A 45,742-nucleotide genomic window follows, 5' to 3' on the forward strand; every position below is an offset into this window, starting at 1 on the left:
TACGAAGCCCTTTTCCGCGGCGCGGTGTTCAATCCGCGCGGCGCGGACTTCGCGGCGCAGATTCGGCCGCTGACGAACTCGCTGGGGTTCGCCGCGCCGCTCATCGCCGCCGGCCTGGGCGTGGCGCTCGCCTTCCGCGTCGGCCTGTTCAACATCGGTGCGCGCGGTCAGATGCTGATCGGAGCACTGTTCGCGGGGCTGTTCGCCTTCAATCTCGACCTGCCGATGTGGATCCACCTCCCGCTCACGCTGATGGCCGGCATCGTCGGCGGGGCGCTCTGGGGCGGTCTCGTCGGGCTGCTCAAGGCGAGGACCGGCGCGCACGAGGTGATCCTCACGATCATGCTCAACTATGTGGCGTTCTACCTTCTTCTGTGGATGCTGCGCACCCCCGGACTCCTGCAGATGCCCGGCAGCAATCAGCCGCAGACACGGCCGACGCCCGCATCGGCGCAGTTCCCCGATCTGCTGGGACCGCTGTTCCCCGCGCTGGACTGGGGATTCGTCGTGGTCGTCCTGGCGACATTGCTCGTCTGGTGGCTCATCGAGCGCTCGAGCCTCGGAATGCGCCTGCGCGCGGTGGGCGAGAACCCGCATGCGGCGCGCGCGGCGGGGATCAATGTGGAACGCATGTACGTGTACGCGATGGTGTTCGCCGGTGGCCTCGCCGGCCTCGGCGCGATGAATCAGATTCAGGGGAATGTGACGACCGGCTTCGGCGCGACGATCGATGCGGGTATCGGCTTCGACGCGATCACCGTCGCGCTCCTCGGACGAAGCCGCGCGTGGGGCACGTTCGCGGCAGGAGTTCTCTTCGGCGCGCTGAAGGCCGGATCTTTCTCGATGCAGGCCCAGGGCATTCCGGTCGACATCGTCCTGGTCGTCCAGTCGCTCATCGTGCTGCTGATCGCCGCGCCTCCCCTGCTGCGCGCAGTGTTCTTCCTCCCGAAGACGGACGTCGAGAAGGCCGCCAAAGCCCGAGCCAAGGCCGCGAAGAAGGCGGTGGCAGCATGAGCACTTCAGCGCTCGAAGCCGACGACGGAACGATCCAGCTGGCAGTGGTCAAGGAGCGTCACTTCAAGGTGCCGATCGTCTTCGGTGTCGTCGTGGCGCTGCTGGGTGCGCTCTTTCTCTCGGCTCCGCGCAGCGGTACCTCCACGTTCCGCCTCGGCGACCCGTCCTCGGCCGTTGCACTGCCCGATATCGGGGTTCCGACGGGCGCGACCAGCTGGGCGGCCCTGGTCCTCCTGCTCCTCCTCGCTCTGTGGGCGACGTGGGCGGCGTGGTCGTATCGACGAACTCCGCTGTGGCTCACGATCGTCTTCAGCGTCCTCGGTGTCTTCGCCTTCCTCGTGTGGGCCGCCGCCGGCGGGCTCGTGCCCGTCTCCAGCCTGCTCTTCGGAGCGGTCTCGCTCTCGGTCCCGCTCGTGTTCGGTGCCCTCGGCGGCGTGATCGGCGAGCGCGTCGGTGTCGTCAACGTCGCCATCGAGGGTCAGCTCCTGCTCGGAGCGTTCTCGGCGGCGCTGCTGTCGAGCATCACGAACAGCCCCTTCATCGGGCTGGTCGGTGCGATGATCGGCGGTGTGCTGGTCTCTTTCGTCTTGGCGGCGTTCGCGATCCAATACCTCGTCGACCAGGTGATCGTCGGTGTCGTCCTCAACGTCCTCGTGACGGGCCTCACCGGTTTTCTCTACGGCGCGCTGCTGGTGCCCAACGAGACCGAGCTCAATCGCCCGGAGCGGTTCGATCGCATCCAGATCCCGGTGTTGAGCGAGATCCCGGTCATCGGACCCGTGCTGTTCAATCAGACGTTCATCGTGTATCTGATGTTCTTCACTGTCGCCGTCGTTGCGTGGGGTCTTTACCGCACCCGCTGGGGTCTGCGCCTGCGCGCCGTCGGGGAGCATCCTCAGGCGGCCGACACGGTCGGCATCAAGGTGAATGCCACCCGGTTCTGGAACGTGTCGCTCGCCGGCGCCATCGCCGGCATCGGCGGTGCCTACTTCACGCTGGTATCGGTTCCGCAGTTCGGCAAGGAGATGACGGCCGGCCTGGGCTTCATCGCTTTGGCCGCGGTCATCTTCGGTCGCTGGGACCCCATCCGCGCGACCCTCGCTGCGCTCCTGTTCGGGTTCGCGACGAACCTGCAGAACCTCTTGACGATCCTCAAGACGCCGATCCCGAGTGAGTTCATGCTCATGCTGCCGTACGTCGTCACGATCCTCGCGGTCGCCGGCTTCGCGGGGCAGATTCGAGGACCCGCCGCATCCGGCAAGCCGTACATCAAGGGATGAGATCGTGACCGACATCGATTGGGACGAACTGCGCGGCGTCGCCGCCCAGGCCATGGAGCGCGCCTACGCGCCCTATTCGCGCTACCGGGTGGGGGCGGCGGCCCTCGTCGCCGACGGCCGCATCGTCTCGGGCTGCAACGTCGAGAACGCCTCGTACGGGGTGAGCCTGTGCGCCGAGTGCGCACTGGTCGGCGACTTGCACATGTCCGGCGGCGGACAGCTCGTCGCGTTCGTCTGCGTCAACAACGACGGCGAGACCATCATGCCGTGCGGACGCTGCCGGCAGCTGCTCTACGAGTTCGCGCTGCCCGGAATGCTCCTGGAGACCGTCTCCGGCATCCGGACGATCGACGAAGTGCTGCCGGATGCCTTCGGACCCCGCGATCTTGAAGCCGCCCGATGAGTCTTCAGCAGACGCAGGGTCCGGCCGTCGAGCCCTTCGATGCCGTGGATGTCATCCGCGCCAAACGCGACGGAGGGGCAGTCCCCGAAGACGCACTGCGGTGGATGATCGATGCCTACACCCGCGGCTACGTCGCCGACGCGCAGATGGCGGCCTTCGCTATGGCGGTGCTCCTCAACGGCATGGGACGCGACGAGATCCGGGTGCTGACGGCGGCGATGATCGCCTCCGGCGAGCGGATGAGCTTCGCCGGACTCGGCAAGCCGACCGTCGACAAGCACTCCACCGGCGGCGTCGGAGACAAGATCACCCTGCCGCTGGCCCCGCTGGTCGCCGCGTTCGGCGTTGCGGTCCCGCAGCTGTCCGGTCGTGGCCTCGGTCACACGGGCGGCACCCTCGACAAGCTCGAATCGATTCGCGGGTGGCGCGCCGCGCTCAGCAACGAGGAGATGCTCGCGCAGATGCGGGGCGTCGGCGCGGTCATCTGCGCCGCCGGATCGGGGCTTGCCCCGGCCGACAAGAAGCTCTACGCGCTGCGCGACGTCACCGGCACGGTCGAAGCGATTCCGCTGATCGCCTCGTCGATCATGTCCAAGAAGATCGCCGAGGGCACGGGCGCGCTCGTGCTGGACGTGAAGTTCGGGTCGGGCGCGTTCATGCGCGATGTCGACAGGGCCCGCGAACTCGCCCGCACGATGGTTGCGCTGGGGACGGACTCGGGCGTGGCGACCACGGCACTGCTGACCGACATGAACACGCCGCTGGGACGGACGATCGGCAACGCGAACGAGGTGCGCGAATCGGTCGAGGTGCTCGCCGGCGGCGGCCCCGCCGACGTCGTCGAACTGACGCTCGCGCTCGCCCGCGAGATGCTGGCGCTGGCCGGTCAGCCCGACGCTGACGTCGCGAAGGCGCTGCAGGACGGCCGCGCGATGGACGCATGGCGCAGGATGATCCGTGCGCAGGACGGCGACCCGGATGCCGCGCTCCCCACTCCGCGCGAGACGCACACCGTGGTCGCCGAGACGGAGGGCGTCGTCGCCCGCATGGATGCCTTGCCGTTCGGCGTCGCCGCGTGGCGTCTGGGCGCCGGGCGTGCGCGCGCAGAGGACCCCGTCGTCCACTCGGCCGGGATCGACCTGCACGTGCGACCGGGCGACCGGGTGAGCGCCGGACAGCCGATGTTCACTCTGCTCGCCGATGATGGCAACCGCTTTGCGCGCGCACTGGACGCCCTTGACGGCGCGTGGGAGATCGGCGCGACCGCGCCGGCATCCTCCCCGCTCGTCCTCGAACGCATCACCGCCTGAACACCCGAACCCGAATCTCCTGGAGAACCCCATGGCTATCGAACAGCACGGTGACACGACGCTCGACGGCGTCTCGATCCGGTCCCTGCCGAAGGTGTCGCTCCACGACCACCTGGATGGGGCGCTGCGTCCGCAGACCATCATCGAGCTCGCCGAGGGAATCGGATTCGAGATCCCGTCATCGGATGCCGGCGACCTCGCCGACTGGTTCGCGGAGCAGAGCGACTCGGGCTCCCTGGTGGAGTACCTGAAGACCTTCGACCTCACGACCGCGGTCATGCAGACCGCCGACGGCCTCCGCCGGGTCGCGCGTGAGTTCGTCGAGGATCTCGCGGCCGACGGGGTCATCTACGGCGAGGTGCGCTGGGCGCCTGAGCAGCATCAGGCCGGGGGGCTGTCGCTGGAGGAAGCCGTCGAGGCCGTGCAGGAGGGCATCGAGGAGGGCGAGGATGCCGTCTCGGGCTCTGACCGCGACATCCGGGTGGGACAGCTGATCACCGCGATGCGGCACACGGATCGTTCCCTGGAGATCGCGGAGCTTGCCGTCGCGTACCGCAGTCGCGGCGCCGTCGGATTCGACATCGCGGGCCCGGAAGCCGGATTCCCCCCGTCGAACCACCGCGCTGCCTTCGACTATCTGGCGGCCCAGTTCTTCCCGGCGACGGTGCACGCGGGAGAAGCCGCCGGTCTCGAGTCCATCCGCTCGGCGCTCATCGACGGCCGCGCGCTGCGCCTGGGCCACGGTGTGCGGATCGCCGAGGACCTCGAGGTCATTCAGCAGAAGGGCGACGAGGTGCTGGTGACCTTCGGCGATCTGGCCCGCTGGGTGCGCGATCGCGAGATCCCGCTGGAGCTCTCGCCGTCGTCGAACCTGCAGACCGGTGCCATCGCGGCCTGGGGGACGACCCTGGAAGACCACCCGTTCGATCTGCTGTATCAGCTCGGGTTCGCCGTCACGGTCAATGTCGACAACCGCACGATGAGCCGCACCTCGCTCACCCGCGAACTCGCGCTCCTGGCGGAGACCTTCGATTACCGGCTGGAGGATCTCGAGGCGTTCCAGCTCAACGCGGCCGCCGGGGCCTTCCTGTCGATCGAGGAGCGCGAAGAACTCATCGAGCTCATCGGCGAGGGCTTCGGCGGCTGACCGGCCGGAACGGTGTCGACTACGCCGAGGTGTGGTCGTCTGCGGCCGCTTGGGCCGCAGCTCGCGCCGAGGCCGCGTCGGCGGCTCCCAGCGCCGCCGACGCGATGCGCTCGGCGTCTCGCATCGTCTGCTTGAGCAGGGCGGCGCGGACGTCGGCCAGGGCCGTGGGCGCCATGGACAGGCTCGTCGCTCCGAGACCCACGAGGACGACCGCGAGCAGCGGATCTGCTGCGGCCTCGCCGCAGATTCCCACGGGCTTGCCCTGGGCCTTGCCGGCTGCGCCGGTCATCCCGATCAGCCGCAGGACGGCCGGGTGCCACGGATCCTGGAAACTGGACACCGAGCCCAGCAGGCGGTCGGCGGCCATCGTGTACTGGGTGAGGTCGTTCGTCCCGATCGAGGCGAAGTCGGCGATCGCGAGCACCCTGTCGGCCATGAGCGCGGCCGAGGGCACTTCGACCATGACTCCGGCCGTCTTGATGCCGTACTCGCGACACAGCGACGTGAAGTACTCCGTCTCTTCCACGGTGCCCACCATGGGGGCCATGACCCACAGGTCGGCCTCGGTCGCGGCGTCGGCCTGCTGCAGTGCCGTTAGCTGCTCCCGCAGGATGTCTTCGCTCGCACGCAGCGCGCGGATGCCGCGCAGTCCCAGCGCGGGGTTCTCTTCGTGCGCGTCGTTGAGGAAGGCCAGCGGCTTGTCGGCGCCGGCATCCAATGCCCGTACGACGACCTTCTGGCCGGGGAAAGCGGTGAGCAGCTCGGTGTAGGCCCTCGTCTGCTGGTCGACGGTGGGGGCGTTGGTCGAGCTGAGGAAGAGGAATTCGGTGCGGAACAGGCCGACGCCCTCGGCCCCGAGCTCGACAGCCTCGTCGGCGCCACCGGGCTTGCCCAGGTTGGCCAGCAGCGGAATCGCGGTGCCGTCGGCGAGAGCGCCCGGCGTGATCGGCGCCGAGGTCGCCGCCGCGCGGGCATCGGCGCGGTGCCGTGCGTGGGTGAGTTCCTCTTCGGTCGGGTGCACGGTCACGACGCCCTTGGCGGCATCGACGATCACGGTCTGGCCATCGACGAGATCCTTCGCAGCGCCCACGCCGACGACCGCGACGATCGACTTCTCACGAGCCAAGATCGCGGTGTGCGAGGTCGGGCCGCCGTCAGTGGTCACCAGCGCGAGCACCGTGTCGAGGTCGAGGAGGGCCGTGTCGGCCGGTGCGAGCTCCTTCGCGACCAGGACGAACGGGTGACCCGGATCAGGGACGCCCGGCGCGGGGAGACCCCGCAGCCGCGCGACGACGCGCTGTGCGACGTCGTCGAGGTCGGCGGCTCGTTCGCCGAGGTACCCACCCATCGCCGCGAGGGTGTCGCGGAAGGAGGCGAACGCATCGTGCACCGCGAACTCGCCGGTTTTTCCCGCCGCCAGGCGGGTGCCGATCTCTGCATCCAGGCTCGGGTCTTCGGCCATCATGGCCTGCGCCTCGAGCACGTCGCGGGCTGTGCCTCCCGCGTGAGATCCGCGCTGTTCGAGCTCACGGGCGACGGCGGCGACGGCTTCGCGCACCCGCGCCGTCTCGTCTTCGACGCTCAGCGTGCTCGGCGTGTCTTCCGGGGCGGGCAGGGGATCTGCCATCCGTGCGACCGGACCCTGGGCCACGCCCAGCCCGATGCCGACTCCTCGCAGTTCGCTCATGGTCGTGTCTCTTCTCGGTTTCAGTTCTCGTCGTGGTCGGCGGACAGCAGGTCGGCGAGAGTGTCGAGCAGTTCTTCGACGTTCTCCGCCTCCGCGGTGAGTGTGACGTAGTCGCCCTTCTCCGCGCCCAGCGAAATGACGCCGAGAATGCTCGCGGCGTTGACGGGAGCCCCCGATCCCTTCGCGATCGTCACCGGGGTGCCTGAGTCCTTCACCGCCTGCGCGAACAGCTTCGCCGGTCGTGCGTGGAGCCCATGGGAGGATCCGATGCGGATCGTACGGGTGGCCTGAGTCATTGCGGGTCCGTTCGTTCGGCGTGGCGGGGGAGCGCATCGTCGATGAGCGCGAGACCGCGAGTCCCATCGAGATCCGCGAAGACGTCGGCCGGGAGGAGCACGACGGCCGCGCGGCGAAGGGCGGCATCCATCTCGAGCGGCGTCCACATCGATCCGTCTCCTTCCCCGCCATTCTCGTGCCCGTGCGGGAAAGAGGCAACCGGGCAGAATCCTGCGGTTTCCGCAGCGACCGGGACAGATCCTGCGGAGATCACGACCATCTGCGGGAGTCCGTGCTGCTCAGCCGCGAGTCAGGCGCTCGTCGAGGCCCCGCCGCACACCGGGCCATTCGTGCGGGAGGATCGAGAAGACCACGGTGTCGCGCGGGCTCCCGTCGGGTCCCAGCCGGTGGTTGCGGAGGATGCCGTCCTGGCGCGCACCCAGCCGCGCGATCGCCGCACGGGACTGCAGGTTGTGGAAGTGCGTGCGCAACTCGACGGCGATCACACCGCACTCCTCGAACGCGTGCGCGAGCAGGAGGAGCTTCGCGGCGGTGTTCACGGCGGTGCGCTGGACGCCCGGCGACAGCCAGGTGTAGCCGATCTCGACGCGCGGGCTCTCCTGATCGATGCCGCAGAACGTCGTCATGCCGACCGCGCGCCCGTCGCGGAGCACCGCGAAGGGGTTCATGCTGCCCGCGGCATGTTGGGCCAGACGATGCTCGATCTCGATCGGCACGTCGGCCGGGATAGATGTGTACCACGCGTACTCCAGACCCGTGCGGGCCTCGGCCAGATCATCCGCGTGGCCCCGGCTCAGCGGCTCGAGCCGCACGTGGGCGTTCTCGAGCACGACGGGTTGGTTCAGCAGCACGTGCTCGAGCCTAGCCGCGGTGTGCGTCCGGGCGCGGGGCGCCGTGTTCCCCCTCACCCGGAGCACCCGGGGCGGCAGCAGCGTTCAGCGCTGCAGCGACGCCAGCAGCGCCCGAGCACCGGCATCGAGCGCGCGGACGCGCGCGGCTGCATCGTCCGGAGTGTCACCGCGCACATCCAGATACACCTTCAGCTTCGGCTCGGTGCCGCTCGGGCGCACGATCACGCGCGAGCCGTCGACGAGCCAGATCCGCAGGACATCGCTCGACGGCACCCCCTCCGCACCGGCGAGCAGGTCTTCGACGCGTGCGACGCCGGTGTCGCCGATGGATGTCGGCGCCTGCTCCCGGAGCGCCGCCATGATGGTCCGGATCTCTGCGACATCCACCACCCGGATCGAGACCTGCCCGCTCGCGAAGGCACCGAAGGTGTCGGAGAAGCGCCGGATCACGTCGGCGAGGGTCTCGCCCTGTTCGCGCGCCTCGGCGATCATGCCGAGCAGAGCCACGGCGGCTGAGATCCCATCCTTGTCGCGCACGGAGCCCGGGTTCACGAGGTACCCGAGGGCTTCCTCGAAGCCGTAGACGAGCCCGGGGGCGCGTGAGATCCACTTGAACCCGGTGAGGGTCGCGTGGAAGTCCAGCCCGTAGTACTCGGCGACCGCCTGCAACCCGGGCGAAGAGACGAGCGAGCACGCGAGTGCGCCGCTCGACGCGCGCTCGGCCGCACGCCAGCCCAGCAGCAGTCCGACCTCGTTGCCGGACAGTCGCCGCCAGCCGCCATCCGCGGCAGGGTCGGGGATGGCCACGGCGAGCCGGTCGGCATCCGGGTCGTTCGCCAGCACGAACTCCGCCCCGGCCGCGCGCGCGGTCTCGAACGCGAGATCCATCGCGCCGGGCTCTTCGGGATTCGGGAACGCGACCGTCGGGAAGCGTCCATCCGGCTCGATCTGGGGCTCGACCACGGTCGGCAGAGGGTAGCCCGCCGTCGTCAGGACCCGTGCGAGCGTCTCGTAGCCGACGCCGTGCATCGCGGTGTACACCCAGGTCATCCCGGCTGCGCCCGCCGGCGCCGGGGCGACGATCGCCGTCTCGGCGATGTACGCCTCGATGACGCCCTCGTCGGCGATCTCGTATGCTTCCGAGCGCGGCAGCGCGCCGAGGTCTGCGGCATCGGCGATCCGCTGGATGTGTGCGGCGATTTCGCCGTCGGCCGGTGACACGATCTGCGATCCCTCATCCGTGCCTCCGAGGTAGACCTTGTACCCGTTGTCGTCGGGCGGGTTGTGGGATGCCGTGACCATCACGCCCGCGGCCGCGCCCAGATGGCGCACAGCGAAGGCGAGGACCGGTGTGGGCAGCAACCGGGGCAGCAGCACCGCGTCAAGGCCCGCCCCCGCAAAGAGTTCCGCACTGTCGCGCGCGAACACATCGGAGTTTCGTCTTCCGTCGTAGCCGATCACGACGGTCGGGGTCGCCCCCGCGGCCTTCTCGCGCAGGTAGGCGGCCAGTCCGGCCGCCGCCTGCCCGACGAGGACCCGGTTCATGCGGTTGCTGCCCGCGCCCAGGCGCCCGCGCAGGCCCGCCGTGCCGAACGCGAGACGCCCGGCGAAGCGATCCTCCAGATCGGCGGCGGCCGCGGAGTCCCCGCCGTCGGCCCGGGCGATGAGGTCGGTCAGCTCAGCACGCGTGACCGGGTCCGGATCCTGCGCGAGCCACGCGCGCGCGGCGGCGGCGACGCTCACAGCTGGCCGATCACGCGCGCGAGCAGCGCCGAGATCACCGGCTCTGCCGCCTGCCCGGCCTCGAGCACCTCGCGATGGCTGAGGGGAGTGGTCTGGATGCCGGCGGCCATGTTGGTGATGAGCGAGAAGCCGAGGATCTCCATGCCGGACTCGCGGGCGGCGATCGCCTCGAGGGTCGTGGACATGCCGACGATGTGTCCTCCGATCGTCTTGGCCATCCGCACCTCGGCGGGAGTCTCGTACTGCGGACCGCGGAACTGGCAGTACACGCCTTCTTCGAGCGACGGGTCGACGTGACGGGCGAGGTCGCGCAGCCGTGTCGAGTAGAGGTCGGTCAGGTCGATGAAGGTCGCGCCCTCCAGCGGAGAATCTCCGGTGAGGTTGATGTGGTCGCTGATGAGCACGGGCTGGCCGGGGGTCCACGTCGGCTTGATCCCGCCGGCGCCGTTGGTGAGCACCATCGTCTTCGCCCCGGTCGCGGCCGCGGTGCGCACGCTGTGCACGACGCGGCGGACGCCGTGGCCCTCGTAGTAGTGCGTGCGGGCCCCGATGACCAGCACCCGCTTGCCCGACGAGGTGAGGATGCTGCGGAGCGACCCCACGTGGCCGGCCAGCGCGGGCGCGCTGAAGCCGGTCACATCGGTGGCCGCAAGGGTGGCGGTCGTCTCGCCGATAAGGTCGGCGGCCTTGCCCCATCCGCTGCCGAGGGTGAGGGCGATGTCGTGCCGGTCCACTCCCGTCAGACGGGCGATATCGGCGGCAGCGTCGGCGGCGACGGCGAACGGGTCAGCGCCCGGGTCGTCGAGAGGGTGGGTGATCGAATCGGACATGGTCCTACTCTATGAATCCAGAGGCCCACGGGCCAGGCGGAGCCGGTCGCTGTGCGCCGCGCGCGGACTGAGAGAATGGAAGGCATGTCCGTGAGCTTCGTGAGCAACCAGAGCGTCGCCGTCCTCGGCGGCGGTCCCGGCGGATACGAAGCGGCACTCGCCGCCGCCCAGCTCGGCGCTGAAGTCACGCTCGTCGAGCGTGCCGGCGTCGGCGGCGCGGCCGTCATGACAGACGTCGTCCCGTCGAAGAGTCTCATCGCGACCGCGGATGCCGCGGTGGCCATCGCGGAGGCTTCCGACCTCGGGGTTCAGCTGTTCTCGAAGTCGGACAGCGGGAGTCCGATGAAGCCCGAGATCGCGATCAATCTTGCTGCCGTGAACAGGCGCCTCTTGTCGCTCGCGCGACAGCAATCCGACGACATGCGGGCACAGCTGGTCGATGCGGGGGTCCGGATCGTCTCAGGCCACGGACGGCTGGACGACCGCAACTCGATCGTCGTCTCCACCGGCCCCGGGGGGACGGACTTCGACCGGGTCGAGGCGGACACACTCGTCGTGTCGGTCGGTGCCTCTCCCCGTGCGCTTGCGAGCGCGCAGCCCGACGGCGAGCGGATCCTCACCTGGACGCAGCTCTACGACATGTCCACACTGCCTGATCACCTCATCGTCGTGGGTTCGGGGGTGACGGGCGCTGAGTTCGCGTCCGCCTACATGAACCTCGGCGCGAAGGTCACCTTGATCTCCAGTCGCGACCAGGTTCTTCCCGGGGAGGATCGAGATGCCGCCGCCGTCCTCGAGAAGGTGTTCACGCGCGGAGGCATGACCGTGCTCGCGCGCTCGCGCGCCGATCGGGTCGAACGGTCCGGCACGGGCGTGGTGGTCACGCTCTCGGACGGTCGCACCATCGCAGGCAGCCACTGCCTCATGGCCGTCGGCTCGATCCCCAACACGGCCGGAATCGGCCTCACGGAGGCGGGGATTCAGCTGACGGGATCCGGGCACATCCGGGTCAATCGGGTCGCGCGCACGTCGGTGCCCAACGTCTATGCCGCCGGAGATTGCACGACGTTCGTGCCTCTGGCGTCGGTCGCCTCGATGCAGGGGAGGACGGCGGTGTTCCACGCGCTGGGAGATACGGTCATTCCGCTGGACCGCCGCCGGATCACCGCCAACATCTTCACCGCACCCGAGATCGCCACGGTCGGCAGGCAGGAGAAGGATCTCGAGTCCGGCGCGATCAACGGCTACGTCCACAAACTGCCACTGGCCGCAAACCCGCGCGCGAAGATGATGGGCGTCAAGGATGGATTCGTCAAGATCCTCGCCCGGGAAGGGTCGGGCACCGTGATCGGCGGCGTGATCGTCGCCCCGCGCGCCTCGGAGCTGATCTACCCCATCGCGATCGCCGTCGAGCGTCGTCTGACGGTCGACCAGATCTCTCGCATCTTCGCCGTGTACCCGTCACTGACCGGCTCGATCACGGACGCGACCCGTGCGATGCACCAGGTCACCACCGACGAGGACACGATCACCTGAGCCGGCCAGAGGCGGGCGGGGGGCGGCGCCGGGAGGCTCAGGAGATCGTGAGCAGTTGGTGACCGGCCGACACCGTCGTGCCCGGCGCCGCATCGACCGCGCCGACGACGCCGTCCTTGTGCGCCTGCAGCGGCTGCTCCATCTTCATCGCCTCGAGCACGACGACCAGGTCGCCCTTGATCACCTGCTGGCCCTCGCGGACGGCAAGTTTGACGATCGTCGCCTGCATGGGCGCCTTGACGGAATCGCCCGCAGCACCCGGGGCGGCGACGACGGAGTGCGACCGACGCGAGGGCGGCACCGATGCGGGTCGGCGGACCTTCGCGGGCGCGTGCGCGATACGGTCGGGCAGGCTCACCTCGAGGCGTTTGCCGGAGACCTCGACGACGACCGTGTGCCGGGGCTCCGGCTCTGCCGGAGATTCGAGTTCCCCGTCCCACGGCGGGATGTCGTTGACGAACTCGGTCTCGATCCAGCTCGTGTAGACGCCGAACCGCCCGTCGACCGCAGTGAAGGCGGGGTCGCGGACGACCTTGCGGTGAAAGGGGAGCACGGTCGGCATGCCGGCGACCTCGAACTCGTCCAGCGCCCGACGGGAGCGCTCGAGCGCCTCGGCACGATCACGGCCGGTCACGATGATCTTGCCGAGCAGCGAGTCGAATGCCCCGCTGACGCTGTCACCGGCCGTCACTCCGGAGTCGAGCCGGATGCCGGGCCCACCGAACGTCTTGAACTGGTGGATGCGACCGGGCTGCGGCAGGAAGTTGCGACCCGGGTCCTCGCCGTTCAGGCGGAACTCGAAGGAGTGCCCCGTCGGTCGCGGGTCGCCGTAGTCCAGCGTGCCCCCCTCGGCGAGGCGGAACTGCTCGCGGACGAGGTCGATGCCCGTCACCTCTTCGGAGACCGGATGCTCAACCTGCAGGCGCGTGTTGACCTCGAGGAAGGAGATCGTGCCGTCTGCTCCGATCAGGAATTCGCAGGTGCCGGCGCCGACGTAGCCGACCTCGCGGAGGATGGCCTTCGACGATTCGTACAGCGTGCGATTCTGCTCGTCGGTGAGGAACGGCGCGGGGGCCTCCTCGACGAGCTTCTGGTGGCGCCGCTGCAGTGAGCAGTCGCGCGTGGAGATCACGACGACATTTCCGGCGGCATCCGCGAGGCACTGCGTCTCGACGTGCCGGGGCTTGTCGAGGTACTTCTCGACGAAGCACTCGCCGCGTCCGAACGCCGAGATGGCTTCGCGCGTCGCCGACTCGAACTGCTCGGCGACCTCGTCGAGTTCGCGGGCGACCTTGAGCCCGCGTCCGCCGCCGCCATAGGCCGCTTTGATGGCGATCGGCAGACCGTGTTCCTGTGCGAAGGCGATGACCTCGTCGGCGCCCGACACCGGACCGGGTGTGCCGGGGGCCAGGGGCGCGCCGACCCTCGCGGCGACATGGCGGGCGGTGACCTTGTCGCCGAGCGCTTCGATCGCTTGGGGCGACGGACCGATCCAGACCAGCCCGGCGTCGATGACGGCGCGCGCGAAGTCGGCGTTCTCCGCGAGAAAGCCGTAGCCGGGGTGGATGGCATCCGCTCCCGAGCGACGCGCGACCGAGAGGATCTTCTCGATCGACAGGTAGGTTTCGGCGCTGGTGGAGCCCTCGAGCGCATAGGCCTCGTCGGCGAGCCCGGTGTGCAGAGCGTCGCGATCCTGATCGGCATAGACCGCGACCGACCCCTTGCCGGAGTCGCGTGCGGCGCGGATCACGCGGACAGCGATCTCGCCGCGGTTCGCGATGAGCACTTTGGTGATCGGCGTACTCACGGTTTCAGGCATGGATGCCAGCCTACCCAGCGCAACCTGCTGATCTTTGGATCACCCGCACAAGATCCTCGCGAAATCGTATGCGAGACCCTCCTAGCGCGTCGGGTCGTTCCAGAGGTCAGGCCACGCGATGCCGAGCTCCGCGACGAGGCGCCGCACGGTGGAGAGCGACATCCCCACAACGGTCGACGGATCGCCCTCGACGCGCTCGATGAACGCCCCGCCGAGGCTGTCGACAGTGAAAGCCCCCGCGACCTCGAGGGGTTCGCCGGAGGCGACGTAGGCGTCGATCTCCGCATCGGTCATGTCGGCGACGAAGCTGACCGATGCCGCGGCCACCGCGTGCGCCTCGCTCGGCGGGGCGCCCGGTCGAAGCCGGAACACGCTGTGTCCGGAGTGCAGGATTCCGGTGCGTCCCCGCATGGCGCGCCAGCGCGCGGCAGCGACCTCTGGCGTGTGCGGCTTGCCGAAGACGTCGCCGCCCAGCTCGAACATCGAGTCTCCGCCGATGATGAGCCCGTCGAACTCCGGGTCCTCTGCCGCGAGGGATGCCGCGACGTCCGCGGCCTTGCGCCGAGCAAGGAGCAGCACGTGTTCGTCCGGGGCGAGCGTGCGTCCTTCGTGCGCCTCGACGGCGCCGATGACAGCTTCTTCATCGACGCGCGGGGCTCGGATGAGCGGCTCGATCCCGGCGTGGCGGAGCAGCATCAGACGAGCCGGGGAGGTGGATGCCAGGCACACGCGCATGCGCTCCAGCGTAGGCGCCGTCACCGGTCAGCGTGGTGCGCCCGGCAGTGTGAGGGATGCGTCGAGCCCGCCGCCCGTGCGGGGTTCGAGCCGAGCGGATCCGCCACTGGCCCGGGCGAGGCGCTCGACGATCGCGAGGCCGAGGCCGCTGCCCTCGCCGTCGGAGGAGCCCCGCCAGAATCGGTCGAACGCTCGCGCGCGCTGCGCGGGCGAGAGCCCGGGTCCCTCGTCGAGGACGTGGACGGTCACGCGGTCCGTCGACTCGACCCGCACGGTGATCGTCGAGCCGGCGGAACTCGCACCGAGGGCGTTGTCGATGAAGTTGTCGACCACCTGTTCCAGCGCTGTCTCGATCGCCACCGCGGGAGCGACGGTCGCCCCCTCGTAGCGGATGGTGATCCCCGCCTCCTGGCCCAGCGGCATCCATTGCTCGACCCGCTCGCGGGCGATCGCGGCAACGTCGTACACGGCAGTGGTGGCCGATTCAGCCTCCGCACGGCTCAAGGTGAGCAGCCCTTCGATGAGGGAGCCGAGGCGATCCAGTTCGGCGTCGGCGGCGGCGAGTCGTTCGGCGGCGGCGTCCGGATCCGATTCGATCAGCTCCGACGCACCCTCGAGCCGCAACCGCAGCGCCGTGAGCGGGGTGCGCAACTGGTGCGAAGCGTCGGAGGCGAAGGATCGCTGCAGCTCGATCAGGGCCTGCAGCCGTTCCGCCATCAGATTGAAGGAACGGGCGAGCGATCGTACCTCCGGCACGCCGGCGCCCTCCTCGGCGCGCGACTCGAGATCGCCCCTCGCGAGACCGTCGGTGGCCGCCTGGAGCAGCCTCAGCCGACGGGTCACCCCCGATGCGAAGACGAACGCGACGAGTCCCGCGAGCACGACTGTGGTCGCGGCGACCGGCAGGAGGCCCCAGACCTGTCGCATCGCGGCATCCGTCACGACTTGCGCCGGGTAGCTGAGCCGCACCGAGCCCAGGACTCCCTCGGCGCTCAGCACCGGCACCGCCACGTAGAGAAGTCGCACGCCGAGGGTCTCGGAGTCTCGCTCTCCGGTCGCGATGCGTCCCTCGAGCGCTGCCGCGAACTCAGGCCGGCTCGCGTAGGAGGCCCCCACACGGGATTGGTCGGCGTCGCTCGTCGCGACGGCGACCCCCTCGGCGTCGACCACGACGACGCGGGCGCCGCTTGAGGCGCTGTACTCGGCGACCACGCGGGCCGCCGCCGGATCGGTCGCTGCGGTGCCCGCCTCGAGCAGGTCCTCCAGCCGGCCGGCGAGCACGAACGCGTCGCGTTCGAGCGTGGTGACCATGCGCTCGCGTTCGACTCCCGTGAGGTAGAACGCGAAGGGCACGTTCTGCACGGCCAGCATCAGCAGCGTGAAGCCGGTCATGGCGAGGATGAGCCGGAGCCTCATACTCGTGCGCCGCCGCTGGGCGCCGTCACAGCAGCGCCTCGAACCGGAAGCCGATCCCGCGCACCGCCTCGATCCAGGCGGGGTCTCCGAGCTTCTTGCGGATCGCGGCCACGTGCGCGTCGAGAGTCTTCGTCGTGCCGTACCAGCTCGTGCCCCACACGTCCCTCAGGATGTCGCCGCGACGCATGACCGCACCGGGGTCGCTGGTCAGGTACTCGAGCAGTTCGAACTCCTTCGCCGTCATGTGGACGGCGTTCCCTCGGAGGCTCACCCTGCGGCTGCGCGGGTCGAGGATGAGTGCGCCGAGCGTGCGGGCAGATGACGCGTCGTCACCCGCCGCCTCCTGGGTGACGCGGCGCATGACGGCGCGAATCCGTGCGGCCAGCTCTCGGAATCCGAACGGCTTCACGAGATAGTCGTCGGCCCCCATCTCGAGGGCGAGCACCCGGTCGAGCTCGTCGTCGCGCGCGCTGACCACGATGACGGGAAGTGTCGAGGTCGCTCGGATGCGGCGGCAGACTTCGACCCCGTCGATGTCGGGCAGGCCGAGGTCGAGGAGCACGACCTCGGTGGTCCCGGCCTCCACCGCGGCAAGACCTTCCGCACCCGTTGCCGCGTGCGCTGCGTCGAATCCCGACCGGCGCAGGGCATCGAGGATCCCCGCCGCGATCGCGGAGTCGTCTTCGATCAGCAGGACCCTCATGGCCCCATTCTCGGTGCACGACGACGTGCGCACGGGTGAGTCACGGAAATTGGATGAATCTTGGACGTCTCGGGGGCGGTCGCTCACCGTCCAGTCCGTAGCGTCGTCGTCATGAAGACCACAATCGTCACCACCCTCTCCGTGCTGGGCGTCGTCGCTGCCGCGTCGGCGGCGATGGCCGTGAACGCCCAGACGCTCGGGTTGCTCGAGTCCCAGGATGGCGTGTCCTCAAGCGTGATCGGCCCGAGCGGCGACTCACCGCTTGGACCGGTACCCGGCGCGATCGCACCCGCGGCATCGACAGTGCCTTCGACGTCGACCGTACCCAGGCCCACACCCGCGCTCGCACCGGCACCGGCACCGGCACCGAGAGTCGACGGCACGACCGGCGGATCATCGTCTTCCGAGGGCGATGACGAGGAGTACGACGACGAGAGCGAATCCGATGACGACCGGTATGAAGACGATGACGACTGATCGCCGGCACCCGGCGCGAATCGCGCGAGCCGCGGTCGGCGCAGCGACGGGGCTCGCATTCACCGGCATGCTCACCGGATTCCTGCTGTTCCCGCAGGATGACCTGCCCGCGCCCGCCGAGGTGCCGTCGGGTGCAGGTGTCACACCCGCGCCCGCCTCAGCGCCCGACCCAGCCCCCGTGGCCGTCCCCGCTCCGGCGCCTGCCCCGGCGCCCGCGCCGGCACCTGCCCCCGCTCCGGCACCTGCCCCCGCTCCTGCACCAGCCCCCGCGCCGGTCGACGCCACGACCGGTGGCTCCGGAGGCTGACGTGATCTCGCACATCGCTCGGGATGCCGTGCTGGCCGCCGCCGCGAGCGGCGATCTCCCCGTGACAGCGACCCTCCGCGCACGCCGCATGGGCAACCTGTTCGCGATGACGGTGGTCGGTGCCGACGACCGCTCCGCCCGGGCGGGGCTCGCCCTTGCTGCGCACCTCGAAGCGCGCTGGAGCCGATTCCTCACCGACAGCGACATCACGTCGCTGAACCTCGCAGAGGGCGCGGTGCGGCAGGTGCACCCGCACACCGTCCGCCTGGTCCGCGAGATGCTCGACGCCCACCGGCGCACCGACGGCGACTTCGACCCGACGCTGCTTCCGGCTCTCGTCGCCGCCGGGTACGGGACCTCGCGCGTGGACCCGGGGAGAAGCACGCTGCTGCCTGCCTCGGCGGTCGCGCCCGGTCGCGTCGACTCGATATCGATCGACGGCGATCACGTCTCACTCGGACGCGGCACAACGCTCGACCCCGGCGGCATAGGCAAAGGCCTCGCCGCCGACCTCGCGGTCGAACAGGCCATCGCCGACGGAGCCCTCGGAGCGATGGCCCAGTTCGGCGGCGACGTGGTGGTCGGCGGGCATGCGCCCGACGGTGTCGCGTGGCGCATCGGCGTGGAGGACCCCTTCCAGCCGGGCCGGCACCTCGCGGTGATTCGTCTCGCCAGGGGCGCCGTCGCCACGTCGAGCCGGCGAAAGCTCCGCTGGACCGCTCCGGACGGCACACAGGCGCACCACCTGCTCGACCCGCGCAGCATCCGGAGCATCGAGACCGATGTGCAGGCCGTCACCGTCATCGCGCCGACCGGTGCGCGGGCGGAATCCCTGACGAAACCGGGCTTCCTCCGCCCGCTCGACGCGTTCCTCGCCTGGCTCCCGACCCAGGGTGCCGCGGGACTCGCGGTGACCGCGGACGGCGGTGAGCACGTCTCGCCGAACTGGAGCCGCTACCGATGAACGATCCGCAGTTCTGGTGGTACGTCTCCCGTGCGAGCGCGATCATTGCCTGGACCCTCCTCACCGCCACCGCGCTCTGGGGCGTGCTCCTGTCGACACGCGTGCTGCGTACAGCCGACAACCCGGCCTGGCTCAAGGACCTGCACCGCTATCTGAGCGGCACGGCGATCGCGATGACCCTGGTGCACGTCGGCTCTCTGCTCCTTGACCCCTACCTCCGCGACCAGGCGGGTTTCGGCGTCGCCGCGACCCTCGTGCCGTTCGCATCGGAGTTCAAGCCTGTGCCCGTCGCGCTCGGCATCGTCGCGCTCTACCTCATGGTCGGCGTCGCGCTCTCCGCACTCGCGGCCCGCTGGCTCCCGCACCGGGTGTGGAAGGGCGTGCACTACCTCAGCTACGCGGTGGTCGCGCTCATCACCTTTCACGCGGCGCTCGCCGGAACCGACCCGGGCACCTCGTGGTACACCGTGCTGTCGACCGCGCTCATCGTCGTCACTGCGCTTGCGGTGGTGGTGCGCCTGCTCGTCGGAACGGTCGCCGCGCAGCGCCGACGCTCGGCCCGCTCGCCACGCGTCGCCCGCGGGAACGAGCGGCTGCGCATGGTCGTCGCGCGCAGGGTGCCGCTGGCCGACGGTGTCCTCGGCCTTCGCCTGGTGCCGGAAGGCGGAGGCACATTGCCGGTGTGGACGCCAGGATCCCACGTCGTGCTGCACGTGCCGGGCGGGCTCGAGCGGCACTACTCCCTCTGCGGCGACCCGGCCGACCGGTGGGGTTTCGACATCGCCGTCCGGCTCGCGGAGCAGTCGCGGGGCGGGAGCCGCTTCATCCATGAGCACCTGCGCGTCGGCGACCCGCTCGAGGTGACGACGCCGCGCAACCGATTCGGCCTGGAGCCGGCGAATGACTACCTCTTCATCGCGGGGGGGATCGGCATCACACCTCTGATCTCGATGATCACGTCACTTCCGGCATCACGTCACTGGTCGCTCGTCTACATCGGCCGCACCCGTCGCAGCATGCCGTTCGCCGACGAGCTGATCACCCGATATCCGGGCCGGGTGACGGTGCACGCGTCCGATGAGCAGCGCGGGCGGTATCCCGCCGCCGCGGCGGCGTCGGCCAGTTCCGCTGAAGTGTACTGCTGCGGCCCGGCCGCGCTCATGGACGAACTCGCCGCAGTCGTTCCGGCGGGGCGGCTCCATCTGGAACGGTTCGTCGCGGCCGATCGCACCGCCGGAGTCGTGGCGCGTCCGATCGAGGTGGACATGCCGGGCATCGGTTCGCTCCGCGTGCCCGCGGATCGCAGCATCCTCGATGTGCTGGAGGACGCCGGCGCACCCGTGACCGGATCCTGCCGATCCGGAGTATGCGGAACGTGCGAACTCCGGGTGACCGGGGGTACTCCGCTGCACCTGGATTCGGTGGCGGACGACGCCGAGAAGGATGCCGCCGGCGTCATGTATCCGTGCGTCTCGCGCGCACTGAGCCCGCAGCTCTCGCTGGACCTCTAGCGTGGGGGGATGCAGCCCGGAGACTTCCTCGACCTTGACATCACGGATGTCGCCCACGGCGGGGTCTTCGTCGCCCGCCACGAGAACCGCGTCGTGTTCGTCCCCGACGCGGTTCCCGGCGAGCGCGTGCGGGTGCGGTTGACCGAGACCGGAAAGTCGTCGTTCTGGCGTGCGGAGGCGATCGACGTGCTCGAGGCCTCGCGGCATCGTCAGGCGCATGTCTGGAGCGCGGCCGACATCGCGAATCCACCCGAGGAACGCCCGGGCGGCGCCGACTTCGGCCACATCGCGCTGGACCATCAGCGCGTGCTCAAACAGCGCGTGCTCGAAGACGCGCTCCGTCGGTTCGGCGGCATCGCGGAACCCGTCGTCACGATGCGGGGCGCCGGCGCGGATGAGACGTCCGACGGAACGCGGTGGCGAACACGGGTCAGCCTGCACGTGGACGATGCCGGGCGCATCGGACCGTTCGCGGCGCGCAGCCACCGGGTGATCGGCGTGACCGACCTGCCGCTGGTGACGAGCGAGATCGAGGAGGTCGCACGGGGCCTCGAGGGATTTGCGCCCGGGCGCATCGACCTGGTCCAGCCGGCGGACGGCAGCGTCCGGGTGATCGTGCGGCCCGAGGCACCACGCGAAATCCGGCCCGCCCGCGGCCGGGGGTCACGATCGGCACCGCGCGCGCCGCGACCCCGCCCAGACCCGACGGCGCACGAGGTCGTGAGCGAAATCGTCGGCGGACGCCCGTTCCGCGTGGATGCCGGCGGGTTCTGGCAGGTGCACCGCCTCGCCGCGGTGGAACTGACGGGCCTGGTGCGCCGGGCATTCTCGGGTGATGACCGGATCGACCCCGAAGCCCAGCACCTGGATCTCTACGGCGGTGTCGGGCTGTTCGCGGCGACACTGGCGGAGCTGGCGGGCCCGAGCGCGCAGGTGACCTCGATCGAATCCGATGCCCGCGCCACCGAGCACGCGGGCGAGAACCTCTCCGAGTGGGTCGGTGCGCGCGCCGAGACCGGCCGGGTCGACCGGTGGCTGGCGGCGCACGCGACCGACGCCGGGCCCCGCGAGCGCGGCCGACTCCGTCGCGGTGTCGTGCTGCTGGATCCCCCGCGCGCGGGGGCGGGGCGGCAGGTCGTCGAGCACGTCGCGAGGCTCGCGCCTGCCTCCGTCGTCTATGTCGCCTGCGATCCGGTCGCGCTCGCTCGCGACATCGCCACCTTCGCAACCTTCGGCTACCGGCCCGACCGGATCGACGCGGTCGATCTCTTCCCGAACTCCCATCACATCGAGACCGTCGCCGTCCTCTCGCGGTGATGACGCCGGTGGCTGTCGTTAGGCTGACCGCATGACTCGGGTGGCACTGATCGATGATCACGAATCGGTGCGCCTCGGCCTCGAGTCGGCGTGTGCGCGGTCGGGCATCCACACCGTCATCTATTCCGGCAGCGCCGTGCGGGGGTATCTCGACTGGCGTGCGTTCGCGCGCGCGGCGCCGGCCGACGTCGTCGTGCTCGATCTCACCCTGGGGGACGGGACGACGGTCGCGGAGAACGTCGTGCTGATCGTCGGCGACGGATCCCAGGTGATCATCCACAGCGTCGCCGACCGTCCGGTCGCGGTCCGCGAAGCGCTCGCCGCCGGGGCCGCCGGGATCGTCAGCAAGTCGTCGCGAATCGACGACGTCGTGTCGGCGATCGCGATCGTCGCCTCTGGAATGCCGCTCGACAACGTCGAATGGGCCAGCGCCGTCGAGGGTGACCGCGCCTTCGCCGACGCCCAGCTTTCCGCGCGCGAGCGCGATGTCCTTCGCCTGTACGCGGCGGGACTTCCATTGAAGGCCGTCGCCGATCGCCTCGGCATCGCATACTCGACGGCGAAGGAGAACATCACCCGCATTCGGGTGAAGTACGTCGAGGTCGGTCGCCCGGCGCCGACGAAAGTGGATCTGCTGCGTCGGGCGATGGAGGACGGCCTCGTCGCGGGCGATGCGGGCGGCCCCGGTGGCCGCTGAGCAGCCTGCCATCGCGGTCGACCCCGCGGTGCGCCGGCTCCTGGGAGACATCTCGACGGGGGCGGAGCGCTTCGCCGAGGGTCGCGTCGAACGCATTCTCTCGCTCGTCGTCGGCATCGGGTCGGCCGTCATGGGTGTGCAGGCGTTTCTGAATGCCCTCGGATCGCTGCAGGAGCATCCGCGCTGGCACGTGCCCCTCATGGTGGTCGTCTTCGCGCCGCTCGCCATGATGATCGTGGCGCTGCTCACCGGCCTTTCGGCGCGCGCCGGGGCGGCCGCCTTCGCCCTCACCTTCCCGCTCGCTCTGCTCTGCTGGCCGGTCGTGACCGCCGGCCGTGCGGCGTACGCGCCCGGCGAGCCCTGGGTCTGGTACCCCTTGAACATTGCGACGGTCGCGGCCGTGATGGCCTTTCGCGTGCCGCTTCAGATCGCGTGGGCACTCGCCGTTCCGCTCCTCTATGGCGGTGTCCGTCTCGTGCAGGTCGGCGGTGGAGCGGATCAGGTGACACGTGTCGTCCTGGACGTCGTCTTCGCCATGATCCTCGCTGTCGTGCTCCTTTCGCTGGGATGGATACTGCGCTCCACGGCCGTGACCACCGACGCAGCGCGGCGAGAAGCCGTGGCGTCTTATGCCGCCGCGGCGGCCGCGGACGCGATCGAGCAGGAACGGGTCGCGGTGGCCGCCCTCATGCACGACAGCGTCCTGGCAGCGCTGATCGCGGCCGAACGGGCGGACAGCGATCGTGAGCGGAGCCTGGCCGTCTCGATGGCGCGCGAAGCGCTCACCCGGCTCGCCAACGCCGACCAGGACCCCGGCGAGGGGTCCGATGAGCCGGTGGATCCTGCGGCGATCGTTCGGGGTCTGCAGTCGGCGGCCGCCGAGCTGGGTGCGGGGGTCATCATCGAAGCCCACCTGGATGCCGCGGCCCCCGCCGTGCCCGGCCGGGTGGCCCGGGCTCTCGTGCTGGCGGCGATGCAAGCGCTCGCGAACTCCGCGCAGCACGCCGCCGGAAGTGATGTGCGCGGTGAGGTGATCGCCGATCATGCCGGCATCCGGATTCGCCTCTCCGACACCGGGGGAGGTTTCGATCCGACCGCGGTGCCCGATGACCGGCTCGGCATTCGGGGATCTATCGTCGCGCGAATCGCCGCGGTGGGCGGGAGCGCGAACGTGCACAGCGACGACTCGGGCACTGTGGTCACCCTGGCGTGGGAGCACGCGCGATGACGCTCGGCATCAGAACCGTCCTCACGGCGCTCGCGGTCGCCTTCACGGCTTACCTGGCCGTCGGAGCGCTCGTGTGGACAGTGCCCCCCGAGCATCCGCTGCTGCTCGTCTCGGCGGTTGCGGTGTACCTGGCGGTGACCTGGCTGTGCACCTTCTGGAATGTTCGCAGGCCCCCGGGTGAGGGCCCGGACGCCGTCGCGGGCGGTCTCGGGGGTCGCTCGGTCCTTCCTCGCTGGGCCGCCGCGCTGAGTGTTCTGGTGGCTGCCGTCGTCCCTTCGGCGAGCTGGTCGGCCGCGGGCGAGTCCGCGCGGCTGGAGAGCTTCGCGACGTGGAGCCTGGGCGGGATCGGCGCGATGATGTCGATCGTCATGGTTCGCCGCCGCCCGTGGGCCGCCTGGGTCGGCGTCGCGCTCGTCGCGATCTCGGCGACGGCATGGATCGGGCTGTCCGACGCGCTGGCCCTCGGGCTCGTCGGCGCTGTGCTGTGGGTGGGCGTGGCTCAGCTGGCGACACGGCTCGTCGAGCGCGCCGCACGCGACACCGCAGAGCTCACCGGGCTCGAGCGGGCCGCGTCGGAGTGGCTGGCGTCGCAGGAGGGCATGCGGCGGGAGCGGCGCACGCACATCCGGCGCGCGCTCGCCGTCGGGGGGCCCATCCTCGTGCGCACGATCGAGTCGGAGGGCGATCTCGATGAGGAGGAGCGCGTGCAGGCGCGCGTCGCTGAGGGGAGTCTTCGCGACGACCTGCGCGGGCCCGCGCTGCTGGATGATCTCGTGCGCGAGCGGCTTGCCGCCGTGCGCCGGCGCGGCGCCGCGGTGAGCGTACTGGATGAGGGCGGCCTCGATGGAATGGTGGATGCCGAACTCCTCCGGATCCGGCGCGACCTGGCCGCCGTGCTCGCGGGCGCGACATCGGAGCGCCTCTACATCCGCGCGTCGAGGGACGAAAGCATCGCGGTGACGGTCGTCGGCCGATCTGCGGGCGACGACAGCGACGGGAGCGTCGACCTCTGGCACGAGATTCCTCGCCTCGGCGATGGCCGATGAGGAGAAGGAGGCGGGAGGCGGCGAAGCCGCCCCCCGCCAGAGCGAGTGGTTACCCGAAAACCAACCCGCAAGATCGCTCTGCTACAGAGGGCAGGCGACCGAACGCAGAAGCGTTCCAGCGGATCCAGTCTTGCCGACCGCGTCCTCGGTGTCTGTAGGTATTTTGGGGGACACGGCCCCTACTGGCCGCCGAACCTTCCCCACGCGACGTCGCGCCGGAACGGAGCGCGCAGTGCGCGAGCGTGGACCTGCCAGGCGGGGGTCAGGGTGGCATCCTCCGTCGCGACCGTAGCCGCTTCGCCCGCATACGCTTCCGTCACGACGGCGATCACCGCCGCGAGCTCTTCGGGCGTCGGTTCCCCTCGAAGCACGCGCAGGCGCACAGGACTGGCGTTACCCTCCGCGGCGTCGGCGCGTGACTGATCAGGCCCGCTCATAGCGGGATGTTACCGTGCTTCTTCGCGGGAAGACTGGCCCGCTTGCCGCGCAGCGCGCGGAGCGCCTTGGCAACAGTGACACGCGTCTGGGCGGGTTCGATGATGCCGTCGAGCTCACCACGTTCGGCCGCCAGGAACGGCGAAGCGACGTTGTACGTGTATTCGTTCGCGAGTCGTGTGCGGACCGCCGCGACGTCCTCACCCGCCTCCGCCGCCGCCTTGAGCTCGCCGCGGTAGAGGATGTTGACGGCGCCCTGACCGCCCATGACGGCGATCTCGGCCGTCGGCCACGCGAGGTTGACGTCTGCGCCGAGCTGCTTGGAGCCCATGACGATGTATGCGCCGCCGTAGGCCTTCCGGAGGATCACGGTCACGAGCGGCACGGTCGCCTCGGCGTACGCATAGAGCAGCTTTGCGCCGCGGCGGATGACCCCGGTCCACTCCTGGTCGGTGCCGGGCAGATATCCGGGCACGTCGACGAGCGTGAGGATGGGGATCGAGAACGCGTCGCAGAAGCGCACGAATCGGCTGGCCTTCTCACCCGCCGCGATGTTGAGGGTCCCGGCCATCTGAGCGGGCTGATTGGCGACGATGCCGACCGATCTTCCCTCGATACGCCCGAATCCGATGACGATGTTCGGCGCGAACAGTGGCTGAACCTCGAGGAACTCGCCGCCGTCCACGATGTGTGTGATGACCTGGTGGATGTCGTACGGCTGGTTCGAGGAATCTGGGATCACCGTGTTGAGAAAGCGATCGGCATCCGTCGTCTCCCACTCGAACCCGTGCTCGTAGACCGGGATCTCGGCCATGTTGTTGTCGGGGAGGAAGCCGATCATCGTGCGGACGTAGTCGATCGCGTCGTCTTCGTCCTCGGCGAGATAGTGTGCGACCCCGGAGCGCGTGTTGTGCGTGTACGCGCCGCCGAGCTCTTCCATGCCGACGTCTTCGCCCGTGACGGTCTTGATGACGTCGGGACCGGTCACGAACATCTGACTGGTCTTGTCGACCATGATCACGAAGTCGGTGAGTGCGGGCGAATAGACCGCCCCACCCGCAGCCGGACCCATGATGATCGAGATCTGCGGGATGACTCCGGAAGCGGCCGTGTTGAGGCGGAAGATCTCGCCGTACTTGCCGAGGGCCACGACACCCTCCTGGATGCGGGCCCCGCCGGAGTCGAGAAGCCCGATGATCGGCATGCCGCCACGCAGGGCGAACTCCATCACCTTGACGATCTTCTCGCCGGCGACCTCGCCGAGCGAACCGCCGAAGGTCGTGAAGTCCTGCGCGTAGACCGCGACGGTCCGTCCGTGGATCGTGCCGATGCCGGTGACGACCGAATCGCCGTACGGGCGGGACCGATCCATGTCGAAGGCGGTCGTGCGATGGCGGACGTACTCGTCGAGCTCGACGAACGAGCCCGGGTCGACGAGCATCTCGATGCGCTCACGGGCGGTCAGCTTGCCCTTGGCATGCTGTTTGCCGAGGGCGACCGCTTCCGCATCGATGACGGCTTCCTGGTAGCGCGCGCGGAGGTCGGCGATCTTGCCGGCGGTCGTGGACATGTCGAAGCTGTCGGTCACGCGTTCCACCCTAGCGATCGGGTCGGCGCCGAGGTTGGCGGACGCCGACAACGCGATCGCGCTTCAGGTGTGCACAATCGCTCAGGAGGAGCGACGTAGGGTGGGCTCATGTCCGTGCCATCCGAGGGATATCCGCTCGCCGCCGCCGTCAGCCCGCGTCTTCAGGTGATCGACACGGTCGACTCGACCAACACGAAGCTCCTGCGCGACGCCGAGGGCGATGCGCAGGGTCACCCTCATCTGTCGGTGCTGCTGACCCGCGATCAGCGCGCCGGCCGGGGACGCCTCGACCGCACCTGGACGACGCCGGCAGGGTCGGCACTCGCCGTCTCCGTGCTGCTGCGCGTGAGCGCCGTCGCGACCGCCGACCGCGGGTGGATTCCCCTCATCGCCGGAGCCGCGATGACCCGCGCCATCGCCGCGCAGCTGCCGAGGCTGCACGTGACGCTCAAGTGGCCCAACGATGTGCTGGTGGAGGGGCTGAAGATCTGCGGAATCCTGGCCGAGGTCCTGCCGTCGGATCCCCATGTCGTGGTGGTGGGCGCCGGAGTCAACACGAGTATGGCGGTGAGCGACCTTCCCGTCACGACCGCGACGTCATTCGCCGCTCTCGGGCACAGCGCCGACGAAGACCGCCTCCTCGCCGACTACCTGACCTACCTGCGCGATGACATCGCCGCCCTCGCCGTGCACGGAGGGGCCGCCGTGGCGCCGAAGATCGCCGCGCTGTGCGCGACGATCGGCGCAGACGTCTCGGCACATTTGCCGGACGGTGCGGTCCTCGAGGGTCGCGCCGTCCGGTTGGATGACGAGGGACGCCTCGTGGTCGCGTCGGACGGCGTCGAGTCGGTCGTGTCGGCCGCGGATATCGTTCATCTGCGCTGAACCCGTGCCTGCGTCGACGCCGTAGATGCCGTAGATGCCGTCGAGAGGCGCAATCGACCCCGTCCGCGGGGAAGTGACGATTTCGGGCCGGTCGCGCCGCCTGCGCGCACGGTGACCGGCACAATGGAGGAGTGACCCAGCCGACGGCGTACCCGGGACGCCCCGTGACGCCCGCTCCGGGTGGTGCGGCGCCCGAGCTGCGCGTCGCGCGCCTGCGGCCGCACGCGCGGAGGCTGTTCTGGTGCGCCCTGGTGCTCATCGCGGTCACCGGAGCGGTCGGGTACTTCTGGGGCAACCTCCCCGCTCCCTTCGAGGACTGGATGCTGGGAGCGGGCGCCGCGCTCGCGGTCGCGCTGCTGGTGGTCGTGCCGTACGTCCGATGGCTCTCGCACACCTACACGATCACGACACGGCGCGTGATCGAACAGTCGGGGGTGTTCGGGCGCCGCCGGAGTGAGCTCAGTCATGCTCGCGGCTACGCGATCTCCGAGCGCCGGGGGCCGCTTCAGCGACTCTGGGGCGCGGGCACCCTGACTCTCACGGGCGCGGATCGGACGCTGCGTCTCGCGAATATTCCCGCCGCACGCCTGGTCCACGAGACGCTCGCCGATCAGGTCGAGGTGAGCCAGATCCTGGCGCACCGCGACTCGCGCGGTCTCGGCGGCCGGCCGGGCGACCCGCCCCCGCTGTCCTGACTCGCGCGCGACGGTGGCTCGGTGCGCGTGCCGTGCGAGAAGATGGACGGGACGAAACAGGGGGCGCGCATGGCACTGCAGGTCGGAGTCGTCGGTGGCGGCCAGCTGGCCCGGATGATGATCGCGCCGGCGGTCGAGCTCGGTGTTCGGGTGCGGGTTCTCGCCGAACAGGCCGGGATGGCGGCGGAGCTCGCCGCAGAATCCGTCGGAGACTACCGCGACCTCGAGACCGTCCGCGCGTTCGCGGCGGGCGTCGATGTGGTGACGTTCGACCACGAGCACGTCCCGCAAGAGGTGTTGCGCGCGCTCGTGGCCGATGGCATCGCCGTTCGCCCGGGGCCGGACGCCCTCCAGTACGCGCAGGACAAGCTCCTCATGCGGGCCCGCCTCGATGAGCTCGGCATGCCGCAGCCGGAGTGGGCCGAGATCGCGGACGGCCCGGGCCTGCAGGCGTTCCTCGACTCTCACGGCGGCCGTGCGGTGATCAAGACTCCCCGCGGCGGCTATGACGGCAAGGGAGTGCGCGTCGTGACCTCGTCGGCTGACGCGGAGGATTGGCTGGCGGAGGGCGCTCCGCTGCTGGTCGAGGAGCTGGTGGATTTCACCCGCGAACTCGCCCAGCAGGTCGCTCGGCGTCCCTCCGGGCAGGTCGTCGCGTATCCCGCCGTCGAGACCATTCAGCGCGACGGCGTGTGCGCCGAGGTGATCGCCCCCGCGCCGCACGCGACCGGTCGCCTCGCCGAGGTCGCCGCACGGCTCGGTGAGGAAATCGCGGAGGGGCTCGGCGTCACCGGAATGCTTGCCGTCGAGCTGTTCGAGACGGCCGATGAGCGCATCCTCGTCAACGAGCTCGCGATGCGTCCGCACAACTCCGGCCACTGGGGGCAGGATGGCGCGGTGACCGGCCAGTTCGAGCAGCACCTGCGCGCGGTGCTCGACCTGCCGCTCGGAGATCCCGGCATCCGCCAGCCGTGGTCCGTCATGGTGAACCTCCTCGGCGGCCCCGCGACCGACTCGCTCGAAAGCCGGCTGCCCGCGGCGCTCGCCGCGCATCCGGCGGTCAAGGTCCACCTCTACGGGAAGGAGCCGCGACCCGGTCGCAAGGTCGGGCACGTCACAGCCGTCGGCGACGACCTGGATGCCGTGGTCTACGAGGCGCGGGCAGCCGCGGCGTTCTTCGGCGACTGAGCCGCACCGCCGGACCGGGCCCCGGCGGTGGGCCCGCCCGCTCCTGCCACTCCTCCTACGGACGTCCCATGCCGAAGTACGCCCAGCCCGCGCCGCGCCACTCGGCGGGGTCGAGGGCGTTGCGTCCGTCGACGATGACGCGGCCCGCGGTGAGGGTCGACACGTGGGATGCCGGCATCCGGCGTCGGTACTCGTCCCACTCGGTGACGAGGAGCACGGCCTCCGCACCGGCGAGTGCGGTGTCTCGGTCGTCCACATACGTCAGCTGAGGGTGGATCCTGCGGGCGTTCTCGATCGCTTCGGGGTCGGTGACGACCACCTCGGCGCCGAGGCCGTGGAGCCGGACGGCGGTGTCGAGCGCGGGGGAGTCGCGGATGTCGTCGCTGTGCGGCTTGAACGCGGCCCCCAGCACCGTGACCTTCTTGCCGTACACCGATCCGCCGAGGCCGGAGATGACGAGCTGAACCGCGCGCTCGCGGCGGCGCAGGTTGATCTCGTCGACTTCGCGCAGGAACGCGACGGACTCACCACGGCCGAGCTCTTCGGCGCGAGCCGAGAACGCGCGGATGTCTTTGGGCAGGCACCCGCCCCCGAAGCCGATCCCCGCGCCGAGGAATTTCCGGCCGATCCGATCATCGTGACCGATCGCCTCGGCGAGCTGGGTGACGTCGGCGCCGGTGACCTCGGCGATCTCGGCCATCGCGTTGATGAAGCTGATCTTGGTCGCGAGGAATGCGTTGGCGGCGACTTTCACGAGCTCGGCTGTGGCCAGATCGGTGACGATGAAGGGGGTGCTCTTGGCGATCGCGGGGTGGTACACCTCACGGAGCGTGTCCGCGGCATCCGAGCCCGCTGGAATGCCGACCACGAGTCGATCCGGGTCGATCGTGTCCTGCACGGCCCATCCTTCGCGGAGGAACTCAGGATTCCACACGAGCGTCGCTCCCGCGGACTCGATGCGCGGGGTCAGGGATGCCGCGGTTCCGACCGGAACGGTCGACTTGCCCGCGACGATGTCGCCCGGCGACAGGTGCGGGAGGAGGGCGTCGATCGCCGCGTTGACATAGGTGAGGTCTGCGGCGTGGCTTCGCTCCTGCTGCGGCGTGCCGACGGCGACGAAATGCACCTTGGCGCCCTCAGCCGCCGCCATGTCGGTCGTGAAGGTCAATCGACCCGACGCGACGCCCTCGGCGAGGATCTCGGGCAGCCCCGGTTCGAAGAAGGGCGCCCGCCCGTGCGCGAGAGCATCGATCTTGTGCGGGTCGACGTCGATGCCGACCACCTCGTGACCGATCGATGCCATGGCTGCCGCGTGGACAGCGCCGAGATAACCGCATCCGATGACAGACAGTCGCATCGTTCGAGCCTACCGGGGCCCGCTCGGTGTGCCGGAGCGGGCGCGTGCGGGTCGGGTTGCGTGGCGCTCCGGGGTTCTTCCAGCCTCTCCACCTACCCTGGACGCGTGACTCGCGCGCTGCATTCCTCAGGATCACCCCTCGTCGGCGTCGTCATGGGCTCCGATTCGGACTGGCGGATCATGAGCGATTCCTCGCAGATCCTCTCGGAGTTCGCGATCGGCCACGAGGTCGAGGTGGTCTCGGCGCACCGGACCCCCGACAAGCTGCTGCGCTACGGGCGCGAGGCCCGCGCCCGCGGGCTGAAGGTCATCATCGCCGGTGCGGGCGGGGCCGCCCACCTCCCCGGCATGCTCGCTTCGGTGACCGCTCTGCCCGTGATCGGCGTTCCCGTCCAGCTGGCCACTCTGGATGGCCTGGACTCGCTGCTGAGCATCGTGCAGATGCCGGCCGGCATTCCGGTGGCGACCGTATCGATCGACGGCGCGACGAACGCGGGCCTGCTCGCGGCGCGGATCATCGGCGCGGGGGATGACCGGCTCGCCGACCGGGTCGAGCAATATGCACGCACGCTCGAGCTGCAGGTCGAGGAGAAGAACCGCCGACTCAAGGATTCCCTGTGACCCTCGCGCCACCGCGGTCCGGGACGCGGGCGGCCCCGCTGATCGAATCCCAGCCGCTCCGCCGACCCGACGCTTCATCTCCTGAGGTCATGACGCGCCGCGCCTGGTGGCTCGTGGCGCTCAACCTCCTCATTCCCGGATCGGCGCAGATCCTCGCGGGTTCGCGCCGGCTCGGCCGGGTCGGGATCGTCGCGACACTGGTCATGTGGGCGCTCGTGGTCCTGGCGGTCGTGACCGCACTCATGCGGCCGACGCTCTTCTATTCTCTTGCCAACGGTGCGACGCTCCTCGTGCTGCAGGTCGTGCTGCTGGCCTACGCTGCGCTGTGGGCGGTGCTGACGATCGACACTCTGCGCCTCGTGCGTTTCGTCAGCGTGGAGGGCTGGTCGAGGGCCGGCGCTGCCATCCTGGCGATCGTCGGGCTTGTCCTCTCCAGCGGCGGCGCCCTGTACGCGGCGCAGTCCCTCATCGGCCCGGCCCGTGAGGCGCTGGCGGCCATCTTCGGCAACAGCGGCCCCTCCGTGCCCCCCTCGGACGGCTACTACAACATCCTGCTCCTCGGGGCCGACAGCGGCTTGGGGCGCGACTCCATGCGCTTCGACAGCATCTCGGTCGTCTCAGTGGGCGCCGATACCGGTGCGGTGACCATCACCGGCATCCCCCGCGATCTGCAGAACGCCCCCTTCGCGGCGGGCCCGATGCAGGAGCGCTACCCCCAGGGCTTCGAGGGGCACGTGTCGCAGAGCTGCGGCTGGGCGGCCGGGGTCAATCAGCTCACCAACGCCGTGGAGGTCTGCCAGAGCGATCGCGGGGCGAGCATCTATCCGGATGCCGCCGGCCAGGGCTCCTCGCCGGCGATCGAGGCGACCAAGGATGCGGCCGCCGGCATCCTCGGCATCGAGATCCCGTACTACGTCTTCGTCGACATGAAGGGGTTCGCCGACATCGTCGATTCCCTCGGCGGTGTCGACATCACCGTCACCGAGCGACTTCCCAAGGGGGGCGGGCCGACCTACGACGGCCAGCCCGCCGAGGACTGGGCGATCGGGTGGATCGAGGCCGGACAGCAGCACATGGACGGCGACACCGCCCAGTGGTACGCGCGCTCGCGCTACACGACGAGCGACTGGGACCGCATGCGCCGTCAGCGCGAACTGCAGCAGGCGATTCTCGCACAGGCGACGCCGGCGAACGTGCTCCTGCGGTTCCAGGAGGTTGCCGGAGCGGGGGAGGACCTGGTCCAGACCGACATCCCAGAGTCGCTCCTGCCCTTCCTTTCGGGCCTGGCTGTGAAGGCGAAGGAGCAGCCGGTCGCGACGATCGAGCTCACGATGGACGGTGCCGGGATCGACCCGGACCAGCCGTCCGCTGACGACTGGGCGCACGTGCGCGACCTGGTCCAGACCACCCTGCACCCGCCGACCGCCACGCCGGCGGCGGGGGGCTGAGGGTGACAGCGACGCTGCGCGTCATGCTCGATCAGATCGTCGCGCCGACGGACGCCGACCTGGCGACTGCGTCGCGGGAGCTCGCACGCGAACTTGTCCGCACCTCGCCGGCCGGGTGCGAGGTCGCGGCGATCGTCCCAGCCGGGGCGGATGCGGCTGCCGTGCTCGAGCGGGAGGTTGCCGGGCTTGCCGACCTCGTCCGTGCCGCGCTGCCCCGGCGGGAGCTCGCCGCCGCCTGGCAGTTCGGCATTCGGTCCGGCGCGCCGGGCGGAATGCTCCATTCGCCCACGCTGCTGGCGCCGCTCGTGGGCCACGATCGTGTGCACGATCACGATCAGACCGTGATCACCGTGTGGGACCTCGCCGCGTGGGAGCACCGTGAAGAGCTGACGAAGCCGGCGGTCGCCTGGCACCGGGGCATGCTCAGGCGTGCCGTCAAGCATGCAGACGCCGTCGTCGTTCCGACCTATGCGCTCGCCGATCGGCTGGCGGAGATCGCCCCGCTCGGCGAACGGATCCGGGTGATCCCCGGCGCCGCTCCGATGCGCTTCGTTGTTCCGACGGATGAGGTGGGGCGCCGCCGTGCTCTCGGACTCCCGAGCGGATGCCTGGTGGTGCCGGGTGGGTCCGCGCCGTCCGCCGGACTCGACGCCGCGTTCGCGGCCATCGCCGAGGGCGGCTCGGATCTGCCGGTGATCGTCGTGGACGTGTCCATCAGATTCGAAGCGGCGGTGACCGAGCGGGCCGCGGCCGCCGGCCTTCACCCCGGACGCGTCATCGTGCGAGGCTCGCTCGAGGCCGCCGACCGTGCCGCCGTGCTGGGCGGCGCCGTTGCGCTCGTGGCGCCGCGGACCGACAGCGCGTTCCCGTGGCGCGTCATCGAGGCGCTGACGCTCGGGGTGCCGGTCGTCGCGGCCGACAGCGCCGTCCACCGCGAGATCATTCTCGACGGCGGGCTGCTCGCCGAACCGGCAGCGCTCGGCAGTTCGTTGGCGACGGCGCTCGGGTCGACGGATGCCGTTGAACGGCTCGCCGTGTTGGCTGGAGACCGCGGTCGTGCGTTTTCGTGGACCGGTGCCGCGGAGCGCGTGTGGCAGCTGCACGCAGACCTCTGAGGGTGCCGTGAGCGGCGTGTCCGTGGCGTGTCGCACCACCTGTAGTGGTATCGGAACTTGACTTCAGCAACAATGGTCACATGATCCCCCGAATCATCACCCGACCGTCCGGTCGCGCCCGGGCGGCGTGGAGCCCGGCCGCAGCGGTCCTCGCGCTGGTCGCCTTGATCGGATCGCTGCTCGCTTCGAGCCCGGCCGTCGCGGCCGTGCCCGCCCCGGCAGTGCCCCCCGTGGCCGGCGCGGCGCATCCGGTGGACTCGGGCATGGTCGAGACTGCGGCTGAGGTCGGCTTCAACGCCGGGAACATCATCACCGATGCGCTGTTCTACGACGGGTCCGCCATGACGGCGTCCGAGATCCAGGCTTTCCTCGACGCCAAGATCGGCGCCTGCACCAACGGCAAGTGCCTGAACGTGCTCTCTGCGGGCATCTCCTCCCGCGCCGCTGTGACATCCCAGACCACCGGCAATCTCATCTGCTCTGCGATCCAGGGCGGAACCATGAAGGTCTCTGAACTGATCTACCGCGTGCAGGTTGCGTGCGGCGTCTCGGCGAAGGTCATCCTGGTCACGCTGCAGAAGGAACAGGGGCTGACAACCAGCAAGGCCCCCTCCGACTGGAATCTCTCGGCGGCGATGGGCGCCTCATGCCCGGACACGGCGCCGTGTGACCCGGCGTTCGCCGGAGTCGGCCCGCAGATCCTCAAGGGAACGCAGCAACTCAAGACATACAAGGCGGCGAATTTCGCGAAGCAGCCGGGTGTGCACTACATCGCGTACAGCCCGAGTTCGTCGTGCGGCGGAAGCTATGTGAACATCCAGAATTACGCGACGGCGGCCCTCTACAACTACACGCCCTATCAGCCCAACGCGGCAGCGCTCGCCGCCGGCTACGGGCTGGGTGACAGCTGCTCCGCCTACGGCAACCGGAACTTCTACAACTACTACACGTCGTGGTTCGGGTCGACGCAGGGCTACCTCGACCCCTGCCGGGTGCCGCCCGCAGAGGCGGTCACAGCAGCGAGCGGCGAGTACAGCACAACAGCGTCGCTCAACGGACGCGCCGCTCCGAGCACCGACTGCGCGAAGATCACAGCGGTCCTTCCTTCCGGCACGATCGTCACTCGCGTGGCCACCTACGGCGTGTGGTGGAACGTGCGCCTGAACGGCGTCATGTACTGGGTGCACAGCGATTACCTGACGCCGACGCCCGCCGTCGCCTATACGGTCGACAGGATTGAGGGCGCCGACCGATACGAGACGGCCGCGGCGATCTCGACGCAAACCAACCCTCAGTCCAGTGCGACGGTGTATCTCGCGTCCGGTGAGCACTACCCTGATAGCGTCGTGGGTTCACCTCTGGCAGCGCACGGGGAGTCCGCGCTACTGATGACGAGCAGGACGTCGCTCCCGCCGGCGACCGCGTCCCGCCTGGTCGCACTCAAACCGTCACGCGTCGTTGTGCTCGGCGGTACGGGTGCCGTGGCGGATGATGTCTTGGCGGACGTGCGCTCGTTGCTGGGAGCAGGAGTCCTCGTCGATCGCATCGCTGGGGTAGACCGCTATGACACCGCTCGTCTCATTGTCAAAGATGGTTGGACAAGCTCGAAGAGAATCTACCTCGCGACCGGGCGGGCATTTTCCGACGCGCTCTCCGCATCGTCGGCCGCGGCCATCCAAGACGCTCCGGTTTTGCTCGTCGATGGCGCCGCCGCGACGGTCGCGCCAGAGACCATCGCGTTGCTGCGCAGTCTGGGTGTCACCGATGTCGTCCTCGCAGGGGGCAGCGGGTCGATCAGCGATCAGGTCGAAACCGAATTGCGCGGCCTGGGGCTTGCCGTGGATCGCAAGGGCGGGTCCGACCGGTTCGCGACGAGCCTCCTGCTTGCCCTGGCCGTGAAGCCGTCGGCCGGAGATCGTGCGCTCGTGGCGTCGGGTCTTGACTTCCCCGACGCACTCAGTGGGGCAGTGCTGTCCGGAGCGACGGGAGCACCGCTGCTCCTCCAGCCGCCCTCGTGTATGTCGGGCGCGGCGAAGAACTACTTCATCACCAGTCAGATATCGCTGATCACCCTGCTCGGGGGACCATCGGCGCTTGGCGCGACGGTTGAGTCGAGCACGCGCTGCTAATTGTACTTCCACGCGCTGCTAATTGTACTTCCGTGGCGGGTTGCGAACGGGTGACGTAAGTGAAGACCTCTGGGCGGCATGCAGGTTACTACACCTACTTTCCTGACCTCTGCACGCCCTGCTCACGCAGGACGCGGATGATCGACTCGACCGCGTGCCCCTCGGCGCGGAGCTGATCGATGAATCCCATGATCAGTGGTTGCGGGGGTCGAGTTCCCCCGCGAAGAAAGTCGCCGCGGCTTTGAGGATCGCGACGTCTTCACGGAGCCGCTTGTTCTCGGCCTTGAGACGGCCGATCTCCGCATGCTCCTCGCTGGTCTGCCCCTCCCGCTCACCGGCATCGATATCGGCTTGCAGCACCCACCGGCGCAACGACTCGGCACCGACCCCTTCCTGACGGGCCACAGCCGCGATCGCCTTCGCGTTCGACGGGTACTCGGCCCGATGCTCGCGCACGAGCCTGACAGCGCGCTCACGGAGCGCGGGATCGATCTCCTTCGGCATGATGACAACCAATCAACTCAAAAGGATGCGGCATCAAAACCCGGGGCGGTTCATCTCGGACGTGGAGGCTTGGTAAATTCGTGTGGCGCTACTCCGGTCGGTGACTCGGACTGCCTCCAGGATGTTCAGAACACCTTTCGCCGTGACGTCTGCAGTGAGTGTCGGATTCTTGAACGAGTATCCGGCGTGGCTGATCGCCGCCAGGTTGTATGTTTCGTGGGGGTCGGCTGTCTCGACAGCCCGGACCAGGGACGTCGGATCGGTCAGGTCGCCCTCGATGAGCTCGACCTCGGGGAACTCGGCCTCAACGAGCACTCGTCGTGGATCATTCTGGCCGCGGATGAGGCCGTAAACTTCATAGCCCTTGGCGAGGAGCTGCTCGGCAAGGTGCCCACCATCCTGACCCGTGATTCCGGTGATGAGAGCGCGGCGGATGTCTGCCATGGTTCCTCCTGCTGGATGACCATGACAGCTTAGTCGGTGCTGTGACGGGGCCGAGGAAGGCCGAAGGACTTCTTCTCAGTCGACGATCGGCTGAGTGTTGTCGAGGATGCGGAGTGATTCAAGGCACCTCCGCCAAAGCAGGAGTGTGGCCGCTCCCTCGGTCACCGCGTATCCGACTGCGGCGCCGACGGGCCCGATCCACAGTGCCAGGGCGACCATGATCGGCACGCCAGCGGCCGTGGCTATCAGCGTCGCGCGCACCACGGCTGCGGCCTGACCTGCGGGGTAGAGCACATGGCGGGTCATTGATGTCCGTACAGAGAAGAACGCGAAGGTGAAGCCGAGAGCTATCAGAACCGGCGTCATCGATGACGCGTCCGCCCCGAAAAGGATCCTGCTGGCCCACGCGCCGAAGGTTGCCAGAAATGCGCCGCCGATGCAGCCGATTCCGCCGTGGGCGAGCATCGCCAGGCGCATGCGACGTCCTCGACCAATGCCACGTGCTTCGACAATCCACGCCTGAAGCGCGTTGGCGAGTGTCATCGGGATGAACTGGCCGAGCTTGAGCATCTTGTCCGCTGATGCGAAACCCGCGGCCTGGGCAGGTGGTGCCGTCATCGTCACGAACGGTGTCGGCACGCTTGAGTAGACACTGAGCCCGACGTCATTCAATGCGACGGGCGCGATGGATCGAAAGAGGCCCGGCAACTCCGGCCATCTCGGCCACGGCGAAGGAAATTGGTTCAGCACGCTTCGGGTGAATAATGCCGTTCCCACGAGGGTCACACTGATTCCGGCGAGCGGGTAGAGCTCGATCGGCGCTCCATGAGCGATGGCGAAGGCGCAGAGGGCAGCAATCACGAGACGGGGGAGTGAGTCATAGAAGACGATGGATGCTGGCCTTCCGATCCCCGCAGAGAACCAGGCGAACGACAGCGCGATGAGTGCGCCCTGCAGCCCCATCAGCGCGCCGAAGAGCTCGCTGCCGGGTGAGGCGACGATCCAGCAGATGACCCACATGACCGGGAGCGCGATCAGGGCAACCAAGAGTCGCACGACCAGCGACTCCCGGTACAGCTCGCCTCGTCTCTCCCTGTCTGCCATCGACACCAGCGCCGGCCCGATCGACGCCCAACCGAAGCCGATGGCGATGGAAGCGACCGTACCTATCGATTCACCGGCGATGGCGCTGGCCCACCCCGCTTGACCCGCTGTTCGAGAGATGACAGGCAGGACCAGCAGCGGCGATATCGCGGCGATCCCCGGGATAAGGAAGAAGAGGAGGAGTCGACGCCAAAGCGGGCTTACCGGCGTCACGCCGTCATCCGACGTTGGATGACGGCAGCCTCAAGCACGCGGGCGGTTTCGGCCGCGGCTCGCTCCCACGTGAATGTGCCGGCTCGCCGGATCCCGGCGTCGCGGCGCAGCGAGGGGTCTTGACTCAACGCCGAGGAGATCGCCGTTGAGAGATCTCGTTCGCTCCTCGCGTCAGCGTAGAGCGCGACGTCCCCCCCCACCTCCCGCAGGACGGGAACGTCGTTTGCGAGCACAACGCAACCCCGGCGCATTGCGTCGATGACGGGCAGTCCGAACCCCTCCGTGAGCGACGGGCAGACATACAAGGATGCAACTGCGTACAGGGCTTCGAGCTGCGGTGGTGTCACCCAGCCCGGCAGGATGACGTCGTGCTCCAGTCGGAGACGATGAATGAGCGGTTCGAGAGCATCGCGACCCCGCCCGCCGGGAAGGACGACGAGTGGGCGACGATGTTCGTCCATCGTCGCCACCGCTGCCAGAAGCGCCTCGAAGTTCTTGTGAGGCAGACGGTTGCCCGTGCTGAGCACCAGCGGCCTGCCCGGCTGGATTCCCAGTGCTATGAGTTGGGACCACGGGTCCGCCGGTGCCTCCGGCGCGGCGGTACCGTGCGGGATCACCGTGATCACTCCCGCGTCGATCCCGATGTGCTTCACTACGTCCGCCTTGGCCGCAGCGGATCCCGTGATCACGGCGTCGGCCGTCAGAGCGGCCTTTGCTTGCAACCAGGACGTGACTCGTGTGACAGCAGTCTGCTTCGCGTTCAGCTGGTAGGTCGTGTCATGCGTCGTCGTCACACGTGGCACGGCCGACCGGGAAATCGGCCCGAAGTTCGCGGGACTCCACATCACGTCAGCGTCGACGCGCCTGGCCCATTTGTTGGCGGCGAGCACTTCGCCTAAGGCCCAGGTTGCGCGGTCAGCACCGACGCACCGCGCGACGCGCACATCACCTGGAAAGAAATCACGGACCCCGCTCGCCCCCGCCCTGTTCGCTAGGGCAATCAGCTGAGAGCCCGGGAGAGCTTCGGGGAGTCGCTTGACGACCTCGCGCGTGTAGGTCTCTGTTCCACCTCTTGTGCCCGTATAGAACAGGAAATCGACGAGCACCCGCACCGGCATGTGTTCAGTTCTCGATTAGGGCGTCCGGGCGCGTTTCGCGGCGCGGGGTGGCGAGCACACCTGAGAAAAAGCTCATCATTATAGTCTGGAATCCGAGCATGATCCCGAGAGCGCTCGGAATCGCGATTCTTACCACTTCCGCTGTGTCCAGCGGCCCAAAGTCGAGACTGCCCCACCGCACGACCTGCACGATACCGATGAAGATGCCGAGCACGAACAGAGCGAGTCCTATGAGCAGACCCCGCTCAGTTGACCAGTTTGCAACGATCGTGCGATAACCCGTGCTCGCGGGAAGAAGACCTTCCTGAGTGGCATACAGCTTCGTCAACCAGAAGAAGAGGAGCGCCTGGTATCCGATCACGCAGAGAGCGCTCGCGTAGACCATAGTGGTCACATCGAACCCGACGGCACCGATCTGCACGCCACCAAAGGCGAGGATCCCTACCCCTGACGCCCCGAGGAGGATCGCGACGAGTCCGGGGTAGACGAAGAGCCACCGTGGTGCAAAGAGCAGAAGGAAGCGCAGGTGGCGCCATCCGTCGTGCCAGCTGCGCAGATGTGGAGGCCGTGATCGCCCGTCCTTCTTGAGCGTCGTCGGCACCTCTTCGATCCGGTACCGCGCGAGAGAGGACTTCACGACCATCTCGGAGGCGAACTCCATGCCCGTCGTCTGAAGAGCGAGATCGCGGATGCGGTCGCGGTTGAAACCGCGCAAACCGCAGTGGAAATCTCCGATATTCGGGCGGAAGAAGAGCTGACCGATGCCCGAGAGGACGGGGTTACCGAGGTATCTGTGCAGTGGAGGCATTGCGCCCGGCGCAATCCCTCCCTTGAATCGATTGCCCATGACAAGGTCGGCGCCTCTACGGAGCCGTTCGACGAAGGCATCGAGATTCACGAAATCATAACTGTCGTCTGCGTCGCCCATGATGATGTAACGGCCGCGAGCATTCTCGATCCCGTTGATGAGCGCCGCCCCGTACCCGCGTTGTAGAGCGTGCGAAACGCGAGCTCCGAGCCGGGCCGCGATATCCTGGGACCCGTCGGTTGAACCGTTGTCGGAGATCAGAACCTCGCCGGAAATGCCAGTCCTCGCGAGGAATTCATTCGCTTTCTCAATGCACACGGCGAGCGTCTCCGCTTCGTTGAGGCAGGGCATGAGGATCGTCAGTTCGAGCGATACCGGCGGGGCGGGCTGAGTCAATGTGTTCCTTCGGTCGTGTCGGCGGAGCGGGTTGCCGCGTCATCGGGTCGGGCGGCCGCGCCAGCGGGTGCACGGGGGATGAGGTCTAAGACCCTGAGGAGATTCTCGACTGTCCGAGCGACAGTGCGAGTGGTCACCGCCGATTCGTACCATGAGCGTGAAGAAAGCCGCAATTCGGTGCCACCGCGTATGGCCCGAACAATCGCGTCGCCGAGATCGGCTGCGGAAGCTGAGGGCGCCACGAATCCGTTCACCCCGGGCTCCACGAGCTCAGTGGCCGCATTGCCCGGGCCGCCGACGAGCACGACCGGCGTGCCGTGCGCCGCGGCCTCGACGACGACAAGTCCATATCCCTCGCGTCGTGAGGGATTGATCAGAGCCGCCGCGCCGCGCATCAATTCGACCAGGCGGTCTTGAGAGACGAATCCTGGACGCTCGGCCCATTCGCTCGCCTGGGCTGACGCCAGTGCTGCATCGACATCGCTGCTGCTCGGCCCTTCTCCAAGAACGACCAGACGCAATCCAGGCACGGAACGCCGAGCTTCTGCAACGGCCGCAGGGAGCGCCTCGACCTGTTTGTCAGGGATGTGACGTCCTACATACAGAACGTAGGGAGGGAGGGTCGACTTAGCGGCGAAGCTGTTCACCGACTCGCCATCGATGAGTCCCGGACTGATGAGGGCGGTACTGCGCAACCCTTCGCGGACCAGTTGGTTCGCCGTCAGACGGGAGTGGCACGTTGCCAAGGGTGTGACCGCGACCGCGAGGCGCTGGAGGAGCCAAGCGGTATGGCCGATGATCGGACCTGCGTAATCCACCCACTGCCTCCGCCCCCAGACTTCGAGGTAGTCCACCACGACACGCGTACCCGATCCCACGAGGGCGGCGCGCGCGGCGAAGACATTGAGTACCGGTAGTGCGCTCACCACGACCGTGTGATAGCTGCGACGGCGGCGAACGAGCGCGGCGAACAGCCCCACAGAAAACTGCAATGCGGCTGTCGAGCTCCGCACTCCAGTTCCGTCGTAGAGGCGCAACATGCGCGAGATCGGCACGATCCGGAATTCAGGTTCACTCGGCGTGGCTGGGTCGGACCACTGCCTGGCGGTCAGATAGTCCACCTGGAGCCCGTACCGGTGCATGTGTTCGGCGTACGAGCGGTACAGCCTCTCGCCCCCGCCCGTCGTATAGGGGAAGAGACAATCGTAAACGATCGCGATGCGACTGTTTCGCAAGGTCAACACCCGTCGACACGGAAGAGCCGCGCGTCGCCCTCGGCGTCGACGAGTGAGAGCCGTGACGAGGGTGACAGATCGACGACTCCGGAGTACCCGCGCGGGTCTTGGTCTCCGCTGACATCAAAGCTGCCGAAGTCGAGCACGTAATCGACATCAAGCCGATTGATCGCCTCGCACACCGCCGGATCGTCGTCGATCTCGCGGAGATGTGCGTTGAGGAAACGCTCGTCACTACTCAGCGTTCCGAAGATGTGCATTTCGGTGACGTGGCGACCCGCAAGTGCGTATGCAAGCGAGGCCCCCGTGCGCGGACTGCCGATGAGGAGTGCTTCCTGCGGAACGATTCCCGGGAGCCGGGCCAGAAGCGCGCGCTCGTCGGCGGAGACTATCGAATACTCCGCATCATCGGTGTACGCCGCGCGCGCGCTCGACAATGGCCCACGCACACTGTTGCCGAAGGCAACAGTGAACAGCAAGATGAAGCAGATCGCCGTCGCCACCGGAATCAGTATCCGGCGCGTGCCTTCGAACATGGCTGCGCGCATCCGAGACAGCCGCGCGCTCGCCATGTCTACCGCCCAGATCGCACCGGCCGTGAGCACCGGGATCGCCGTCATCGGCAGGAGCGCAGCGATTCGGTTCGGATCGCTGTACCAGGGATTGGTCAGCGCGATCCGTAGAGGGTGGTTGACCGGAAAAGCCGACACGAGCACGAACAGGGCCACTGACGCGATGAACGGAAGTGCGACAGGAAGGAGCCTGGGCTGTCGCGCGATTGCGATGAATCCGGCGAGAAGCAGCAATACGATCAGAATCGTCGGCGCATGGCCGCTGGGCGATATGACCAGTCCGGACCCGATCGCTTGTGGGATGTTCTGATACGGCGGCCACCGAGAGTGCTCAGCCGACGTCCGCGCATAACTCCATAGAGTGATGCACGCTATCACGGCAGCAACGGCGATGATCCCCGCTCTGATCCATGTGCGTCGTGCCGACTGCTCGATCGCGGACCTCACTGTTATGCCGATCGTGAGGAGCGAGCCGAAGAGCACCGCTGCCAGGAGCGCGTTCGGGTGAGCGAGGGTCGTACCCGCCGTGAGCACCAGGATCAGTAAGACATCTCGAATGAGCCGCCATCCGCGGGCAGACATCATCCTCACGACGACTGCGAGCACGGCCGGGATGAGGGCGTATCCGAGAGCGTTCGGGTAGAGAACTCCCCAGTCGAAGAAGAGCGCAGGGAACGCGCCGAACGCGGTGGAGAGCGCTGCGGCCGTCACGAAAGCCGAGGCGCGATCGCGGAAAAGCGCGCCCGCGAGCGCCAAGTTTGATGCTGGCCAGATCGTAGCGACGATCGCAATGTTCGCGGCATTGACAGCCGTCGGCACATCAGCTCCGGTCAGCGACGCGGTGAGGGTGGCAAGTGAGTGCCATGCGTTCGGGTAGAAAGAGACATCCGCGATCTTGCCCACGTTGAATGCGGAGGCATTTCTGGTTTCCAGCGCATGCTGGAGGGCATTGAGGTGCAGGATGTTGTCGAATCGTTGTGCGATCGCCTCTGGACCGACGAACGCGTAGGCGAACTGCGTGACCAAAATCACACCGGCCATCGTAAGAGCGCCAAGCGCCCAGAGATACGCAGACTTGCTCGTGGGCACCTCGTCGTCCTGCGCCATTCTTCCCAGGAGGAAGGCGGCGGTTGCGGCGACCGCAGTGACGACCGCGGGCATGAGGAGCGACCAGGAGATGCCGAACCACGGAGCGATCACCGCGCTGCCCGCGTATATCGCCACGGACAACGCAGGAGCCGAGAGGACGGGTCCGATTCGTCTCATGCCCCAACCCGCCCACACGACAATCAGGCCAGGACCTAGGAGCAGAAGCGTAGCGACGAGCGTCGGAACCGCCGCAGGTGCCCACACCTCGAACATGTTCCTCCAGTCGGCGGGTTGCGGACAGTGGTGTCGGCAGGTTGCGGACAACAACGAGCAATCGTAGTCGATGACACATGTCTGGATCCCGGATGCGCGTCGACCATCGGTACGATTGGCCCGTGACAGTCGTTATCAACGGAAGGTTCCTGCTCAATTCCTTTGGAGGTGCTCGGCGATTCGCGACAGAACTCACCGAGCGGCTGTCACGCCTTCGAGGGGATATCCTTCTTGTTTCACCGCCGCTACCGGATGGCGTCATAGCACCAGATGTACCCATGAAGACAATTGGTCGATTTCGCGGCCCAGCGTGGGAGCAGATCGAGTTGCCGATGTGGCTGCGCAAGCAGGGATATCCACTGCTGTTGAACCCCGCCACGATCGCTCCCGTCATCTACTCCCGGCAGATCGCAGCGCTGCATGACATCGCCCCAGCGGCTCGACCCAAGGACTTCGCACTGCTGTTCAGATTGCAGTGGCGGCTCGCCGTGCGATTCGGAATGTTGAGACGTGGTCAGCGCCTGGTGACCATTAGCGAGGCGTCGCAGCGGGAGATTGCTGCTCAGTTCGGTATTGACCCGCCCCGGATCGACGTGGTCTACCCGGGTGCCGACACCTTCGCCGGTGTTCCGCCGTCCCGCGGCGCGGAGGGAGTGGGCTCGTCATTTCTGGTGTTCGGACGGCACGGTGCCGCGAAGAATTTAAGAACAGTCATTGAGGCGGCGGGCGCGCTCCCTGATGCGTCAGCGATCGAGATCCGCTTCGTCGGCCAGCTGGACCCCGCACTGCGCTCGCATGCGGAGGAACAGGATGTTCCTTCGGCCCGCCTTGTCTGGCTGGGCCCGGTGTCGGACGCGGAGCTCGGGGAAGAGTACAGGTCTTCGGTCGCGTTCATCTGGCCGTCGTTGCACGAGGGCTTCGGTCTGCCTCCAGTGGAAGCTCAGACCCTCGGCGTTCCTGTCCTTGCCTCGGACACACCGGTCAACCGTGAAGTCCTCGGCGAATCCGCACACTATTTCCCGGCCATGGACGCGACAGCGCTCGCTTCGGCGATGGGACAGCTGGCCGGCGATCCCGTAGCGCGATCCGCTCTTTCAGCAGCGGGTCGCGAGAATGCGAAGCGCTTCACCTGGGACGCGACCGCAAGCGGTTGGAACGAGCTGATCGAGCAGACCGGATCGTGACGGTCACCTCCTGGCCTGCCGCGGCGCTCAAGTTCCCGCATCCTCGTGGGATCGTGGACAATTGCTGACGTGAACATAGCGCTTGTTGTCACCACGCTCGGTAGGGTCGAGGCGCTACGGACGCTTCTGACATCGCTCGAGGGTCAGCTAGCGCAGCAGGACCGCATCGTGCTTGTCGCCCAGAGTAACCATGACGAGGTCAGCGCTGTCGCGGAGCAGTTTGTCACCCGCGGCGTTCCTGTGGTTGCGACCCGCTCTGAGCGCGGCGCTTCGCTCGGCCGCAACACCGGTGTCGCTGCTCTGCCGTCTGGAGAGTTCGTGATCAACTTCCCGAATGACACCACGGTGTTTCCCGCGGGAATGATGGACCGCATCCGCGTGGGTGTCCGTGGGCCGAGTTTCGTTGCAGGTGCGTTTACCTCGTGGGATGAGCGCGGCCCGAAAACGCAGCTCCCACCGGCCGGCACTCCGATGGACCGATGGAACGTTTGGGCGGTCATCGAGATCGGCATCCTGATGCGGCGATCTCTGTTCGAGGAGATCGGCGGTTTTGATGAGGCGATAGGACCAGGTGCCAGCACCCCGTGGCAGGTCGCGGAGGGCACCGATCTCCTTCTGCGCGCTGTCCGCGACCGCCCGGACGTCGCGCATGGATTCACCTGGCTGCCGCACGGCGTCTATGTGGAGGGTATCTCCACGGCGTTCGGTCTGACGACGCGGGAGCGGCGCCGCAAGATGCGCGCATATGGGCGCGGCACTGGTCGCATGATCGCGGTGCACCGGTATCCGATGTGGTGGCGCGCGGCGTTCACTCTCGCTGGACTCTTCTACGGTTTTCGGAATGCGGCGCCGGTCACGATCGCAGACGGCTGGTCGATGTTCGCAGGCCGATTGGAGGGCGCGATCGGTCGCACGTTCGGTCAACATCAGTTGGTATCGACGACGCGGTAGGTGCTCTTTAGTCGGCCCTCTAGTGTTGCGTGTCGTTAGTTCCTAAATGGTTGTTGGTTTGGGAGAATTGGC

Annotated in this window: 42 protein-coding genes and 1 pseudogene (1 of these 43 cut by a window edge); 23 read left to right on the forward strand and 20 right to left on the reverse strand. The window is 68.5% G+C overall.

All coding sequences use genetic code 11. The features are described from left to right. The 5 genes in view from QZV81_RS01310 to QZV81_RS01330 are tightly spaced (at most 31 nt apart) and all read left to right on the forward strand, a layout consistent with a single transcriptional unit that may run on beyond the window. A protein-coding gene (locus tag QZV81_RS01310; protein WP_292831310.1) for an ABC transporter permease crosses the window boundary here: on the forward strand, positions 1–1,014 show its 3' portion. It extends 222 nt beyond the left edge of the window; 1,014 of the gene's 1,236 nt are visible here — the last part of the coding sequence; the start codon falls outside the window, past its left edge; it ends in the stop codon at positions 1,012–1,014. Beyond that, complete coding sequence (locus QZV81_RS01315; RefSeq protein WP_292831313.1) at positions 1,011–2,294, forward strand: ABC transporter permease; 1,284 nt, start codon at positions 1,011–1,013, stop codon at positions 2,292–2,294. Before QZV81_RS01310 ends, QZV81_RS01315 begins: the two co-directional genes overlap by 4 nt. Before the next feature lie 4 nt (positions 2,295–2,298). Then, positions 2,299–2,697 carry a cytidine deaminase gene (locus QZV81_RS01320; RefSeq protein ID WP_292831316.1) on the forward strand — a complete coding sequence of 133 codons (399 nt, stop codon included), beginning with the start codon at positions 2,299–2,301 and terminating at the stop codon, positions 2,695–2,697. Beyond that, positions 2,694–4,007 (forward strand): thymidine phosphorylase, encoded by a 1,314-nt coding sequence (locus QZV81_RS01325; protein WP_292831319.1) that lies wholly within the window; start codon positions 2,694–2,696, stop codon positions 4,005–4,007. Before QZV81_RS01320 ends, QZV81_RS01325 begins: the two co-directional genes overlap by 4 nt. 31 nt (positions 4,008–4,038) lie before the next feature. Then, on the forward strand, positions 4,039–5,154 hold the full coding sequence (locus QZV81_RS01330; RefSeq protein WP_292831322.1) for an adenosine deaminase: 1,116 nt from the start codon (positions 4,039–4,041) through the stop codon (positions 5,152–5,154). Positions 5,155–5,173: 19 nt separating this feature from the next. Here the strand turns inward: QZV81_RS01330 and ptsP are convergent, their stop codons facing one another. The 6 genes from ptsP to QZV81_RS01360 all read right to left on the reverse strand — a co-directional run bounded on the left by ptsP (position 5,174) and on the right by QZV81_RS01360 (position 10,562). Then, positions 5,174–6,841 carry a phosphoenolpyruvate--protein phosphotransferase gene (ptsP, locus tag QZV81_RS01335; RefSeq protein WP_292831325.1) on the reverse strand — a complete coding sequence of 556 codons (1,668 nt, stop codon included), beginning with the start codon at positions 6,839–6,841 and terminating at the stop codon, positions 5,174–5,176. Between the two features lie 20 nt (positions 6,842–6,861). Beyond that, on the reverse strand, positions 6,862–7,137 hold the full coding sequence (locus QZV81_RS01340) for an HPr family phosphocarrier protein (protein WP_292831328.1): 276 nt from the start codon (positions 7,135–7,137) through the stop codon (positions 6,862–6,864). Continuing rightward, positions 7,134–7,286 (reverse strand): hypothetical protein, encoded by a 153-nt coding sequence (locus QZV81_RS01345; protein ID WP_292831331.1) that lies wholly within the window; start codon positions 7,284–7,286, stop codon positions 7,134–7,136. Before QZV81_RS01345 ends, QZV81_RS01340 begins: the two co-directional genes overlap by 4 nt. Before the next feature lie 130 nt (positions 7,287–7,416). Beyond that, positions 7,417–7,989 carry a GNAT family protein gene (locus QZV81_RS01350; protein ID WP_292831333.1) on the reverse strand — a complete coding sequence of 191 codons (573 nt, stop codon included), beginning with the start codon at positions 7,987–7,989 and terminating at the stop codon, positions 7,417–7,419. An 84-nt stretch (positions 7,990–8,073) separates the two neighbouring features. Continuing rightward, positions 8,074–9,732, reverse strand: a complete 1,659-nt coding sequence (locus tag QZV81_RS01355) for a phospho-sugar mutase (RefSeq protein ID WP_292831335.1) — start codon at positions 9,730–9,732, stop codon at positions 8,074–8,076. Next, complete coding sequence (locus QZV81_RS01360; RefSeq protein WP_292831337.1) at positions 9,729–10,562, reverse strand: purine-nucleoside phosphorylase; 834 nt, start codon at positions 10,560–10,562, stop codon at positions 9,729–9,731. Before QZV81_RS01360 ends, QZV81_RS01355 begins: the two co-directional genes overlap by 4 nt. Before the next feature lie 75 nt (positions 10,563–10,637). On the opposite strand from QZV81_RS01360, the gene QZV81_RS01365 reads away from it, so the two are divergent. After that, on the forward strand, positions 10,638–12,098 hold the full coding sequence (locus tag QZV81_RS01365) for an NAD(P)H-quinone dehydrogenase (RefSeq protein WP_292831338.1): 1,461 nt from the start codon (positions 10,638–10,640) through the stop codon (positions 12,096–12,098). A gap of 37 nt (positions 12,099–12,135) precedes the next feature. Here the strand turns inward: QZV81_RS01365 and QZV81_RS01370 are convergent, their stop codons facing one another. From QZV81_RS01370 to QZV81_RS01385, 4 genes are all read right to left on the reverse strand, one after another. Then, positions 12,136–13,917 (reverse strand): biotin carboxylase N-terminal domain-containing protein, encoded by a 1,782-nt coding sequence (locus QZV81_RS01370; RefSeq protein ID WP_292831341.1) that lies wholly within the window; start codon positions 13,915–13,917, stop codon positions 12,136–12,138. A gap of 81 nt (positions 13,918–13,998) precedes the next feature. After that, positions 13,999–14,652: a Maf family protein gene (locus QZV81_RS01375; protein ID WP_292831344.1), complete on the reverse strand. Its 654-nt coding sequence runs from the start codon at positions 14,650–14,652 to the stop codon at positions 13,999–14,001. A gap of 27 nt (positions 14,653–14,679) precedes the next feature. Further along, complete coding sequence (locus QZV81_RS01380; protein ID WP_292831347.1) at positions 14,680–16,044, reverse strand: ATP-binding protein; 1,365 nt, start codon at positions 16,042–16,044, stop codon at positions 14,680–14,682. A 49-nt stretch (positions 16,045–16,093) separates the two neighbouring features. Beyond that, positions 16,094–16,771 carry a response regulator transcription factor gene (locus tag QZV81_RS01385; protein ID WP_292831350.1) on the reverse strand — a complete coding sequence of 226 codons (678 nt, stop codon included), beginning with the start codon at positions 16,769–16,771 and terminating at the stop codon, positions 16,094–16,096. 111 nt (positions 16,772–16,882) lie between these two features. Between QZV81_RS01385 and QZV81_RS01390 the strand changes: the two genes are divergently transcribed. Genes QZV81_RS01390 through QZV81_RS01425 form a run of 8 tightly spaced genes read left to right on the forward strand, consistent with a single transcriptional unit; the run spans position 16,883 to position 24,318 of the window. Beyond that, positions 16,883–17,248: a hypothetical protein gene (locus tag QZV81_RS01390; protein WP_292831352.1), complete on the forward strand. Its 366-nt coding sequence runs from the start codon at positions 16,883–16,885 to the stop codon at positions 17,246–17,248. Then, complete coding sequence (locus tag QZV81_RS01395) at positions 17,238–17,555, forward strand: hypothetical protein (RefSeq protein ID WP_292831354.1); 318 nt, start codon at positions 17,238–17,240, stop codon at positions 17,553–17,555. Before QZV81_RS01390 ends, QZV81_RS01395 begins: the two co-directional genes overlap by 11 nt. Position 17,556: 1 nt before the next feature. Continuing rightward, positions 17,557–18,519, forward strand: coding sequence for an FAD:protein FMN transferase (locus QZV81_RS01400; protein WP_292831356.1), 963 nt, complete (start codon positions 17,557–17,559; stop codon positions 18,517–18,519). Then, positions 18,516–20,030, forward strand: a complete 1,515-nt coding sequence (locus QZV81_RS01405) for a 2Fe-2S iron-sulfur cluster-binding protein (RefSeq protein WP_292831358.1) — start codon at positions 18,516–18,518, stop codon at positions 20,028–20,030. Before QZV81_RS01400 ends, QZV81_RS01405 begins: the two co-directional genes overlap by 4 nt. Before the next feature lie 9 nt (positions 20,031–20,039). Then, positions 20,040–21,347 (forward strand): TRAM domain-containing protein, encoded by a 1,308-nt coding sequence (locus tag QZV81_RS01410; protein ID WP_292831361.1) that lies wholly within the window; start codon positions 20,040–20,042, stop codon positions 21,345–21,347. A gap of 31 nt (positions 21,348–21,378) precedes the next feature. After that, positions 21,379–22,044, forward strand: coding sequence for a response regulator transcription factor (locus tag QZV81_RS01415; protein ID WP_292831365.1), 666 nt, complete (start codon positions 21,379–21,381; stop codon positions 22,042–22,044). After that, on the forward strand, positions 22,034–23,272 hold the full coding sequence (locus QZV81_RS01420) for an ATP-binding protein (RefSeq protein WP_292831368.1): 1,239 nt from the start codon (positions 22,034–22,036) through the stop codon (positions 23,270–23,272). The genes QZV81_RS01415 and QZV81_RS01420 overlap by 11 nt, the downstream gene beginning before the upstream one ends. Beyond that, positions 23,269–24,318: a hypothetical protein gene (locus QZV81_RS01425; RefSeq protein ID WP_292831371.1), complete on the forward strand. Its 1,050-nt coding sequence runs from the start codon at positions 23,269–23,271 to the stop codon at positions 24,316–24,318. The genes QZV81_RS01420 and QZV81_RS01425 overlap by 4 nt, the downstream gene beginning before the upstream one ends. Before the next feature lie 179 nt (positions 24,319–24,497). Here QZV81_RS01425 and QZV81_RS01430 read toward each other — a convergent pair whose 3' ends face one another. Continuing rightward, entirely contained in the window at positions 24,498–24,755 is a 258-nt protein-coding gene (locus QZV81_RS01430) for an acyl-CoA carboxylase subunit epsilon (protein WP_292831374.1), read from the reverse strand. After that, positions 24,752–26,323, reverse strand: a complete 1,572-nt coding sequence (locus QZV81_RS01435; RefSeq protein WP_292831422.1) for an acyl-CoA carboxylase subunit beta — start codon at positions 26,321–26,323, stop codon at positions 24,752–24,754. The genes QZV81_RS01430 and QZV81_RS01435 overlap by 4 nt, the downstream gene beginning before the upstream one ends. Positions 26,324–26,449: 126 nt before the next feature. Here QZV81_RS01435 and QZV81_RS01440 point away from each other — a divergent pair, with 126 nt between their 5' ends. The 3 genes from QZV81_RS01440 (at position 26,450) to QZV81_RS01450 (ending at position 29,109) form a co-directional block, all read left to right on the forward strand. Then, positions 26,450–27,226 carry a biotin--[acetyl-CoA-carboxylase] ligase gene (locus QZV81_RS01440; RefSeq protein WP_292831377.1) on the forward strand — a complete coding sequence of 259 codons (777 nt, stop codon included), beginning with the start codon at positions 26,450–26,452 and terminating at the stop codon, positions 27,224–27,226. 131 nt (positions 27,227–27,357) lie between these two features. Next, positions 27,358–27,921, forward strand: a complete 564-nt coding sequence (locus QZV81_RS01445) for a PH domain-containing protein (protein ID WP_292831380.1) — start codon at positions 27,358–27,360, stop codon at positions 27,919–27,921. Between the two features lie 69 nt (positions 27,922–27,990). After that, positions 27,991–29,109, forward strand: a complete 1,119-nt coding sequence (locus tag QZV81_RS01450) for a 5-(carboxyamino)imidazole ribonucleotide synthase (RefSeq protein WP_292831383.1) — start codon at positions 27,991–27,993, stop codon at positions 29,107–29,109. Positions 29,110–29,164: 55 nt separating this feature from the next. Here the strand turns inward: QZV81_RS01450 and QZV81_RS01455 are convergent, their stop codons facing one another. Beyond that, entirely contained in the window at positions 29,165–30,466 is a 1,302-nt protein-coding gene (locus QZV81_RS01455; RefSeq protein WP_292831386.1) for a UDP-glucose/GDP-mannose dehydrogenase family protein, read from the reverse strand. A gap of 153 nt (positions 30,467–30,619) precedes the next feature. Between QZV81_RS01455 and purE the strand changes: the two genes are divergently transcribed. The 4 genes from purE to QZV81_RS01475 all read left to right on the forward strand — a co-directional run bounded on the left by purE (position 30,620) and on the right by QZV81_RS01475 (position 35,779). Further along, positions 30,620–31,087, forward strand: coding sequence for a 5-(carboxyamino)imidazole ribonucleotide mutase (gene purE / locus QZV81_RS01460; RefSeq protein ID WP_292831425.1), 468 nt, complete (start codon positions 30,620–30,622; stop codon positions 31,085–31,087). Positions 31,088–31,176: 89 nt separating this feature from the next. Continuing rightward, positions 31,177–32,535: an LCP family protein gene (locus QZV81_RS01465; RefSeq protein ID WP_292831388.1), complete on the forward strand. Its 1,359-nt coding sequence runs from the start codon at positions 31,177–31,179 to the stop codon at positions 32,533–32,535. Between the two features lie 2 nt (positions 32,536–32,537). Beyond that, positions 32,538–33,650, forward strand: a complete 1,113-nt coding sequence (locus QZV81_RS01470) for a glycosyltransferase (protein ID WP_292831390.1) — start codon at positions 32,538–32,540, stop codon at positions 33,648–33,650. 80 nt (positions 33,651–33,730) lie between these two features. Further along, the gene (locus tag QZV81_RS01475) at positions 33,731–35,779 is read left to right on the forward strand and encodes a cell wall-binding repeat-containing protein (RefSeq protein ID WP_292831392.1); all 2,049 of its coding nucleotides are present in this window, start codon (positions 33,731–33,733) and stop codon (positions 35,777–35,779) included. A 109-nt stretch (positions 35,780–35,888) separates the two neighbouring features. Here QZV81_RS01475 and QZV81_RS01480 read toward each other — a convergent pair. From QZV81_RS01480 to QZV81_RS01510, 7 genes and pseudogenes are all read right to left on the reverse strand, one after another. After that, positions 35,889–36,283: pseudogene (locus tag QZV81_RS01480) on the reverse strand (transposase); the annotation flags it as partial. Positions 36,284–36,316: 33 nt separating this feature from the next. Beyond that, positions 36,317–36,727 (reverse strand): GDP-mannose 4,6-dehydratase, encoded by a 411-nt coding sequence (locus tag QZV81_RS01485; protein ID WP_292831395.1) that lies wholly within the window; start codon positions 36,725–36,727, stop codon positions 36,317–36,319. A 75-nt stretch (positions 36,728–36,802) separates the two neighbouring features. Next, entirely contained in the window at positions 36,803–38,044 is a 1,242-nt protein-coding gene (locus QZV81_RS01490; protein WP_292831398.1) for a hypothetical protein, read from the reverse strand. Then, entirely contained in the window at positions 38,041–39,162 is a 1,122-nt protein-coding gene (locus QZV81_RS01495) for a glycosyltransferase family 1 protein (RefSeq protein WP_292831401.1), read from the reverse strand. Before QZV81_RS01495 ends, QZV81_RS01490 begins: the two co-directional genes overlap by 4 nt. Before the next feature lie 4 nt (positions 39,163–39,166). Next, a complete protein-coding gene (locus QZV81_RS01500) occupies positions 39,167–40,366 on the reverse strand; it encodes a glycosyltransferase family 2 protein (RefSeq protein ID WP_292831404.1) in 1,200 nt (399 codons plus the stop codon). Then, on the reverse strand, positions 40,363–41,601 hold the full coding sequence (locus QZV81_RS01505; RefSeq protein ID WP_292831407.1) for a glycosyltransferase: 1,239 nt from the start codon (positions 41,599–41,601) through the stop codon (positions 40,363–40,365). The genes QZV81_RS01500 and QZV81_RS01505 overlap by 4 nt, the downstream gene beginning before the upstream one ends. Positions 41,602–41,603: 2 nt before the next feature. Further along, on the reverse strand, positions 41,604–43,535 hold the full coding sequence (locus tag QZV81_RS01510) for a DUF6541 family protein (protein WP_363331568.1): 1,932 nt from the start codon (positions 43,533–43,535) through the stop codon (positions 41,604–41,606). A gap of 92 nt (positions 43,536–43,627) precedes the next feature. Between QZV81_RS01510 and QZV81_RS01515 the strand changes: the two genes are divergently transcribed. Together QZV81_RS01515 and QZV81_RS01520 are read left to right on the forward strand one after the other, a co-directional pair. Continuing rightward, positions 43,628–44,719 (forward strand): glycosyltransferase family 1 protein, encoded by a 1,092-nt coding sequence (locus QZV81_RS01515; RefSeq protein ID WP_292831428.1) that lies wholly within the window; start codon positions 43,628–43,630, stop codon positions 44,717–44,719. Between the two features lie 69 nt (positions 44,720–44,788). Then, the gene (locus QZV81_RS01520; protein ID WP_292831413.1) at positions 44,789–45,670 is read left to right on the forward strand and encodes a glycosyltransferase family A protein; all 882 of its coding nucleotides are present in this window, start codon (positions 44,789–44,791) and stop codon (positions 45,668–45,670) included. Positions 45,671–45,742: the final 72 nt, after the last annotated feature.

The sequence above is a fragment of the Microbacterium sp. genome, from assembly GCF_011620665.1.
In the GTDB taxonomy this organism is placed as follows: Bacteria; Actinomycetota; Actinomycetes; order Actinomycetales; family Microbacteriaceae; genus Microbacterium.

Coding starts and splice junctions, on each gene's coding strand:
- QZV81_RS01410 (WP_292831361.1), top strand. CDS start 20,040: ATGCAGCCCGGAGACTTCCTCGACCTTGACATCACGGATGTCGCCCAC.
- QZV81_RS01325 (WP_292831319.1), top strand. CDS start 2,694: ATGAGTCTTCAGCAGACGCAGGGTCCGGCCGTCGAGCCCTTCGATGCC.
- QZV81_RS01510 (WP_363331568.1), bottom strand. CDS start 43,535: ATGTTCGAGGTGTGGGCACCTGCGGCGGTTCCGACGCTCGTCGCTACG.
- QZV81_RS01360 (WP_292831337.1), bottom strand. CDS start 10,562: ATGTCCGATTCGATCACCCACCCTCTCGACGACCCGGGCGCTGACCCG.
- QZV81_RS01390 (WP_292831352.1), top strand. CDS start 16,883: ATGAAGACCACAATCGTCACCACCCTCTCCGTGCTGGGCGTCGTCGCT.
- QZV81_RS01330 (WP_292831322.1), top strand. CDS start 4,039: ATGGCTATCGAACAGCACGGTGACACGACGCTCGACGGCGTCTCGATC.
- QZV81_RS01315 (WP_292831313.1), top strand. CDS start 1,011: ATGAGCACTTCAGCGCTCGAAGCCGACGACGGAACGATCCAGCTGGCA.
- QZV81_RS01515 (WP_292831428.1), top strand. CDS start 43,628: ATGCGCGTCGACCATCGGTACGATTGGCCCGTGACAGTCGTTATCAAC.
- QZV81_RS01425 (WP_292831371.1), top strand. CDS start 23,269: ATGACGCTCGGCATCAGAACCGTCCTCACGGCGCTCGCGGTCGCCTTC.
- QZV81_RS01380 (WP_292831347.1), bottom strand. CDS start 16,044: ATGACCGGCTTCACGCTGCTGATGCTGGCCGTGCAGAACGTGCCCTTC.
- QZV81_RS01430 (WP_292831374.1), bottom strand. CDS start 24,755: ATGAGCGGGCCTGATCAGTCACGCGCCGACGCCGCGGAGGGTAACGCC.
- QZV81_RS01365 (WP_292831338.1), top strand. CDS start 10,638: ATGGAAGGCATGTCCGTGAGCTTCGTGAGCAACCAGAGCGTCGCCGTC.
- purE (WP_292831425.1), top strand. CDS start 30,620: ATGGGCTCCGATTCGGACTGGCGGATCATGAGCGATTCCTCGCAGATC.
- QZV81_RS01485 (WP_292831395.1), bottom strand. CDS start 36,727: ATGGCAGACATCCGCCGCGCTCTCATCACCGGAATCACGGGTCAGGAT.
- QZV81_RS01370 (WP_292831341.1), bottom strand. CDS start 13,917: ATGCCTGAAACCGTGAGTACGCCGATCACCAAAGTGCTCATCGCGAAC.
- QZV81_RS01465 (WP_292831388.1), top strand. CDS start 31,177: ATGACGCGCCGCGCCTGGTGGCTCGTGGCGCTCAACCTCCTCATTCCC.
- QZV81_RS01440 (WP_292831377.1), top strand. CDS start 26,450: ATGTCCGTGCCATCCGAGGGATATCCGCTCGCCGCCGCCGTCAGCCCG.
- QZV81_RS01405 (WP_292831358.1), top strand. CDS start 18,516: ATGAACGATCCGCAGTTCTGGTGGTACGTCTCCCGTGCGAGCGCGATC.
- QZV81_RS01340 (WP_292831328.1), bottom strand. CDS start 7,137: ATGACTCAGGCCACCCGTACGATCCGCATCGGATCCTCCCATGGGCTC.
- QZV81_RS01375 (WP_292831344.1), bottom strand. CDS start 14,652: ATGCGCGTGTGCCTGGCATCCACCTCCCCGGCTCGTCTGATGCTGCTC.
- QZV81_RS01345 (WP_292831331.1), bottom strand. CDS start 7,286: ATGTGGACGCCGCTCGAGATGGATGCCGCCCTTCGCCGCGCGGCCGTC.
- QZV81_RS01495 (WP_292831401.1), bottom strand. CDS start 39,162: ATGCCGGTGCGGGTGCTCGTCGATTTCCTGTTCTATACGGGCACAAGA.
- QZV81_RS01395 (WP_292831354.1), top strand. CDS start 17,238: ATGACGACTGATCGCCGGCACCCGGCGCGAATCGCGCGAGCCGCGGTC.
- QZV81_RS01450 (WP_292831383.1), top strand. CDS start 27,991: ATGGCACTGCAGGTCGGAGTCGTCGGTGGCGGCCAGCTGGCCCGGATG.
- ptsP (WP_292831325.1), bottom strand. CDS start 6,841: ATGAGCGAACTGCGAGGAGTCGGCATCGGGCTGGGCGTGGCCCAGGGT.
- QZV81_RS01385 (WP_292831350.1), bottom strand. CDS start 16,771: ATGAGGGTCCTGCTGATCGAAGACGACTCCGCGATCGCGGCGGGGATC.
- QZV81_RS01475 (WP_292831392.1), top strand. CDS start 33,731: ATGATCCCCCGAATCATCACCCGACCGTCCGGTCGCGCCCGGGCGGCG.
- QZV81_RS01415 (WP_292831365.1), top strand. CDS start 21,379: ATGACTCGGGTGGCACTGATCGATGATCACGAATCGGTGCGCCTCGGC.
- QZV81_RS01435 (WP_292831422.1), bottom strand. CDS start 26,323: ATGTCCACGACCGCCGGCAAGATCGCCGACCTCCGCGCGCGCTACCAG.
- QZV81_RS01455 (WP_292831386.1), bottom strand. CDS start 30,466: ATGCGACTGTCTGTCATCGGATGCGGTTATCTCGGCGCTGTCCACGCG.